Source organism: Streptomyces sp. NPDC017676, from assembly GCF_044329325.1.
In the GTDB taxonomy this organism is placed as follows: domain Bacteria; phylum Actinomycetota; class Actinomycetes; order Streptomycetales; family Streptomycetaceae; genus Streptomyces.
Window position 1 is genome coordinate 102,475 of record NZ_JBIRJA010000008.1, and the last position, 53,830, is coordinate 156,304.

A 53,830-nucleotide genomic window follows, 5' to 3' on the forward strand; every position below is an offset into this window, starting at 1 on the left:
GGGCCCCCGCGCCCCCCCCCCCCCCCCGCCCCCCCCCCCCCGGGCCCCCCCGGGGCCGGGGGGGGGGGGGGGGGCGGCCCCCCCCCCCCCCCGCCCCCCCGGGGCCCCCCCACGGCCCGAAACGTCCCGGACCTCCTGGCGGTGGTCCCGCGGATGCCGCCTACTGACCGACGCGGCCCGGCTGGAGCGTCTGTGTGAACAGCACGGTGCCGTCCTGCTCCCGCAGCCGCACCGTCAGCTCGCCGCTGTCCCCGTCGATGTCGACCTCGCCGAAGAACTGGTAGCCGCCCGCGGGCGAGACGTTCGACGCGGTCGGCGCCTTCACGAACACCCGCTCCGGACCGAACGTGCCGTCCAGCGCGCTGGCCGGGAAGGCCCCGGCGTTCAGCGGTCCGGAGACGAACTCCCAGAACGGCTCGAAGTCGGTGAACGCGGCCCGCGACGGCTGGTAGTGCTGGGCGGAGGTGTGGTGCACGTCCGCCGTCAGCCACAGCGTTCCGGTGATCCGCCGGTGCTTGATGAACCGCAGCAGCTCGGCGATCTGCAGCTCACGGCCCAGCGGGTCGCCCGGGTCGCCCTGGGCCACCGCCTCGAAGTTCGGCTTGTTCTCCGTCGTGTCCGGTACGACGAGGCCGAGCGGCATGTCGGCCGCGATCACCTTCCACACCGCGCGCGACCGGGCCAGCTCCCGCTTGAGCCACTCCAGCTGCTCCCGGCCGAGGATGCCCTGCGGGTCCACGGTCTGGTCGTCGGCGGAGTTGGCGTTGCGGTAGGTGCGCATGTCGAGCACGAACACGTCGAGCAGCGGGCCCTGGCGCAGCACCCGGTAGACGCGCCCCTCCTCGGCACCGGGACGCAGCGTGGAGAGGGGGAAGTACTCGCTGAACGCCCGCCGGGCACGCGCGGCGAGGACGTCGATGCTCTTCTCGGTGTAACGGGTGTCGGAGGAGGCGATCACCTCGCCCGGGTACCAGTTGTTGCGCACCTCGTGGTCGTCCCACTGGATGATCGACGGCACCTGGGCGTTGAACCGGCGCAGGTTGGCGTCGAGCAGGTTGTAGCGGAAGTTGCCCCGGTACTCGGTGAGCGTCTCGGCGACCTTGGACTTCTCCTCGGTGGTGACGTTCCGCCAGGTGCTGCCGTCGGGCAGCGCCTGCGTGGCGGTGATGGGGCCGTCGGCGTAGATGTTGTCGCCGCTGCACAGGAAGAAGTCCGGGTCCAGCTTCGCCATCGCGTCGTAGATGCGGTAGCCGCCGAGGTCGGGGTTGATGCCCCAGCCCTGGCCGGCCAGGTCGCCCGACCAGAGGAAGCGCACGCCGTCCCGGCGGCGCCGGGAGACCGTGCGGAAGGTGCCGGTCACCGGCTCGCCGGTGCGGCGCGGGTCGTCGGGGTCGGCGAGCAGCACCCGGTAGTGGATCTGCTCGCCGGAGGGCAGTCTGTGCAGCCGGGTGGTGCCGGTGAAGTCCGTGCCGGCGCCCAGCAGCGGGCCGTGCCATCTGCGGGGGTTGCGGAACGACTCGGTGGCCGAGGTCTCCACGATCATCCGGGCGGGCCGGTCCGAACGCACCCACACCAGACCGGAGTCGGCGGTCACGTCACCGGTCTGCACGCCCCAGCCCGCCGCGGGCCGTCCGGAGCGGGCGAACGCCGGGGCCGCGCCGAGGCCCACGGGCAGGGTCAGGGCCGCCGACGCGGCGAGGGAGCCGCGCAGAACGCTGCGGCGACCGGGGAGCGGACGGTGGGACATGGCTGCGCCTCCAGGGACGGGATCCGGCCAGTGTGCAGAGCCACACCTACTGGGGCGCTGCGGCGCGCACACGAACCGGAAGTGAACTCCGGTCGGCCGGAGGGCGGTCAGCGGTGCTCAGCGGCTGCCGTCCAGGATGACCCGCGCGACCAGCGCCGGGTCGTCGTTCATCGGGCAGTGGCCGCAGCCGGGCAGCCGCACCAGCCGGGCGTGCGGGATGAGCTGCTTGGCACGGACGCCCTGGCGGCGCACGAGAATCCGGTCCCGGGTGCCCCAGGCCACCGTGACCGGCAGGCCCGACAGGTCGTCGGTGAAGCGGACGGTGCTGCCCGCGCGCAGGGTCGCCTCGAAGCCGGTGGCGCCGACGAGCGCGAGCGTCTCGGCGACCACCGCCTCCGGCGAACGGCGCGCGGGGCGGGCGTAGATGGTGCTGGTCAGCGCGGTACGGCCGGCCGCCGTGCGGGACAGCCCCTCCACCAGGGGGAGCGGGAGCCGCTGGGCGATGCCCCGCATCGCGAGCAGCACCGTGAAGGCGTACCGCCGCTCGGCCTCGGACCAGAAACCGGCGGGGGACAGGGCGGTGACGGACCGTACGAGCTTCTCCCGGCCCAGCTCCAGGGCGAGCAGGCCGCCCAGCGAGTTGCCGGCGACGTGCGGACGCTCCAGCTCCAGCGCCTCGAACAGGGCGCCGAGCACGGCATTGGTGGTGGGCAGGTCGTAGGTCAGGCCGTCCGGGAGCCCCGGGGAGGCGCCGAAGCCCGGCAGGTCGACGGCGATCACCTCCCGCTCGGTGGCCAGGATGTCCACGACCGGGTCCCAGGCCTGGCGGTGATGGCCGATGCCGTGCAGCAGGACCAGGGGTTCGCCGCGGCCCACGCGCGCGTAGGACACGCTCACATCGCGCGGGCCGTGTGGGGCGGGGACCTTGAAGGAGACGGTGGCGGACATGGGGTGCTCCTCGGCTGGGCTGCTGACGGACGCCGTAGACAGCTTGTCAGCAATTACTACCGGCCGGTAGCCCCCAGGGCCGTCCCCGCCGTACGGCACTTCCGCACGACCGCGCCAGGCGGCCATGTCGTACGGTCGTCAACGCGCCCGGCGCACCTCGACGTTGAAGTCGGCGTTCCCGAAGCGCCCGAACAGCGCGAGCCACAGCGGCAGATACATCTCCACCGCGCGCGCCGACCGGATGCCGCCCAGGTCCAGCACCCGTCCGGCCGGCCAGCCGAACTCCCCGAGCAGCGCCGTCACCTGCTGCTTGGCGCCGGGGTCCGCCCCGCACACGAACACATGGTGGTCGCCCGGGACCCGGCGCGGGTCCACCATCACCTGGCAGTTGACCGTGTTCAGCGTCTTGACCACGCGCGCGTGCGGGAACGCCCGCTGGATCCGCTCGGCCACGCTGTCCGACTCCACCGGGTCCAGCCGCGGCCGACCCCCCTCGAACGCGAGCGGATTGGAGACGTCCACCAGCACCTTGCCGTCCAGGTGCTCCGCGCCCGCCGCCGCCAGCGCGTCCAGCGCCACCCGGCCGCCCACCGCGTTGACGACCACCTCGCCCGCCGCGGCGGCGTCCGCGAACGTCCCCGCGTGCGCCCGGCCGGCCGCGGCCGTCGCCCACTCCACCGCCACCGGGTTGTCCCGGGAACGGGCCCCCAGGGTCACCTCGTGCCCCAGTTCCAGCAGCCGGCCGGCCAGCGTGCGGCCCACCTCGCCCGTGCCCAGCACCGCGTACCGCATCGCCCACCTCACGGTCACCGGCCGCCGACCGCCGGCGGCCCGCGGTCATTGTGATCCGGACCGCTCCTGGAGGCGGGCATTCCGGGTGGACAGCACAAGACGTGTCGGCTGGGATGGACCGGTGACCGCCGACCTCGCCACCGACGTCTTCGAAGAACACCGCCCCCTGCTCATGGGCGTCGCGTACCGCGTGCTCGGCCGGGTCGCCGACGCCGAGGACGTGGTCCAGGAGGCATGGCTGCGCTGGTACCAGGCGGACCGCGCGGCGGTCCGCGAACCGCGCGCCTACCTGGTGCGCGTCACCACCCGGCTGGCCATCGACCGGCTGCGCCAGGTGCAGTCGCGCGGCGAGGCGTACGTCGGGCCGTGGCTGCCGGAGCCGTACCTCACCGAGTTCGCCGACACCGCACCGGACACCGCGGACCGCGCGGTGCTCGCCGACACGGTCTCCCTGGCCGTCCTGGTCGTCCTGGAATCACTGTCCCCGCTGGAACGGGCGGTGTTCGTGCTCCGGGAGGCGTTCGGCTACCCGTACGCCGAGATCGCCACCCTGCTCGACCGCGCCGAGCCGGCGGTACGGCAGCTCGCCGGGCGCGCCCGCCGGCACGTCGCGGAGGGGCGCCCCCGCTACGAGGTCGACCCCGTGCGGCGCCGGGACCTGACCGAACGTTTCCTCGCCGCCGCGTCCGGGGGCGACCTGGAGGGGCTGATGTCCCTGCTCGCCCCGGACGTCCGGCTGGTCGGCGACAGTGGCGGCAAGGCCAAGGCGCCGGTGCGCGTCCTGCACACCGCCGACAAGGTCGGCCGCTTCCTCGTCGGCGCCGCACGCTCGGGCCCGGCGGACATCTCCTACCGGCTCCTGGAGGCCAACGGCGGCCCGGCCCTGCTCATCCTGTCCGGGGACAAGCCCGACAGTCTCTTCCAGGTGGACATCGCCGACGGCCGCATCACCGCCGTCTACATCGTCCGCAACCCCGACAAGCTGCGGCACCTCACCGGCCACTGAGCCCCCAGCCCCGCCAGGCGCCCGAGCCCCCGCCGTCCGGCGGGGGCTCTGTCGTGCGACAGGCACTTTGCCGCGATGTCACACGTACCGCCGCACACGAACGCCGCGTGAACGCTGTGCGCGCGGGTCGCCTGTCCGTTCGCTCAGGGACCGAGGATTGGTCTTGACCAAGGGTGACGGCCGCCCTATCGTCGCAGAGAAGTGCAACAACCTTTAATAAACAAGGGCGCTAAAAACCGCCGGACCACGGCTCTTGCGGAGGACAGGGTGGGGACCACGCAGCTGGAATCGGTACCGGAACCGAAGTACTGGCATCTGAAGACCGTGCTCACCGAGGCACTGGACTCCGAGTTCTCGGTCGGCGAGATCCTGCCCAACGAGCGTGATCTCGCGGCCCGCTTCGGCGTGGCCCGCGCCACGCTCCGCCAGGCACTCGAACAACTGGAGCTGGAGGGCCGGCTCCAGCGCCGCCGCGGGGTCGGTACGACCGTCGCGCCCCCGCGCGTGGGCGTGGCCGTCGGCACCGAACAGCACACCTGGCCCGGCGCCGCCGGAGACGCCTGGCAGCCCGTCGACAGCGTCCAGGCGGCACCGCCCGCCGCCGTCGCCGCGGCCCTGGAGACCGGCGCGGACGAGCCCGTCCACACCGTGCGCCGCTCCCGCATGTCCCACGGCCAGCAGGTCGCCACCGAACTGCTCTACATCCCGGCGGCCTCCGTGCCCGGCCTGACCGCGATCGACGCCCCGTCCGGCGCGGCACGCGCGCGTGCGGTGCTGCGCGAGTTGCAGCACCTGCCGCTGGAGGGGGAGGACCGTGCCGTCGAGCTCGGCTCCGCGCGCGCGGACGACGCCAAGGAACTCGACCGGCTCCCCGGCTCACCCGTCCTCGTCGTCACCACCCGCTTCTTCGTCCAGGGCCGTACCGCGGCACTCTCGGTCGCGACCTACCGCGCCGACACCTGCCGGCTCACCTTCGGCGAGTCGGCCGGGGTGGAGATACACCACGACCCGGAGAAGCGAGCCTCCTGACGCCGGGCGGACAGCCGACCCGGGGGCGGGGCGCCGCAGGCATGTGCGGCCCCGCCGTGCGGGCGCGCCCCGCGACGACGGCACCGCAGCGGCAGGAACGCCGCAGCGGGCGCTACGGCACGGGGCAGAGCGCCGTACCCGGCACGCCCGCCGCAGGGCAGGATCGCCGCACTGGGCACGAGCGCCGTACCCGGCACCCTGACCACCCGGTGGGGGGTCACCGTGCCGGGCAGTTAGTCATCAGCGTATGGTCACCGGGCGCCTTGACCTCCGGCGGGTATCACCGCGCTGGGCACCCTGGTCGCAGTCGGGTGGTCACCGTGCCGGGCGCCTTGACCACCGGCGTTTGTTCACCGTGCCGGGCGCCTTGACCTTTGGCGGCATCACCGTGCCGGGCACCCGATCGCAGTCGGCGGTCACCGTGCCCCGCACTGGCTCACCGGCGTGTGTTCACCGTGACCGGGCATCCTGGTCACGCGGTCACCGTACGGGCACCCTGACCACAGCCGGGCGGTCACCGTGAGCCGCACCGGGTCACCGGCGGGCCGTCACCGTGCCGTCGACCGCGAACAGCTGTTCCTCCACGTGGTCCAGAGCCAGCCGCAGCGCCCCCGTGGCGACGGCCGCCTCCCCCAGCATGGACAGCGCCACCCGGGGCGGCCGCAGGCAGTAGCGGGCCAACTCGCACCGCAGCGGCTCCAGGACCCCGTCCAGACCGGCCGCCCACCCCCCGATCACGACCAGCTCCGGATCGAGCGCCAGCACCAGCGCGGCCACGTCGTGCACCAGCCGCTGGATGAACCGCTCCACGGCCGCCCGCGCCCGCCGGTCGCCCTTGCGCGCCAGCGCGAACACCTCGGCCACCGCCTGCTCGTCCAGCGGGTGCAGCGGCTCGTCGGTGGTGGACAGCAGCGCCTCCGGCTTCGCCTCCCGGCCCAGCAGATGCAGCGCGCCGATCTCCCCGGCCGCCCCGCCGTAGCCCCGGTGCAGCCGCCCGCCGATCAGCGAACCGGCCCCCGGACTCAGCCCGGCCAGCACGAACACCACGTCGTCCGTCTCGGCCGCCGCGCCCTTCCAGTGCTCGGCGACCGCCGCCGCGTTGGCGTCGTTCTCCACCAGCACCGGGCACCGGAAGGAACGGCTCAGCCGCTCGCCGAGCCTCAGCCCCGTCCACTGCGGCAGGGCCGTGCTCAGCCGGACCGTGCCGTCCGCCTCCACGATGCCCGGCGTGCCCACACCCACGGCCCGCAGCGAGCTGCGCGCGACCCCGGCGCGGCGCAGCAGCTCGGCGACCGCGCCGCGCAGCCGGTCCAGCCGCTCGTCCGCCGGGGCCGTCTCGCCGACCTCCTTGGCCTGCGCGCCCAGGACCCGCCCGTCCAGGTCGGACAGGAGCGCGGCGACCCGGTGCGGACCGACCTCCAGACCCAGCAGATGCCCCGCCTCGGCCCGGAACCGGAACCGCCGGGCGGGCCGGCCCTGCCGCCGCGCACCGCCGTCCTCGGCCGCCGTCTCGACGACGAGGCCACCCTCGATGAGGCCCTCCACGACGCCCTCGACGGTCGGCCGGGACAGACCGGTGACGCGGGTGATCTCGGTGAGCGTCGCGCAGTCCGTGGCACGCAGCGCGTGCAGCACCACCGCGGAATTGATCCTTCGCAGCAGCGAGGGATCGCCACCGGTCAGCTGCCCCACCGTCCGTCCTCCCAGCTCGCGGGCGTGTTGGGCGGATCGTACTCGGCGCGGTCCGCCCCCGGCGAGTGGCCGGCCCCGCCCGCGGCCGGACCCTCGGTCACCCCGGTTCCACGAACCGGGACTCGTAGGCAGCGATCACCGCCTGGGTGCGGTCGCGCGCGCCGAGCTTGGCCAGCACGGCGCTCACATGCGACTTCACCGTCTCCGCACCCACCACCAGCCGGGCGGCGATCTCCGCGTTCGACAGCCCCCGCGCCATCAGCCGCAGCACCTCCGCCTCCCGCTCCGTGAGCCGGGCGTGCGTCGGCGTGGTCCGCGCCGGCCGGTCGCCGTCGCCGTACCGGGCGGCGAGACGTCGTACGGACGCCGGGAACAGCAGTGACTCGCCCTCCGCGACCAGCCGCACCGCGTGCACGATCTCGGCCGGGCGGGCCCGCTTCAGCAGGAACCCGTCGGCGCCCGCGCGCAGCGCCTCGTACACGTACTCGTCGTCCTCGAAGGTGGTCACCACCAGGATCTTCGGCGGTTCGGCCACGGTGCGCAGCACCGCGCGCGTGGCCTCGATGCCGTCCATCAGAGGCATCCGCACGTCCATGGCGACCACGTCCGGCCGCAGCTGCCGCACGAGCGGGATGACCGCCGCGCCGTCGGCCGCCTCGCCCACCACCTCGATGTCGGGCTGCGCCTCCAGTACGGCCCGCAGACCCGCGCGGACCAGGGGTTCGTCGTCGACGAGGAGTACGGTGACCGACATCCGGCCAGCGTAGATCAGCCGACCGGCAGCTCCGCGCGGACCTGCCAGTCGCCCTCGTCCGGGCCGGTCCGGGCGGCGCCGCCGAGCAGCGCGGCCCGCTCCCGTATGCCCCGCAGGCCACTGCCCCGCCCGGGGCCGGGTATGGCTCCCGGCAGCGGATTGCGGACCTCCAGGGCGAGCGTCCCGTCGCCGACCGCGACCCGGACCCGGACGGGGACGGCTCCCGCGTGCCGCAGCACATTGGTGAGCGCCTCCTGGAGGATGCGGTAGCCCTCGCGGGACACGGGGCCCGGCACGGCCTCCAGCGGACCCGTGACCTCGGCGTCGACCTTCGCCCCCGAGGCCCGCGCCGACTCCAGCAGACGGCCCGCGTCGGCCAGCGTGGGCCGCGCGCTCACCGGCCGCTCGGCCTCCCGCAGCACGCCCAGCACCCGCTCCAGATCCTCCAGCGCGGCCCGGCCGGTCTCCTCGATGGCGCCCAGCGCCCGGTCGGTGAACTCCGGATCGCCCGCCGCCCGCGCCGCGCCCGCCTGGACCACCGCCACCGTCAGGGCGTGCCCGATCGAGTCGTGCAACTCCCGTGCGATGCGGGTGCGTTCCAGCAACTGCTCGGTGCGTTCCTCCAGCTCGGCCAGCCGCTCGGCCGCCGACGGCCCGAGCAGCCGGCGCGCACCGGCGGTGACCAGCTCCCCGAGCCCGACGACCAGCCCGTACAGGGCGAGCAGCGGCAGCGGCGCCAGCAGCGCCCAGGCGCGGTGCGCCGGCAGCCGGTCCAGCAGCGGGACGCCCGCCGGGGCTCCGCCCCAGGCGCACCGCGCCAGTTCGAAGCCGACGACGGGCAGCCACACCGAGGCGAACACGGTCACGGCGCCGAGCAGCATCCGCAGCTCCAGCCACAGCACCGTGCGCAGCCGGTCCCGCCAGGTCGCCGCCGGCGCCTCGGATATGCCCGGCTCCGGCTCGCCGGGCGTGAGCAGCAGCCGCGCCTGCACGCCTTCGCCCCTGCGCACCGCGGGCACGAGACCGAGCGGGACGAGGAACAGCGCGGGCACCCAGGGGGCCGACGGGACGACGAAGAGCCAGACGCTGACCACCAGCATCGGCACCCACAGATGCAGCAGGCGCGTGTACGTCGTCCCGCGCAGCAGCGGGCGCAGAAGGCGAGCCATGACCTCATCGTCGCAGGCGGCACTGACAACGGACCTCCCCCGCACGGGGGAGACGGTCCCCACCGGCGGGGGAAGAGCCAACCGCCGCTCCCGGTGAGGCTGTTGCCATGACCAGCATCGACGTACGGGACCTCACCAAGGACCACGGCGGCCGGCGGGCCGTCGACCGCCTCACCTTCCGTGTGCGCCCCGGCCGGGTCACCGGCTTCCTCGGCCCCAACGGCGCCGGCAAGTCCACCACCCTGCGCCTCGTCCTGGGCCTCGACCGGCCCACCGCCGGCACCGCCACGATCGGCGGCCACCCCTACCCGCGGTTGCGGGAACCCCTGCGCCGGGTGGGCGCCCTGCTCGACGCGGGCGCCGCGCACGGCTCCCGCACCGCCCGCGACCATCTGCTGGCCCTCGCCGCGAGCAACCGGATCCCGGTCCGCCGGGTCGACACGGTCCTGGAGGAGACCGGCCTCACCCCGGTGGCGCGGCGCAGGGTACGGACGTACTCCCTCGGCATGCGCCAACGGCTCGGCATCGCCGCCGCCCTGCTCGGCGACCCCGAGGTCGTCCTGCTCGACGAACCCGCCAACGGACTCGACCCCGAGGGCATCGTCTGGATCCGCGCACTGCTGCGCCGGCTCGCCGCCGAGGGCCGTACGGTCCTGGTCTCCAGCCATCTCATGGGCGAGACCGCCGCCTTCGCCGACCACCTGCTGATCCTCGGCCGCGGCCGGCTGCTCGCCGACACACCGGTGCGGGAGTTCATCCACGCGCGCGTACGGCCCCACGTCCGCGTCCGCACCACTGATCCCGCCGCCCTCGCCGACCTCCTCGCCCGGCACGGCCACGACGCCTCCAGGGACGAGGACGGGACCTGGACGGTACGGCACGCGCGCGTGGACGACGTGGGCCGGCTCATGTCCGAGGCGGGCGTCCCGGTCCTGGAACTCTCCGCCCATGAGGCCACCTTGGAGGAGGCATACCTCGATCTGACGGCGGCCGAGGCCGAGTTCACCGCACCGCCCCAGGAGGCCTGACCATGTCCTTCGTGCCCGCGCTCCACGCCGAGTGGATCAAGATCCGTACCCTGCGCTCCCTGCTGGGCGCCCTCGCCGCGGTCCTCGTCGCCACCGCCGTGTTCTCGGCGCTCGCAGCGGCCGACACCGACGACGCCGACCCGCTGTTCTCGGTGTTCTTCGGCATCAACTTCGGGCAGATCGCCGCCATCGCCTTCGGCACGACGGCCGTCGCGTCGGAATTCCGGGGCGGCGCGCTGCGGCTGACGCTGACGGCGGTGCCCGGCCGGGGACGCTGGTTCGCCGCGAAGACGACGGCGATCGCGCTGCCGGCGCTGGCCGTCGGACTGCTCACCGGGTTCGTCACGCTCCTGGTGGGCCGGGCGGCGCTCGGCGCGTCCGCTCCCGGCTGGGCCGAGGGCGTGCGCGGCGCCGTCGGCTGCGGCCTGCACCTGACGCTGATGACCCTGTTCGCCGCCGGACTCGCGGCCGTGCTGCGCAGCGCCGTCGCGACCCTCTCCGTGCTGATCCCGTTCCTGCTGATCGTCTCCTTCGTCGTCGGCGATCTGTCCGGCGGTGCCGCCGACTTCCTCCCCGACCGGGCCGGCCAAGTCGCCCTGCACAGCACCTGGGACGGCACCCTCGGCACGTGGAGCGGGCTCGCGGTGAGCGCCCTGTGGGCGGCGGCCGCCCTGGCGGCGGGCGGGTGGAGCGTGCGGCGCCGGGACGCCTGACTGACGCACCGCCAATTGTCAGTGGCCCCCGCTTTACTGGATCCCATGGACATCGCGAAGTGCCTGACCCTCATCGACCTGCTGTGCGCCCGGGAGTTCCCGTCGGCGTACGGCAGGACGGAGCACGGCGAGAGCGGGCCCGGCTATCACATAGCCGCTTTACGGACGAGCGAGGACTTCTGGGACGGCGACGGCAGCACGCGGGAGGAGACGGAGGCGCAGTACGAGGCCGACCGGGACGGCCTCGCGGAGCGGCTCGGGGAGCGGTGGGGCCGGCCGCAGCAGTTCAGCCTGTACAGCGTGCTCGACCGGACCCTGGCGGGGGAGGACGTCGCGGAGCCCTGGGCCGGGCTCAGCGGTCACGTGCCCGACGTCCACCTGTGGCGGGTGCCGGAGACGGGCCGCTGGATCGCCCTCGGTGTGTCCCAGTGGGACAAGGAGCTGCCGTTTCAGCTGCTCGGGATAGTGACGGAGACCGACCCGCCGTGACCGGGCGCGCCCGCCGCCTCCCGCAGCCGGGCGAACTCCTCCGCCATCGTCGCCGCCGTCCAGTGCGCGTTCAGCCCGCTGGGGTTGGGCAGCACCCACACCCGGGTGCCCCCGATCGTCCGCTCCTGCGGACCGACCTGCGCCGTGCGGTCACCGAAGGCGGCCCGGTACGCGGTCACACCGACCACGGCCAGCCACCTCGGCCGCAGACGCGTCACCTTCTCGGTCAGCAGCCGCCCGCCCTCGACGTACTCCTCGGCGGTCAGCTCGTCGGCCCGCGCGGTCGCCCGTGCCACCACGTTGGTGATGCCGAGGCCGTACGACAGCAACTCACGCTGCTCGGCCGGCTTCAGCAGCCGGGGCGTGAAGCCGGACAGGTGCAGCACCGGCCAGAACCGGTTGCCGGGGCGGGCGAAGTGGTGGCCGGTCGCGGCGGTCATCAGCCCGGGGTTGATGCCGCAGAAGAGCACCCGGAGGCCGTCCGCGACCACGTCCGGGACGAGACGGTCGCGGGCGGCCTCCAGTTCCGCCTTGGTGAAGCGCGGTGAGCGGGGTGCGCCGGTCAGAGGATCGCTCCGGGGGTGTAGCCGGCGGCCTCCGGGTGCTGCTTGACGATCTCCTCGATCCGGCCGAGGACCACACCGACCTGGTCGGCGGCGGCGCCGGTGAAGGACAGCTTGTCGGCCATCAGTGCGGCCAGCTGCTCGCGGTCGAGTGGCAGCCGCTCGTCGGCGGCGAGCTTGTCGAGCAGGTCGTTGCGCTCGGCGCCCTGCTCACGCATCGCGAGCGCGGTGGCCACGGCGTTCTCCTTGATCGCCTCGTGCGCGACCTCGCGGCCGACCCCGGCCCGGACGGCGCCCATGAGCACCTTGGTGGTGGCCAGGAACGGCAGGTAGCGGTCCAGCTCACGGGCGATGACGGCCGGGAAGGCCCCGAACTCGTCCAGGACGGTCAGGAAGGTCTCCAGCAGGCCGTCCAGGGCGAAGAAGGCGTCCGGCAGCGCGACGCGGCGGACCACCGAGCAGGACACGTCGCCCTCGTTCCACTGGTCGCCCGCCAGCTCGCCGGTCATCGACGCGTAGCCGCGCAGGATGACCATGAGGCCGTTGACGCGCTCGCAGGAGCGGGTGTTCATCTTGTGCGGCATCGCCGAGGAGCCGACCTGGCCCGGCTTGAAGCCCTCGGTGACCAGCTCGTGCCCGGCCATCAGCCGGATCGTCTTGGCCAGCGAGGACGGCGCCGCCGCCAGCTGCACCAGCGCGGTGACGACCTCGTAGTCCAGCGAACGCGGGTAGACCTGGCCGACGGAGGTGAACGCCTGCGAGAAGCCCAGGTGGCGCGCGATCCGGTTCTCCAGCTCGGCCAGCTTCGCCGCGTCCCCGCCCAGCAGGTCCAGCATGTCCTGAGCGGTGCCGACCGGGCCCTTGATGCCGCGCAGCGGGTAGCGGGCCAGCAGCTCCTCCACCCGGCCGTGGGCGACGAGCAGCTCGTCGGCGGCGGTCGCGAACCGCTTGCCGAGGGTGGTGGCCTGCGCGGCCACGTTGTGCGAGCGACCGGCCATGACCAGCTCGGCGTACTCGCCCGCGAGCTTGCCGAGGCGGGCCAGCACGGCCACCGTACGGTCGCGCATCAGCTCCAGCGAGAGCCGGATCTGGAGCTGCTCGACGTTCTCCGTGAGGTCGCGGGACGTCATGCCCTTGTGCACGTGCTCGTGCCCGGCGAGGTCGTTGAACTCCTCGATCCGCGCCTTCACGTCGTGCCGGGTGACCTTCTCGCGCTCGGCGATCGAGGCCAGGTCGACGGTGTCGAGCACGCGCTCGTAGTCGGCGATCGCCTCGTCCGGCACCTCGATACCGAGGTCCTTCTGGGCCCGCAGCACGGCGAGCCAGAGCTGACGCTCCAGCTTCACCTTCTGCTCGGGGGACCAGAGCGTGGCGAGCTCGGCGGAGGCGTAGCGTCCGGCGAGGACGTTGGGGATGCGGGGCTTGGCGGGCGCAGAAGTCACGTGTCCAGAGTCTACTGGCGGTTCGTGCAGGCCAGCGCCATGGGTGTCTTCGGCGGAAGCTACGAGACCCCGGTCACCCCGTCGGCGCCGGCCCGCTTCCTCTGGAGAGCGGCCGCGTGGCTCACGTCGGCGGGCGCGTGTTCCAGCCGGGGACCGGACGCGTGGATCCGGCCCCGGACGCGCATGACACGCGTGGTCGTGCCGGGAGGGCTAGGCCTGGCCCTCGTACGGCAGCAGCTCCGCCCGCTTCGGCGGGCGGCCGTCGCCCGAGGAACGGCCGGTCAGGCGGCGGCCTATCCACGGGAGCAGGTGCTGCCGGGCGAACCGGACGTCCGCGACCCGGCGCGTGACCCAGCCCGGCGGGGCCGTCGCCGCCATCGGCACATGCCACTCGGGGTCCTCGGCGTCGTGCCCGAGCGTCTGCCACACGGCCTCGGCGACCCGCCGGTGTCCCTCCGCCGTCAGATGCAGCCGGTCCACGTCCCACAGCCGCGGGTCGGCCAGCGCGGGCGCCCCGTACAGGTCGACCACCAGGGCGCCGTGCTTCTCGGCCAGCTCGTCCACGCAGTTGAACAGCTCCTCCATGCGCGGCCGGAACCGCTCCAGCACCGGGCCCTGACGGCCGGGGCTGCGCATCAGCACCAGCTGCTTGCAGGACGGCGCCAGCCGTTCCACGGCCTCGGTGAGCAGGCCCCGGACCCGGCCCATGTCGCACTTGGGCCGCAGGGTGTCGTTCAGTCCGCCGACCAGGGTGACGACGTCGGCGTTCATGGCCGCGGCCACCGGCACCTGCTCGTCGACGATCTGCCCGATCAGCTTCCCGCGCACGGCCAGGTTGGCGTACCGGAACCCGGGCGTGCGGGCGGCCATCCGCGCGGCGAGCACATCGGCCCAGCCGCGGTAGGAGCCGTCGGGCAGCAGATCCGACATGCCCTCGGTGAAGGAGTCGCCGACCGCGACGAGGCTGGTGTACGGGGGAGGTGTGGGGTTCGTCTGCATGGCGACAGAGATGGTATCCCGGGGCCAATACCTGCCGGTCGGTCGGCCCGCCCCACCCGTCCGGCCCAGCCGCCTCAGACAGCCGCAGGCCAGACCGGCGGACCCCGGGAGCCACCGCGGCCGTCCCGGACCCGTACCGGTGCACCTGGAAGCCACCGTGGCCGTACCGGGCCCGTATCGGCGCCCCTGGGGCCCGCCGCAGCCATCCCGGGCCCTTACCGGCACCCCCGGGGTCCACCGCGGCCATCCCGGGCCCGTACCGGCGCCCCCGGGAGTCGCCGCCTCCGTCCGGGGTCAGCGCCCCCGCGTCACCCCTGCACCGGCTGGCCGAACAGCTCCCGGAGCACGTCCTCCATCGTCACCAGGCCCGCCAGCCGGCCGTCCTCGCCCAGGACGGCTGCCACATGGGTGCGGCTGCCGCGCATCGCGGTGAGGACGTCGTCCAGGGGGGTGCCCTCGCGGACGCGGGCGATGGACCGCATGTCGCCCAGGCGGAACGGTACGTCCCGAGGGGAGGCGTCCAGCGCGTCCTTCACGTGCAGGTAGCCCACGATCCGGCGGCTGGTGTCGACCACCGGGAAGCGGGAGAAGCCCGACTCGGCCGACAGCCGCTCCAACTGCTCCGGGGTGACGCCCACGCGCGCGTAGACGACCCGTTGCAGCGGTACGACCACGTCCCGCACCGGCCGGCTGCCCAGCTCCAGCGCGTCGTGCAACCGCTCCTGCGCCCGGTCGTCGATCAGGCCGGCCTCGCTGGCGTCCTTGACGATCTCGGCCAGCTCGGCGTCCGTGAAGGTCGCCGCGACCTCGTCCCTCGCCTCCACGCGCAGCAGTTTCAGCAGCCCGTTCGCGAAGGCGTTGATCGCGAAGATCACCGGACGCAGCGCCCGGGACAGCGTGACCAGCGGCGGGCCGAGCAGCAGCGCGCTGCGGACCGGTTCGGCGAGCGAGATGTTCTTGGGCACCATCTCGCCCAGCAGCATGTGCAGATAGGTCGCGAGGGTCAGCGCGATCACGAAGGACACGGCGTGACCCGCGCTCGTGGGCACGCCCACCGCGTGGAACACCGGTTCCAGCAGATGCGCGATGGCCGGCTCGGCTACCACACCCAGGACCAGCGTGCACAGCGTGATGCCGAGCTGGGCGGCGGCCAGCAGCGCGGACACGTGCTCCAGACCCCACAGCACGCTCCGCGCGCGCCGGTCGCCCTCCTGGGCCAGTGGCTCGATCTGCGAGCGGCGCACGGAGATCAGCGCGAACTCGGCGCCGACGAAGAAGGCGTTGACGACCAGGGTCGCCAGACCGATCAGCAGCTGTACGGCGGTCATCGCGTCCCCTCCCGCGTCCCGCGGTGCCCCGCGGTCCCACGGCGTTCATCGCTCCCGCGGCGTCCTTCACTCCCGCGGCGCTCCTCGGTGCCGCGCTTCCCCTCGGTCACACGGCGTGCTTCGCTCCCGCCGCGTCCCTCGGCCCCCTCGCGGCCACCGGTCCGGTCGGGCCCGAAGGACCGTTCGTCGTCCAGCGGCGCGTGCATCAGCACCCGGGCGGCCCGGCGGCCCGACGCGTCGACGACGTCCAGCAGCCAGCCGGCCACCTCGACGCTGTCCCCGGCGGCGGGTATCCGGCCCAGCTCGGTGGCGACCAGTCCGGCCAGGGTCTCGTACGGACCCTCGGGCACGCGCATTCCCACGCGCGCGAGCTGGTCGGTGCGGGCGGCGCCGTCCGCCGCGTACAGGGCCCGGCCCCGCTCGTCCGCGCCGGCCGGGGCGAGGTCGGGCGTCTCGTGCGGGTCGTGCTCGTCCCGCACCTCGCCGACGACCTCCTCCACGATGTCCTCCAGGGTGGCGACCCCGGCCGTACCGCCGTACTCGTCGATGACGACGGCCATGGTGCGCCTGCCGCCGAGCCGGTCCAGCAGCCGGTCGACGGTCAGGGACTCGGGCACCAGCAGCGGCTCGCGCATCACCTGGGCGACCGTACGGTGGCGCCGCTGGTCGGCGGGGACCGCCAGCACGTCCTTGATGTGGGCGGTGCCGACGACCGAGTCCAGGCTGCCCCGGTAGACCGGGAACCGGCTCAGGCCGGTCGCCCGGGTGGCGTTGGCCACGTCCTCGCAGGTCGCCTGGGTGTCCAGGGCGATGACCTGGACGCGCGGGGTCATCACGTTCTCGGCGGTCAGGTCGGCCAGGTTCAGCGTCCGGACGAACAGCTCGGCGGTGTCCGCCTCCAGGGCGCCCTCCTTGGCGGAGTGCCGCGCGAGGGCGGCCAGCTCCTGCGGCCCGCGCGCGGAGGCCAGCTCCTCGGCGGGCTCGATGCCGAGCCGGCGCACGAAGCGGTTGGCGGTGTTGTTCAGGTGGGTGATGAAGGGACGGAAGGCGGCGCTGAACAGGCGCTGGGCGTTGCCGACCCGCCTGGCCATGGTCAGTGGCGAGGAGATCGCCCAGTTCTTGGGCACCAGCTCGCCGACGACCATCAGGACCACCGTCGACAGGGCCGTGCCCAGGACCAGCGCGGCCGAGCTCGCCGCGGACCGTGACAGACCCATCGCCTGGAACGGCCCGGCGAGCAGTTTGGCGATCGACGGCTCGGCGAGCATGCCGACCACCAGGTTGGTGACGGTGATGCCGAGCTGCGCGCCGGACAGCTGGAAGGTCAGGTTCCGTACGGCCTTCAGGGCGCCGGCGGCACCGCGCTCGCCACGCGCGGCGGCCCGCTCCAGCTCGCCGCGTTCCACCGTGGTCAGCGAGAACTCCGCCGCCACGAAGGCGCCGCAGGCCAGCGACAGCAGGATCGCCACCAGAAGGAGGAGCACTTCGGTCATCGGATCACCCCCGTCCCAGGATCGGACAGGGTTCGGGAGAACGCGCGGTATCGCGGACTGGGAGGCTCGCCCATGGGCGGACGCTCACAACCTTTCATAGAGGGCCGAGTGCTCCCTCAAGGGTAAAGGATGAGCAAAGAAGCCTTTCGGTCTCAGTCCGTGAGCGGCTTCACCCAGCGCCGCCAGTGCTCCTCCGGCCCGTACCCGGCCGCACCCCAGGCGTGGTGCGCGGTCTCGTTGCGCACCAGCACCATCGCGTCCGCGCGCCGCCCGCCGAGCCGTACGAACCGCTCCTCGGCGGCGGCCAGCAGCGCCGAGGCGACGCCCTGCCGCCGCCGCTCCGGGTGCACCGCGAGCCGGTACAGATGGCACCGCCAGCCGTCGAAGCCGGCGATCACCGTGCCGACCAGCTCGCCGTCCTGTTCGGCGAGGATCAGGGCCTCGGGGTCGCGGTCGGTCAGCCGCTCCACCCCGGCGCGGTCGTCGCTGATGCTGGTGCCCTCGGCGGCCGTCCTCCAGAAGGCGAGGACGGCGTCGAGATCGTCGGACCCGGCGGCGCGCAGACGCAGATCAGTCATGCGCCCATCATGATCGGGACCGTCCGCGGGCCGCCCGGAATTCCGTCATGCGGACTCCGCGCGCAGCCGCTCCATCACCGGCGCGAACGCCTCCATGAAGGGCTCCAGCACGGTCAGGTACGAGAACCCGAACCGCTCCCGCTGGGCCCGCGCCTTCGCCACGACCTCCTCCAGCGGACCGGCCAGCACGAGGGGCAGGGCCAGTACCTGGTCCACGGTCATGTCGGGCCGCCGTTCCAGCAGCGGCTTCAGCGCCGACTCGGGGTCGTCGGTGACGGCCACGGCCTGGACCAGCAGGTTCAGCTCGGCGGGCACCGCCCGGTCCACCGCCAGCGCGCGGTAGCGGGCCACCCGCTCGTCCAGTTCCTCTGCACTCAGCGGGTCCAGCGTGCCGGGCGTCCTGCCCGGCCGGGCCCCGGTGAAGGCCGCGATGTCCGCGTGGGCCGCGGTCAGGCGCAGCATCCGGTCGCCGTTGGCGCCGATCAGCACCGGCACCCGGGACTGCGCGGGCCGCGGCTCGTGTTCCGCGGAACCGAGCAGCCGCCCCAGCTCCGCCACCGTGCGCTCCAGGTGGTCCACCCGCTCGCGCGGGGAGCCGTACGGCAGCCCGGCCGCCTCGTGCTCCGCCGGTACGTACCCGGTGCCGAGGCCGAGTTCGAGCCGGCCGCCGGTCAGTGCGTCGGTGGTCGCCACCTCGCGGGCCAGCAGCGCCGGGTTCCAGAAGCCCGCGTTGAGCACGAACGTGCCGAGCCGGGGCCGTTCGGTCGCCTGCGCCGCCGCGACCAGCGCCGGGAACGGCGCGACCATGCCGAGGTGGTCGGGGACGAGGATCACGTCGTACCCCAGCTCCTCGGCGCGGCGGCACTTGGCGCGCCACTCGCCGGCGGGCGCGGAGGCGAGCAGGTTGACTCCGAAGCGGAACGGACGCGGCATGAACTCTCCCCGGCAAGTGGCGACTTGAATCGCTTCCATCATGTCCGACCCCGGCCACCGCCGATCGGGAACAGCCCTGTGTCGGGACCGGTCGTTCGTGCGCCGCCGGCACGCTCACCGCCGCCGGGCCGACCACCGCCGCGATGATCGTGCCCACGGGAGCGTGAGCGCGTCAGCCCGCGCAAGGCCGGCACCCGCTGCCGGAGAACCCGAGCGGCGGGTGCCGGCGCGGGCCCGGCGCCGTGCTTCCGTGCGCCCTTGCCGCCGCTAGCGTTCCGGCGCTAGCGTCGAGGCATGGCGAAGACCCAGCTGAACGTGCGCGTGGACGAGGGCACCGCCCGTGCCGCCCGCGAGCGCGCCCTGGCCCGCGGCATGAGCGTCAACCGCTACATCGAAGAGCTGGTCAGACAGGACACCGGCGAGGCGGGCCGCACCTTCGTCGAGGCCGCCGCCGACTTCATGAAGCAGTACGAGTCCGTGTTCGCCGAGGAGTTCACCGAGACCCGCGGCACCGACGCCGGTGAAGGCCGCCGCTGATCCCTTGAACGATCTCAGTATCGACCTCGCCTGGCTGCTCATGCTCGCCGAACAGAAGACCCCGGGGGATCCGCAGGTCACCGACTGGGGCGCCCTGGTCGCCGCCGTCGCCCGGCACCGGGCCGAGATATTCGGCGTGCCCGTGTACGACACCCCGCACGCCCGCGCCGCCTCCCTGCTCCAGCTGCTCATCCACGTCCCGGCGCTGGAACGGGCCAACGCACTGTTCGCCTCGGCGGTCGCCTACGCCTATCTGGTCGCCAGCGGCGAGAAGGTCGCCACCACACCCGAGCAGGTCCGGGACCTGGCGCGGCTGGTCAAGGACGGCTCCGCGAGCGTCGAGGACATCGCGCGGGAACTGCGCGGCTGGAGCCTCTGATCAGCGGGCCTGCGGCTCGTCCGGCCGCCAGGCGACGCCCAGCGCGCAGTAGGAGGTCGGCAGCGTGGGGCCCCTCTCCGGCAGCAGTACCTGTCGGTGCGGGCCGAGGCGGAATCCCGCGGCGCGCAGGGCGGCGACCGGCTCCCGGGAGAGATGACAGCCGCCGTTCAGCGTCGGCCACAGGGTGCGGTCCAGGGCCTGCTGGGTCACCGTCATCAGCCGGCCGCCGCCCCGCCCGTGCTCGAAGAACCGCACCTCGCCGCCGGGCCGGAGCACCCGTCGTACCTCGCCGAGCGTCCGCGCGACGTCCCGCACGCTGCACAGGACCAGCGACAGCACGGCCGCGTCGAACGCCTCGCTCTTGACCGGCAGGGCCTCCGCCGCGCCCGGCACCACGTCGACCGGCACCTCGGCACGCAGCGCGGACTCCAGCGCCAGCTGCCTGAGCAGCGGCTCGGGTTCGATCGCCACGACCTCCGCGACGGTGCCGGGGTAGTGCCGGAAGTTCAGCCCGTTGCCCGCGCCGATCTCGATCACCCGCCCGGCGAGCCCGGCGAGCAGCCGTTCCCGCATCCCGGCCATCCCGAGCCGGGACTCGGCGCCGACGCTGATCCGGGCGTAGTAACGGGCGAACAGCGGATGGTGGACGGGGCCCCGCGCCACCTGGCCGGAACGGGTGGACAGCAGCCGCATGGCAACCTCCCTGGACAGCACGCCCCTGGGAAGAGTGTCCCCCGGTCCACCCCGGCGCACCCCCACCGAGCGGACTGCGGCACGCCCAGCCGCGCGCGGGGTCGGCCACCGCAGATCGCGCGCGGGGAGGCCCGCCTGGCGCGGGTGCCCGTCACCGCGGCGGAGGGGCCGGCGCCGTTCCCGGTGAGCTGGTGGTCACCGGGGCGCCGTCACCAACGCCCCGACCCGGCAGCGGCACCCCGTCGGCTTCGGTCACCAGGCACCGCTGCCGCGCCCCGCCGACGCCCTGGCCCGGTCCGGCGGCGGCATCCTGCCGGCTTCGGTCACCAGGCACCGTTGAAGGGGTCCCGTCGACGTTCGGGTCCGGCCCGGCGGCGGTACCCCGTCGGCTTCGGTCACCAGGCACCGCGGCCGCGTCCCGCCGACGCCGTGACCCGGTCCGGCGGCGGCATCCTGCCGGCTTCGGTCACCAGGCACCGTTGAAGGGGTCCCGTCGACGTTCGGGTCCGGCCCGGCAGCGGCACCTTGTCGGCCGCGCCCATCGGACACCGCTGCCGCGCCCCGCCGACATCCTCCCCGGTACGGCTACGGGGCCTCCCGTACCCGGAACGCCTCCGCGTCCCATGTGCCGTCCAGGCGGGGGGACAGCCAGGTCGGGGCCGCTGTGCGGAACTCGGTGGGGGGCAGGGCGGCGGCGCCGGCGGGCAGCGCGCCGAGCAGCGGGGCCGCGGCGACCTCCGGCAGGTCGGCGACGTTGCAGCGGGTGGCGAGATCCGGCGTGGCGGGCCAGCTGCCGATCACCACACCGGCCAGCTCCAGGTCACGGCGCAGCAGTTCACGTGCGGTCAGCTCCGTGACGTTGAGCGTGCCGAGACCGGCCTGGGCGACGACCAGCACCGGCGCCCCCAGGAGCTTGGCCGCGTCGGCGAGCGTGCCGCCGGCCGCGTCGAACCGGACGAGCAGCCCGCCCGCTCCCTCCACCAGCACCAGATCGTGCTCGGTGGCCAGCTTGGCGGCCCGCTCGGCCACCTCGTGCGGATGCACCGGCGCCATCCCGGCCCGCCGGGCCGCCGTACCCGGCGCCAACGGCTCGGGAAACCGGGCGAGTTCACCGGTCGTGACCGGGCCCGCGAGGCGCGCGACCTCGTCGGCGTCCCCGCGCTCGTCCGGCCCCACGCCCGTCTGGGCGGCCTTCAGCACGGCCACCGAGCGTCCGGCCGCGAGCGCCGTGGCGGCGACGGCGGCGGTGGTGACCGTCTTGCCGATCTCCGTACCCGTCCCTGTGATCACCAGTACCGGCATGTCATCCCTCCCGCGCGGCGGCGCACACCGCGCGCGCGATCCGTGCCACGTCCTCGTCCGAGGTGACGTACGGCGGCATCGTGTAGATCAGGTCGCGAAACGGGCGCAGCCACACGCCCGCCCGTACGGCGGCCTCGGTCGCGGCCTTCATGTCCACCGCGTGGTCGAGCTGGACGACCCCGATCGCGCCGAGGACGCGGACGTCCCGCACCCCGGGCACGTCGAGCGCCGGCGCCAGGCCCTCCCGCAGGGCCGCCTCGATCCGCTTGACCTCCGCGAGCCAGTCCTGTCCCCGCAGCAGCTCGATGGAAGCGCAGGCCACGGCCGCGGCCAGCGGGTTGCCCATGAACGTCGGCCCGTGCGCGAGCACCGGCACCTCGCCCCGCGAAATGGCGTCGGCGACCCGCGGGGTGCACAGGGTGGCCGCCATCGTGAGATAACCGCCGGTCAGCGCCTTGCCCACGCACATCACGTCCGGGCTGACGGACGCGTGGTCCGCCGCGAACAGTGCGCCGGTGCGGCCGAAGCCGGTGGCGATCTCGTCGAACACCAGCAGCACGTCGTGCGCGTCGCACGCCTCGCGCAGCACCTGCAGATACGCGGGGGAGTGGAACCGCATCCCTCCCGCGCCCTGCACCACCGGCTCCACGATCACGGCGGCCAGCTCGTCGGCGTGCCGCGCGATGAGCTCCCGCAGATGGTCCGCGTACGCCTCCTCGTACCCGGCGGGCGGCGCGTCCGCGAACACCTGGCGGGGCAGCACGCCGGTCCACAGCTGGTGCATCCCGCCCTCGGGGTCGCACACGGACATCGGGTTCCAGGTGTCGCCGTGGTAGCCGCCGCGCCAGGTCAGGAGCCGCTGCTTGCCCGGCCGGCCGAGCGAGCGCCAGTACTGGAGGCACATCTTCACGGCGACCTCGACCGACACGGACCCGGAGTCGGCCAGGAAGACGTGTTCCAGACCGTCAGGCGACATGTCGACAAGGAGCTTCGCGAGCCGGACGGCGGGCTCGTGCGTGAGCCCGCCGAACATGACGTGGCTCATCCGCCCGAGCTGCTCGCGCACGGCCTCGTCGAGGACCGGGTGCCGGTAGCCGTGGATGGCCGACCACCACGACGACATGCCGTCGACCAGCTCGCCGGACCCGTCCGCCAGCCGCAGCCGGACCCCGCTCGCCGCCTCCACGACGAGCGGTTCCGCGCGCCCGGGCATCGGGCCGTACGGGTGCCACACGTGCCGCCGGTCCAGCTCCAGCAGCTCCGGCACACCGAGCTCAGGCATTGGGCGCGAGATCCGTCCCGGCGCCCCGGCGGCGGACCGCGACCAGGTCGGTCCGCGGCTCGCCGGCCGGCGCCGACCCGCAGACGCCGCCGCCCTCGTGGCAGCCCCCGGTGTCCCCGCAGCCCCCGGCCTCCGTCCGGTGCTCCGGCAGCGTCACCTGGTCGGCGCCCTCCACCTCGAATCCGGCGTCCGCGATCATCTCCAGGTCGGCCTTGCCGGCCTGGCCCTCGCTGGTCAGGTAGTCGCCGAGGAAGATGGAGTTGGCCAGGTGCAGTGCCAGCGGCTGCATCGTGCGCAGGTGGACCTCACGGCCGCCCGCGATCCGGACCTCCACGTCCGGGCAGACGAACCGGACCATCGCGAGGATCCGCAGGCAGCGCTGCGGAGTGAGGTTCCACTCCTTGGCCAGCGGGGTGCCCTCGAAGGGGATCAGGAAGTTCACGGGCACCGAGTCCGGGTCCAGCTCACGCAGCGAGAACACCACGTCGACCAGGTCCTCGTCGCTCTCGCCCATGCCCGCGATCAGGCCCGAACAGGCGGACAGGCCGGCCGCGTGCGCCTTGTGCACCGTGTCCACCCGATCGGCGTACGTGTGGGTGGTGGTGATGTCCCCGTACGTGGACTCCGAGGTGTTGAGGTTGTGGTTGTACGCGTCCGCGCCGGCCTCGCGCAGCCGTTCGGCCTGGCCGTCGGAGAGCAGGCCGAGGCAGGCGCACACCTCGACGCCCTCGTTCTGCTCCTTGATGGCCTTGATGGTCTGCGAGACCCGGTCCACGTCCCGGTCCGTCGGGCCGCGTCCGCTGGCCACCAGACAGACCCGCTTGGCTCCGCCCGCGAGGCCCGCCGCGGCGGCCTGGGAGGCCTCGTCCGGCTTGAGCCAGGTGTACTTCAGGATGTCGGCCTTCGAACCGAGCCGCTGGGAGCAGTACGAGCAGTCCTCCGGGCACAGGCCCGACTTGAGGTTCACCAGATAGTTGAGTTTCACCCGGCGCCCGAACCAGTGCCGGCGCACCTTGCCGGCCGCGGCCACCACGTCGAGCAGGTCGTCATCGGAGGTGGCCAGCACGGCGAGCGCTTCCTCGCGGGTCGGCAGCTCGCGCCGAAGCCCCTTGTCCACCAGCGTGTTCAGCAGGTCCATGGGGCCTGATCCTGTCCTACGGGACCGCCCCGGGCCAAGGAGACTTCGCACAACGGAGCAGGTTCACCGTGTGGGTATTGCCACACCCTGGGTAGCCGGCCGTACCGCTAGGGTCTGTCCGCTACCTACAAAAGCACCGGAGGACCCATGGCGTTCGGCTGGATCGACGAGCAGGCCGGGGCGCGCCGCCGCGCCGGACTGGTCCGCACCCTGCGTCCGCGCCCCGCCGACACGCCGCTGCTGGATCTGGCGAGCAACGACTACCTGGGCCTGACCCGCCATCCGGAGGTCGTCGAGGGAGCGGCCGGGGCCGCCCGGACCTGGGGCGGCGGCTCCACCGGTTCCCGGCTGGTCACCGGTACGACGGTCCTGCACTCCGAACTGGAGCGGGCGCTGGCCGCGTTCTGCGGGTTCGAGGCGGCCCTGGTGTTCTCCTCCGGGTACGCCGCCAACCTCGCCGCGGTCACCGCGCTCGGCCCGCACGGCTCGCTGATCGTGTCCGACGCGGGCAACCACGCCTCCCTCATCGACGGCTGCCGGCTCGCCCGGGGCGAGACGCAGGTCGTCGGGCACGCCGATCCCGAGGCCGTGCGCAAGGCCCTGGCCACGCACACGGGTGCCGCGATCGTCGTCTCCGACACGGTGTTCTCCGTCGACGGGGACCGGGCACCGCTGACCGCGCTGGCCGAGGCGTGCCGGGAGCACGGCGCGGGACTGGTCGTGGACGACGCGCACGGGCTCGGCGTGCTGGGCGAGGGCGGCCGGGGCGCGCCGTACGCGGCCGGGCTCGCGGGCGCCGAGGACGTGGTCGTCACGGCCACCCTGTCCAAGTCGCTGGGCAGCCAGGGCGGGGTGGTGCTCGGCCCGGCCCGGGTGATCGACCACCTGGTCAACGCGGCCCGGACGTTCATCTTCGACACCGGCCTGGCACCGGCGGCGGCCGGTGCCGCGCTGGCCGCGCTGCGGCTGCTGGAACGCGAGCCCGAAAGGGCGGCTCGGGCCCGCGAGGTGGCCGCGGAACTGTACGCACGGCTGACCGCCGCGGGTCTGGAAGCGGTGCGTCCGGACGCCGCGGTGGTCTCCGTGCGGGCTCCTTCCTCGGAGCGGGCGGTGCGCTGGGCGGCCGACTGCCGTACGGCAGGCCTGGCCGTGGGCTGTTTCCGTCCTCCCTCCGTGCCCGACGGCATCTCACGGCTGAGGCTGACCGCCCGGGCGGACCTCTCCGGGGCGGAGATCGAACGCGCTGTACGAGTGATCGGCGAAACGCGACCATGAGTCGGCGTACACGGCCGTGTGTCGCACGAGGGTGACGAACGGGGGACGGGTCCGGATCAGGGGCGGGTGACCCCTGATCAGATCCTGGTGACGAACTCCGCCCAGCTGCCGGCGGAGAAGAGCAGCGCGGGTCCGGCGGGGTTCTTCGAGTCGCGCACGGCGAGCAGTCCGGCCGCGGGGCCGGAACGCGGCCGGGCCGTCTCCACGCAGTTGTTCGCGCCCGTGCTGTAGCTGCTGCGCAGCCAGCGCACGGCGTGCAGGTCGGTACTGGCAGGGACGTTCCGAGGCAGAGCTGACATGGTGCCTCCTTACGCGCCGTCACCTATCCCGGCGATGTAGTCCAACGATTCCTCGGGGGAAAGGGCGTGGAACTGAAGGGTGTTGAAGGCCTCGGAGTAGGCCATGAGGTCTTCTTTCCGCTCCAGGTAGAGGCTACTCGTCAACTGGTCGAGAACAACCACGTCCAGATCAGAAGTGCTCGGAAATGAGAAGATAACGAAAGGCCCGGTGAGTCCGACATGCGCCCCCGCGGCGAACGGCAGCACCTGGAGCCGTACCTGGGGCAGCCGGGCCGCCTCCATCAGCCGTTCGAGCTGCCGGGCCATCACCTCTGGGCCACCGACCTCGCGGCGCAGCACCGCCTCGTCCAGTACGGCGCTCAGCACCAGCGGCGGATCGGACCGCAGCACGTCCTGCCGGGCCAGGCGCACCTCCACCAGCGTGTCCAGGCGGTCCTCGTCCAGGTCCTTCACGGCCGCCCGGGTCACCGCGCGGGCGTACTCGGGCGTCTGGAGCAACCCCGGCACCACGGTCGTCTCCAGGGTGCGCATCGCGCTCGCCTGCGACTCCAGGCTGATGAAGTCGCGATAGGTGGGCGGCAGCACCCCGCGGTAGGCGTGCCACCAGCGGTGACGGCCGCCCGCGTCCTCCGCCCCCGCCAGCATCAGCAGCAACTCGCGCAGATGCGTGTCCCGCACCTGGTAGGCGTCGAGCAGTAACCGCAGATCGGCCGGTTTCACACCGCTGGCGCCGGTCTCGATGCGGCTCACCTTCGACTGGTGCCAGCCGACCAGCCGGGCGGCCTCACCGCTCGTGAGCCCCGCACCGGTGCGCAGCATGCGCAGTTCGGCGCCCAGTTTGCGGCGGCGCACTGCCGGACCGTTCTGCATGGGCTCCTCCTTACTCCTTCCGGGCCGCCCACATACGGTCTCGCGTCGCAGAGTTCACCGCTTCGAGCGACAGATATATGCATATCTTGGTGGATCGCTCCCTGTGACCGCGCGTTGGTGGCAGTCTGGCGAACAAGCACCAGTCCGGGACCGTACTCGAACCCTCCGCCACATGTCGGACCACGGCCCCATGGGAAAGGGACGACGTCGCCATGGCAGACCACCTGGAAGCATCCGTCACTCTGCCGAGCGATCCAGCCTCGGTCTCGGCCGCCCGCTCCTACGTCGTGGGCACCCTGGCGGAGTGGGGCCTGCCGTCCGACACCGACGTCGCCGACACCGTGCGGCTCATCGTCTCCGAACTCGCCACGAACGCCGTACAGCACACCTTCGGCCAGTCACCCACCTTCACGGTCGACATCGCGCTGCACCATGACGAACATCTGCGCATCGGCGTCACGGACAGCCATCCTCGCTTCCCGAAGAGACTGCCCGCCGCCGTCCAGCAGGACAACGGCCGCGGCATGGTGATCATCCGCTGGCTCACGGCCGAGTGCGGCGGCAGACTCCGCATCCGCCCCACGCGAGAGGGCGGCAAAACGGTCTCGATCGAACTCCCCTGGACGCTCCCGACGGCCCCGGTACCGGCGCGCCGGCAGGAGCCCTAGCCGTCCGGACAGGGCCGGGGTGTCCGTGCCCCTCTCCCGGCCGAGCGGCACACGGCAGGCACACGGCGGCCGGCGGCTCGGCGCGCCCGGTCGGCGTCTCCCCAGCCCGGTGCTGACCAGCGCTCCGTGACGGCGGACGTACCTCCGGCGGCCGGGAAGGTGCCGAGCCCTGGCGCGCCCCCGATGAGCCCGGTGAGCCGCGCCAGTTCGTTCCGGGCCGGCTTCGGCTCGCGCGGCCGCCGGGACTGGACGGCCGGCGGGACTGGGTGGCCGGCGCGTGACCGAGCGGGTCGGCCGTCCGGGTGATCGGGCGGACTGTGCCGCCGGGCCGTGGTCGGTGCCGGACCGGTCGCCATGGGAGGCGCCGGTTTCACCGTGGTCGTACGCGACGTCCCCGCACCGCGCCGGCGCGGTCCGCGGGACCGGCGACGGCGGGCGGACTCCCGGTGCGCACCGCCCTGGCAGTGACCGGCGTCGCGGCCGTCCTGGCCGCCGGGCCCGCGCGTTCCGGGCGCCCCCGTTGCCGGGCGGCGCCCCTGTGCTCCAGCTCGGGGGTGCGCACCGCGTGGCGCTCCCACGGCCCACGCAGAGGCCGGAGGAAGCCGTGGTCGGGGACGCCTGTCCGCCCCGGCAGGCGTCCGCGGCGGCCCCGGGCCGCCCGTGGGTCCCGGGCGGGCGCCGGGGCGGCGCCGGGAGCGGCCCTGCTGCTGGAACCGCTGTCGGTCTGGGGGCGGGTCCCTGCCCGGCCTGAGGGCGGGTCAGCTGACCCGGCCGTACCAGACGCTCTTCGTCCAGATCTTCTCCAGCTTCACCACGTCCCCGGTCTTCGGGGCGTGCCAGATCTTGCCGTGACCGGCGTAGATGCCGACGTGGTAGACGTACGAACCCGAGTGGAAGAAGACCAGGTCGCCCGCCTTGCGGCTCCTGGAGGAGATGTGGTGCGTCTTGTTGTACTGCTGGGCGGCGGTGCGCGGCAGCTTCTTGCCGGCCTTCTTGTAGGAGTAGAGCGTCAGCCCCGAGCAGTCGAACCGGCGCGGCCCGGTGGCTCCCCACGCGTACGGGGCACCCTTCTTCGAGGCCGCGACCTTGAGTGCTTTCGTCGCCAACGTCGCGGCGGAGGCGTCGGTGGCGAGGCCGGGCACCGCGATCGAGCCGCCCACGGCGGCGAGGGTCAGAGCCGAGGCCGTGCCGGCCCGGGCCATCAGCGGCGGGACACGATTGAGCGCAGTCATGCGCAACCCTTCGTCAGCCGCCTGTGAAGGATGACCTGTCGGATTCGGGCTGGCGAAGTTGCCCGGCCGCGTTGCCACGGCTTCACCCCAAGGGTTGCCCGGAGCCGACGACCGTCCGTGGTGCGGACGAACATCTGTTCCGGCGACCCGTCTTGCTCGGGTCCTCCACTCCTGCCGATCCACTCCGTCGACCGGTCATCCGGGCGGCGGCAGGACTCGGCGTCCGCCCGGATCGCCCCGCCGCGGTGGCGGGGGCTTGTCGTCAGACACGGATCTTGGCTTACGACTGTCCGAAAATCCCAACGGAATCGGGGATTTGTGGCGTTACTCACCACTCACCCGTTCGGGTGGACACTGCTCTGTTCGAGCGTCCGTCAGATCCCGGACGTAGCCCCCGACCTGGGGCGAAGCGCCTCTCAGCGGCTCATGCGGTGGCGCTTGGCGCAACTCGGAAGGCCCGGAAAACGATCTGGATGTACACCGGTCGGCGGTACGTCGTTCGGGCCGTTTCAAGTGCCGTCCGAACGACGCGTGTCGACGCGTGGGGCCCACCGAGCCCGAGGAGCGTCCGGCTCAGCCGACGCCGTCCGGCGGGAGCGCGACGCGAGCGGCCCGGCGCTCACCGTCCAGCACCCGCAACGCCCGTGCCAGCGTGTCCCCGTGCAGCTCCGTCTCGCCCCGCTGGTGCATCAGTGCGAGCGCGTCCCGCAGCTCTGCCGCCTTGCGCACCAGGGCCTGGGCCGCGCGCAGCCCGCGGTAGGTGTCCCCGGGCCGGGCCGGGTTGATGCGGCCCAGCAGGTCGACCGCCTCCAGGTAACGGTCGATCAACTCACCCTCCGCGCAGGTCAGCGCGGGCAGCGGTGGGAGGTCCGGCAGCATGAGCGGCTCACCTCGCGTCCGGTGCGCCGGGCGTGTCCCGGCGGCTCGGCACGATGCCGTCCACCAGACCGTAGGCGACCGCCCCGGCGGCGTCCAGGATCAGGTCACGCTCCAGATCCTCGTGGACCTGCCCGGCCGTGCGCCCCGTGTGCCGCGCGAGCATCTCCGCGAGCGTCGCGCGGATCCGGGTCAACTCCTCCGCCTGGATGAGCAGGTCGCTGGGCTGTCCGCGCACCGGCTCCGGCAGCGCGGGCTGCTCGATCACCATGCGGGCGCCGGGCAGGGTGAACCTCTTGCCCGGCGTGCCGGCCGCGAGCAGCACCGCGGCCGAGGCGGAGGCCTGGCCCAGGCAGTAGGTCGCCACGTCGCAGCCGACGTACCGCATCACGTCGTAGATCGCCGTCATGGCGTCGAACGAGCCGCCCGGCGAGTTGACGTACAGCGTGATGTCCCGGTCCGGCGCCGTGTGCTCCAGGTACATGAGCTGCGCCGTCACGTCGTTCGCCGCCGCGGTGTCGACCGGCGTGCCGAGGAAGACGATCCGGTCCTCGAAGAGCTTCGCGTACGGATCGAGGGTGCGTGTGACGCTCCCCGTGCGCTCGGTGAACTCGGGCAGGACATGTCGGGCGGACGGTCGGAGCATGGGCACACCCTTCCTCGCAGCGGAGCCGCCTTCGGCGAGCTCTCTGTAAAAAATGTACAGGACGTACAGTGAGTTGGGGGGCTGGACACCGTAACGGTTCATCAGGACAGCGCATGGACGCGGGCCTAAGCTGGAGGTGTAAGCGATCATTTCCGGGCTGGTCCCGGTGGGTGCCGCCCGTCGTCGGAAGGCTCCACACCGTGGGTGCGAAAGTCAGAGCCGCGCTCGTCGGAACAGCGGTCGCGTCATTGGTCATGGGCGGAACGGTGGCGAACGCGGCCCCGTCGGACGATTCGCCGCAGGACATCTTCGAGAAGGCCGCGCCGGGCACCGTCCACGTGATGGGCGAGACCAGGGTGGGAAGTGGCTTCATCTACGACGCCGACAAGGGGCTCGTCGTCACCAACGCGCATGTCGTCGCGGGGGAGAACGCCCTCAAGGTCGTCGTCCAGGACAAAGGGGAGGTGCCCGTCCGGATCCTGGGCACCGATCCGTGCGAGGACGTCGCCGTCCTGCAGTTCAGTACGCCGCAGGAGGACCTCAAGGCGTTGGAGTTCGCCGACAGCCGCGACGTCAGGGCCGCCGATGCCGTCACGGCCATCGGCTACCCGGCGTCCTTCGAGAAGAACGTGGAGGCGCAGAAGCCCGTCTACACCGCGGGCAGCGTCCAGTCGCCGAACGTGCCGGCGGATCCCTCGCCCTCCCTGCCCCACTACGCGGACACGATCCAGCACTCCGCCGCGATCAACCCAGGGAACTCCGGAGGGCCGCTCCTCGACGCCGACGGCAAGGTGATCGGCGTGAACACTCTGGGGAACCCCGAGGCGGAGGGGCAGTACTACTCGATCAGCAGTGACCACGTGCGCCCGCTGCTGGACGGGCTGGCCTCCGGTGAGAGGCACAACGACCCCGGTTGGCAGGTCGGCTCCCTGGACGACCCGGACCTCAGCGCCCCCTACCGCGACGATCCCAAGACGGAGCGGCTGGTGGCCGACACGCAGGAGCGGTTGCTGAAGGACGGCACCAGCGGGTTGTTCGTGGAGAACGTGGCGACCAACTCGGAGGCGGCCAAGGCCAACCTGGAGGCCGGTGACGTGATCACCGCGGTCAAGGACACTCCCGTGGCCACGGTCGGCGACCTCTGCGACGTCCTGCAGTCCGCGGCTCCCGGGGAGAAGCTCCCGCTCGAAGGCAAGTACAGCCTCAATTCCGGCGCGACGGCGGACGACGGCCACGTCATTCGTTTCGGTGAGGACTGGACCACCGATCTGCTCCTGCCGAAGAAGTAGGTCCCGCGGGGACGCCCCGTAAGCTGGAGGTATGGCCTACGAGATTCCGGTGACGCAAGCAAGAGCTGAACTCGCCGAGCTGATCAACCGGGTGGTGTACGGCGGTGAGCGCGTCGTCGTGACCCGGCACGGCAAGCCGCTGGTCGCGCTGGTCTCGGCCGCCGACCTGGAGCGGCTGGAGGCGCTGGACGAGGAGGCCGGGGAGCAGGTCATCAGCTCGGTGTCCGGGGTCCACGAGCCCCGTTCCACGCCGCGCGGACAGCAGCGCTTCGGCATCGCGGCGGAGCACCGCCGTCCCGGCACCTCCTGAGCCCGCCCACGCGCGAGCCCACGTCTCTGTCTCTACGCGAGCCCACGTCCCCGTCTCTACGCGAGCCCACGTCCCCGTCTCCGCGCGAGCCCATAGCGGGGTCATGCGCGTGCCAAGGTCTGGTTAACGTCGTTGAAACTCCGGCGTTCTAGCCTGCCGATCCACGCCACCAGGGGTTTTTCTGCCCGGATTGACGAGACTCCGGGGATTTGTCTGTGTGTTACATCTGTCCCCGTCGTGGTGGCCGCGGCAACCGGACCCCGCACGGTCCGGAGCAAGGACTGTGAGGTGGGACGTGCAACTGACCCCGCATGAGCAAGAGAGGCTGCTGATCCATGTGGCGGCCGACGTGGCCGAGAAGCGCCGGGCCCGCGGGCTCAGGCTCAACCACCCGGAAGCGGTCGCCCTCATCACGTCGCACATCCTGGAGGGCGCGCGGGACGGCCGTACCGTCGCCGAGCTGATGTCCTCCGGCCGCAAGATCCTGACCAGGGACGACGTCATGGAGGGGGTCCCCGAGATGATCCGTGACGTCCAGGTCGAGGCCACCTTCCCGGACGGTACCAAGCTCGTCACCGTCCACGAGCCGATCGTCTGAGGGGCCGCGATGATTCCCGGAGAGATCCTGTTCGCGGACGACCCCGTCGTCTGCAACGCGGGCCGCGAGGTCACCCGGCTCACCGTCCTCAACGCCGCCGACCGGCCGGTCCAGGTCGGCTCCCACTACCACTTCGCCGAGGCCAACCCCGGCCTGGAGTTCGACCGCGCGGCCGCCCACGGCAAGCGGCTCAACGTCGCCGCCGGCACCGCCGTCCGCTTCGAGCCCGGCATCCCCGTGGCGGTCGAGCTCGTGCCCCTGACCGGCGCCCGGATCGTGCCGGGGCTGCGCGGGCAGACCGGAGGTGCCCTCGATGCCTGAGATCTCCCGCGCCGCCTACGCCGACCTGTTCGGCCCCACCACCGGCGACCGCATCAGGCTCGCCGACACCGACCTGCTCATCGAGATCGAGGAGGACCGCTCCGGCGGCCCCACGAGCTCCGGGGACGAGGCGGTCTTCGGCGGCGGCAAGGTCATCCGCGAGTCCATGGGCCAGTCCCGCGCCACCCGCGCCGAGGGCACCCCCGACACCGTGATCACCGGCGCCGTCGTCGTCGACCACTGGGGCGTCGTCAAGGCGGACGTCGGCATCCGCGACGGCCGGATCACCGCCCTCGGCAAGGCCGGCAACCCGGACACCATGGACGGCGTCCACCCCGACCTGGTCATCGGCCCCGAGACCGAGATCATCGCGGGCAACGGGCGCATCCTGACCGCCGGTGCCATCGACGCGCACGTCCACTTCATCTGCCCACAGGTGGCCGACGAGGCGCTGGCCTCCGGCGTCACCACCCTGGTCGGCGGCGGCACGGGACCCGCCGAGGGCTCCAAGGCCACCACGGTCACCCCCGGCCCCTGGCACCTGGCACGGATGCTGGAGGCGATGGAGGCCTACCCCGTCAACGTCGGATTCCTCGGCAAGGGGAACACCGTCAGCCATGAGGCGATGCTCTCCCAGATCCGGGGCGGCGCCGTCGGTCTCAAGCTGCACGAGGACTGGGGCTCCACGCCCGCCGTCATCGACGCGGCGCTCACGGTCGCCGACGGCACCGGCATCCAGGTCGCCATCCACACCGACACCCTGAACGAGGCCGGGTTCGTCGGCGACACCCTCGCCGCCATCGCGGGCCGGGGCATCCACTCGTACCACACCGAGGGCGCCGGCGGCGGCCACGCCCCGGACATCATGACGGTCGTCTCGCAGCCGAACGTCCTGCCCAGCTCCACCAACCCGACCCGGCCCTTCACCGTCAACACGACCGAGGAACACCTCGACATGCTGATGGTGTGCCACCACCTCAACCCGGCCGTCCCCGAGGACCTGGCGTTCGCCGAGTCCCGGATCCGCCCCTCCACGATCGGCGCGGAGGACATCCTCCACGACCTCGGCGCGATCTCGATCATCTCCTCCGACTCCCAGGCGATGGGGCGGGTGGGCGAGGTGATCCTGCGCACCTGGCAGACGGCCCACGTCATGAAGCGCCGGCGCGGTGCCCTTCCGGGCGACGGCCGCGCCGACAACCACCGGGTACGGCGCTATGTCGCCAAGTACACGATCAACCCCGCGCTCGCCCAGGGCCTCGCCGCCGAGACCGGCTCCGTCGAGACCGGCAAGCTCGCCGACCTGGTGCTGTGGGAACCCGCGTTCTTCGGGGTCAAGCCGCTCCTCGTCATCAAGGGCGGGCAGATCGCGTACGCGCAGATGGGCGACGCCAACGCCTCCATCCCCACCCCGCAGCCGATCCTGCCCCGCCCGATGTACGGCGCCATCGGCCGGGCCCCCGCCGCCAACTCCGTCAACTTCGTGGCGGGCCTGGCGATCGAGGACGGGCTGCCGGAACGGCTGGGACTCGGCAAGCGGTTCGTGGCGATCGAGTCCACGCGCGCGGTCACCAAGGCCGACATGCGCGAGAACGATGCCCGGCCGGACGTCCGGATCGACCCCGACAGCTTCGCCGTGCACATCGACGGCGAACTGGTCGAGGCCGCCCCGGCCGCCGAACTGCCCATGGCCCAGCGTTACTTCCTCTTCTAGTGTCCAGGGCAACCCTGCTCGTCCTGGCCGACGGCCGCTTCCCCGCCGGAGGGCACGCGCACTCCGGTGGGGCGGAGGCCGCCGTCAGGGCGGGCCGCATCACCGACGCGCCGAGTCTGGAAGCGTTCTGCCGGGGCCGGCTGCACACCTCCGGGATGGTCGCGGCGGCACTGGCGGCGGCGGCCGTCCTCGGTGCCGACCCGGGCGAGCTGGACGCGGCGGCCGACGCGCGTACGCCGTCCCCGGCCCTGCGGGCCGCCGCGCGGCGCCTCGGCCGGCAGTTGCTGAGGGCCGCCCGGGTGACCTGGCCGTCCGCCGAACTGGACGCCGTGGCCAGCCGGTTCCCCAAGGGCGCCCATCAGCCCGTCGTGCTCGGTCTCGCCGCCCGGGCCGCCGGGCTCGCACCCGAGGACGCGGCCCACTGCGCGGTGTACGAGAGCGTGAGCGGGCCGGCCACGGCCACCGTCCGGTTGCTGAGCCTCGACCCGTTCGACGCGACCGGAGTCCTCGCCCGGCTGGCCCCCGAACTCGACCGAGTGGCCGACTCCGCCGTGGAGGCCGCGCGGAGGGTGGCCGACGAGGGGGTAGACGCGCTGCCCGCGGCTTCCGCGCCCCTGCTGGAGGTGGGCGCGGAGTGGCACGCGGGCTGGCCCGTCCGGCTGTTCGCGTCATGAGCTCGCCCACCCGCCCGACTCGCTCGGCTGAAGACTGACCCACCCCAGGAGCCGTACATGCACCTCGACCACACCCACCCCGCCCCCGCCGCCCTCAGCGCCGACGCGCGCCGCCCCGACGGGACCCGCCGTGCCCTGCGGATCGGGCTCGGCGGCCCCGTCGGCTCGGGCAAGACCGCCACCGTGGCCGCCCTGTGCCGGGCGCTGCGCGACGAGTTGTCCCTCGCCGTCGTCACCAACGACATCTACACCCGCGAGGACGCCGAGTTCCTGCTCCGGGAGGCCGTGCTGCCGCCCGAGCGGATCACCGCCGTCGAGACGGGCGCCTGCCCGCACACCGCGATCCGTGACGACATCTCCGCCAACCTCGAAGCCGTCGAGGACCTGGAGGACGCGGTCGGCCCCCTGGACCTCATCCTCGTGGAGTCCGGCGGCGACAACCTCACCGCCACCTTCTCCAAGGGGCTCGTGGACGCCCAGATCTTCGTGATCGACGTGGCCGGCGGCGACGACATCCCGCGCAAGGGCGGCCCCGGTGTCACCACCGCCGACCTCCTCGTCGTCAACAAGACCGACCTCGCACCCTACGTCGGCTCCGACCTCGCCCGGATGGCCGCCGACGCCAAGGCGCAGCGGGCGGAACTCCCCGTCGTCTTCCAGTCGTTGCGCGGCGAGACCGGTGTCGCCGACGTGGCCGCCTGGGTCCGGGAGCGGCTCGCCGCATGGACGGCGTGACCGTCGCCGGCGTCCGGGGAAGCGCCCGGATCGTCGCCCGCGCCGACGGCCGCGGCGGTACGGCCCTGCCCGTCCTGGACGGCGAGGGCCCACTGGCGCCGCGCCGCACCCGGTCGGCCGGAGGCGAGGCGAGGGTCATGGTCGTCGGCGCCATGAGCGGGCCGCTCGGCGGTGACCGCTTCACGCTGGCCGCACGGGTGGAGGAGGGCGCCCGGCTGTACGTCGGGTCGGCCGCCGCCACCCTCGCCCTGCCGGGGCAGACCAAGGGCGAGGCCCGGTACGACGTCCGGCTCGACGTGGCCACCGGTGCCGAACTGCACTGGATGCCCGAACAGTTGATCTCGGCCGGCGGCAGCGACCTGCGGATCACCACCCGCGCCGACCTCGCCGCCGGCGCCCGGCTCGTGCTGCGCGAGGAGCAGGTGCTGGGGCGGACCGGGGAGCAGCCCGGGCGCCTCACCAGCCGGTTCACCGTGCGGGTCGCGGGCCGGACCGTGCTGGACCAGGAACTGGCCTGCGGACCTGGTGCGCCGGGCGGCTGGGACGGGCCGGCCGTGCTGTCGGGATGTCGTGCGGTCGGGCAACTCGTCGTCGTGCGCCCCGAGTTCGCCGAGGCGCCGGTGGCCGCGCGGATGCTGGGGGAGTGTGCGTCGCTGGTACCCCTGGCGGGCCCCGCCGCGCTCGTCACCGCCCTCGCGCCGGACGCGCTGCGACTGCGCGGGCTCCTGGACGAGGCACTGGCCGGGCTCGGCTGAAGCATCCGGGCCGTCCGAGGAACCGAACATGATCATCCGGTTATCGGATTGGTAAAGATAGGTGACGACCCCTGTTCCCAGCCGACTCACAGCCGAGAGGATCCCCGCCTGACAACTCACAGCGAGGTACGGGGAGGGGCCCACTTGAGGGAGAACAGACCGAAGAGCCGCCTGATGGCACTCGGTTCCGCTGGAGCACTCGTCACCGCCACCCTGATCGCCGGCGCGGTCTCGGCTCCCACGGCCGGTGCCGCCGGCCGGCCCGCGCAGGACCGGGAGGCCAAGGGCGTCGAGATCGCCGCCGCCCGGGCCGCGAAGGCGGGCGTCGAGTGGCGGGACTGCCCGGCCGACTGGGGGCTGGAGAAGCCCATCCAGTGCGGCTGGGTCAGCGTGCCGCTCGACTACGCCCACCCGTACGGCAAGCAGATCAAGCTCGCCGTGGACCGCATCGGCAACACCGGCACGAAGAAGGAGCGCCAGGGCGCGCTGGTCTACAACCCGGGCGGCCCCGGCGGCTCCGGTCTGCGCTTCCCGCGCCGGGTCACCACGAAGGCCCCGGTCTGGGCGAACGTGGCCAAGGCCTACGACTTCGTCGGCTTCGACCCGCGCGGCGTCGGCCACTCGGCGCCCATCTCCTGCGTCGACCCGCAGGAGTTCGTCAAGGCGCCCAAGATGGACCCGGTGCCCGACAGCGAGGCCGACAAGACCGCGCAGCGCAAGCTGGCCCGTGAGTACGCGGACGGCTGCGCCGAACGCAGCGGCGCGATGCTGCCGCACATGACCACGCCGAACACCGCCCGCGACCTCGACGTCATCCGCGCCGCTCTGGGCGAGAAGAAGCTCAACTACCTCGGCGTCTCCTACGGCACCTACCTCGGCGCCGTCTACGGCACGCTCTTCCCCGGCCACGTCCGCCGCATGATCGTGGACAGCGTGGTCAACCCCTCCCGCGAGAAGATCTGGTACGAGGCCAACCTCGACCAGGACGTCGCCTTCGAGGGCCGCTGGAAGGACTGGCAGGACTGGGTCGCCGCCAACGACGCCGCCTTCCACCTCGGCACCACCCGCGCCGCCGTCCAGGACAAGTGGCTCCAGCTTCGCGCCACCGCCAAGAAGAACCCGATCGGCGGGGTCGTCGGCCCGGCCGAGCTGATCTCCTTCTTCCAGAGCGCCCCGTACTACGACTCCTCGTGGGTACCGGTGGCGACGGTCTTCAGCAAGTACGTCGCCGGTGACACCCAGGCCCTGGTCGACGCCGCCGCCCCCGACCTGTCGGACACGGCCGGCAACATCAGCGCGGAGAACGGCAACGCCGTCTACACGGCCGTCGAGTGCGCCGACGCCAAGTGGCCCACCAGCTGGCAGAAGTGGAACCGGGACAACACCCGGCTCAACAAGGACTACCCGTTCCTCACCTGGTCCAACGCCTGGATGAACCTCCCCTGCGCCACGTGGCCGAGCAAGCAGCACACCCCGGTCGAGGTCAAGACGCACCAGGGACTGCCGAAGGTCCTGATCGTGCAGTCCACGCGTGACGCCGCCACTCCCTACCCGGGCGCCGTCGAACTGCACAAGCGCTTCAAGGGCTCCCGCCTGATCACCGAGAAGAACGCGGGCTCCCACGGCGTGACCAGCCTGGTCAATCCCTGCATCAACCAGCGCGTCGACGCCTACCTGCTCGACGGCACGCTGGACGGCAAGGACGTGACCTGCGCGCCGCACGCCACGCCCAAGCCGTGACCGTACCGACACGCTGACGAGGGGCGGCCGGCCCTCACCGGCCGCCCCTCGCCCATGGGGCCTTCCCGGCCTCCCTTCGCCCATGGGCCTTCCCGGCCACCCCTTGTCCATGCGGCCCTCCCTTGCCGCTCCTCGCCCCCTCGCGGCCCTTCCTTGCCGCTCCGCTCCCGTACGGTCCTCCTGGCCGCCCTCCTCCCGTACGGCCGCTAAGCCGTGCGCCAGGCGTCTCCGCCGCGTAGTCGAACAGGTCCGGGCAGACCTGGGCGAGCAGCGGAAGGACCTCCCGCAAGTCCCGGCCGCGCAGCGCCCCGGTCAGCCACTCCACCGTCTCCGGCAGGCTCTCGGCGTACGACACCACCGGCCGGTAGCCCAACTCCCGCTCGGCGGCCGGCATGTCGCACACCACCGGCCGCGGCACCGACACGGCGTCAGCCCCACGGCCCGTCGAGGTACACGGTGCGGGTCTCCACCCCCATCAGGGAGCGACTGTCGGCTGGGTCACGGGGACCGGTACCGGGTAGTCCGGGAAGCCGTCCGGCTCGCCCATCGTGTCGAAGCGCCGTCCCGCGCCGTCCTCGTACACGGACACACTGGAGATCACCACCGCCGAGCCGATCCGGCCCGCGAGCCCCGTCACCTGCCGGGCGTGCCCGGCGTCGCAGGCGACCACGTCGACCAGCAGGTCGCAGCCGTCGCCCACCACCGCGGCCAGGGCCGTGTCGTCGGCGCGGTCCAGCCGTACCGTCCGCACCCCCTCGTCCCACGCCACGTCCCGGCCGCCGCCGCGCGAGGCGGCCGTCACCGCCCAGCCGTCCCGCGCCAGCGCCTCCACCACCGGACGCCCGATCTGCCCGCTCGCCCCGATCACCACAGCTGTCTTCATACGGCGAGCCCAGGCATCCGGCCCGCTGCCTTCCTTCTGCCGACGGCAGAGGTCAACTGAGCGGTGCGCGCGGGAACCTGCGCCTGGCGTTCTGCTCCGCCGCCTGCCGTTCCTTGACGACGGCCGCGTACTCGTCGACGTACTCCTGCCCGGACAGGGCCAGGATGGCGTAGACGATCTCGTCGGTGACCGCACGCAGCACGGCCTTCTGGTGCTCCATGCCGGCATAGCGGGAGAAGTCCAGGGGCTCGCCGAAGCGGATGGTCACCGGGCGGATCCTGGGAACGATCTTCCCGGGCGGCTGTGCCTCGAACGTGCCGATCATCGCGCACGGCACCACCGGAACGCCTGCCGTGAGGGCCATCACGGCGACCCCGACCTTGCCCTTGTACAGCCTGCCGTCGTGCGAACGGGTGCCCTCCGGGTAGATGCCGAGCAGTTCGTCCCGGCGCAGCACCCCGAGCCCTTCGCGGATCGCGGCCTGCCCCGCCTCCTTGCCCGAGCGGTCCACCGGGATCTGCCCCGCGCTGCGGAAGAAGAACGCGGTGAGCCGGCCCTTCACCCCGGGGCCGGTGAAGTACTCCGCCTTGGCAAGGAAGGTGATGCGGCGTTTCAGTATCGCCGGCATCAGGAAGTGGTCGGAGAACGACAGGTGGTTCCCGGCGATGATCGCCGGCCCCGACGCGGGCACGTGTTCCAGACCTTCGATCCGGGGCCGGAAGACCACTCTGAGCAGCGGACCCAGGACCACGTACTTGAGCAGGTAGTAGAACACGGCTCGCTCCTCACTCTGCCGGCTCCTCTTCGAACCGGTGTTTTCCCAGGTCAACCCAGGGATCACGGACATGGGCCGATGTGCACCTGTCGTCATCTGTAACCAGGTTCGGGCGGTGTCATGCTGACCGTTTGCCGAGTCAGCTGATGGATGGTCAGGTGACGAGGCGGGTCACCGTCTACCCGCACTCGATCACGGCGACGCTGTCCTCGAAGAGCCGCGACGTGTTCCGGCGCAGCACCGCGGTGATGCCCCTCTACACCCTCATACTGGGCCTGCTCGCTCTAATGGGGTTCATGCGATCGCGGCCGGAGTCGAGGTCACCAACGGGCAGCTGGCGATCCCGCAGCTCTTCGAGGACATGTTCCCGGACTGGTTCGCGGGGGTGGCGTTCGCGGCGATCGGCATCGGCGCGCTGGCCCCGGCGACGATCATGTCGATCGCGGCGGCGAACTCCTGAAGGCGGCGGAGGCCGCCGAGGGCATCGACGTCACATCGCCCGGGGATCACACGGCGGATGCGCCACAAGCGGCAGCGACGGCGGTCCCCGCCCTGCGTCCGGGCACGTCGCCTGCGCCCAAGCCCAGCTGAGAGCCCGCTCCCCGCACGTCTAGGCCGCCGCCCGCGCTCCGATCGAGTCCAGGGCGGCGGTCACCGTCCTGCGCAGTGTCGCCGCGTCGGCACCGGCGCGGGAGCGCAGGTTGACGCCGTAGGCGAGCAGGGCCAGCAGGTCCGCGGAAGCGCCCGGATCGGCACCGGGGGACAGCTGCCCCAGGCCGTCGGCGGTCACGAGGGCGGCGTACATCGCCTCGCGTAGCTCCTGGTGATGCTGGTCCAGGACGGCGCGCACCTCGGGGTCACCGTTCTCCGCCCCGGCGTGCGCGTTGGAGACCATGCAGCCCCACCGGGCGTACGCGCCCGAGCAACGGGCCTCGATCAGGCCGTCGAAGAACTCGGAGACGGCCGGCAGGCCCCGCTCGTCCTCGGCCAGGCGCCGGAACATCGGCTGGGACCGCTGCTCCAGGTAACGGCGCAGCGCGGCGAGGTAGAGCTCCTGCTTGCCGCCGAACGTGGCGTACAGGCTGGAGCGGTTGAGCCCGGTCGCGGTCACCACGTCCTGGATCCCGGTCGAGGCCACGCCCTGCCGCCAGAACAGCCGCACCACGGTCTCCAGGGTGGCGTCCGGATCGAAGTGCTTGATGTCCGGCATGATCCACCCACCATCCTGAAATGAGGATTCCAAGATACTCCCGGTTCAGTACGCCGCAAAGGTGCTCACAGGTACAGACCGGGACAGGCCCTCAGCAGCGCGGAGTCGTCCAGGTTCGTCCACGATCCGACCCAGGGGTGCGGCGCGCCGCGACCATGCCCCCATGAATCGCATACCGACCCTCTGGGCGGCCGCGCACGGGTCGCGGACTCCCCGCCTGCGCCGCCGCCTCGCCCGCCGCGCCGTCCACCTGGCCGCGTTCATCAAGGCACTCGCCCTCGCCGACCACCGCCCGTTCACGAGCCTCTGACCCGCCGACACCTTCGCACGGCTGGCGCGGGGCCACGCACACCCTTATCTTGGAACGGTCATTTCAAGATTGACGGGTCCCGCTCCAGTCGCCGCCCAGGAGGAACCAGCACCATGACCACCCTCAACGCCGAACTGCGCACCTTCTACGAAGCCCGCCAGCAGCAGATCCCCGCCGAGATCCGGCAGATCATGCAGCGGGCCGGCCAGGAACTCGCCGACTCCGGCCAGGCCGACCGCGCCCTGACCGTCGGCGCCCAGGCCCCGCGCTTCCGACTCCCCTCCGCGACCGGCCGGACCCTGGCCCTGGACGACCTGCTCGCCGAGGGCCCGGTCGTGCTGACCTTCTACCGCGGCGCCTGGTGTCCGTACTGCAACATCGCCCTGCGCTCCCTCCAGCAGCACCACCAGGCGATCACCGCCCGCGGCGCCCGCCTGGTGGCCGTCTCCCCGCAGATCCCCGACGAGTCCCTGACCCTGACCGAGAAGCACGACCTCGCCTTCGACGTCCTCAGCGACATCGGCTCCGACACCGCCAAGCAGTACGGCCTCGCCTTCGACCTCCCCGACGACCTCGCCGCCGTCTACGACAAGCTCGGCTTCGACCTCCAGCGCGTCAACGACGGCCACCCGCGCACCCTCCCGCTGCCCGCCACCTACGTCATCGACCGAGACGGCGTCATCCGCTGGACCTTCGTCAACGCCGACTACGCCACCCGCGCCGAGCCGGCCGACATCCTCGCCGCCCTCGACGCGCTGGCCTGACGCCGACAGCCGACCAGCGCCACTGCCAACAGGACCGGTCAGGCGCAGGCGAGCCTGGCGGAGCCGAGGGGGCGTCTTCTAGTTCGACGGTCTTTGGCCAGGATCGTGCGCCGGCTCAGGCCGGATCGGGATCCTTCCAGGCCGATCTTCTCGAACCGTCGCCGGTCGCCTGCGACCGGGAAGTCCACTTGGTGGCGTGATGGGGGAAGCACTCCGGTGCGTCGCCGGCCCAGCCGCCGGAGGGCCGGCCATCGGATGCGAGGACGACCTGATGGACAGTCAAGTGTCCAGACACTCGTCCAGGGGCTCGTCCAGCGCCTTGCCTACGCGCTCCAGCCACCTCGTGTCCATGATCGTCAGATCCGGACCGGCGACGTACCAGCCCTCGGCCGTCGTGGATCGGGAACCTTCGGCAGCCGCTCAGCCCCGCCGGTCGCGAACCGGGCGCCCTGCGCCGGCCGGCACACCTCGGCGCCTGAAAGCCGCACGGTCATGGCCCCCTGAGCGGCGTATTTCCGTACGCGGAGACGAGTGGAAGGCTTGGGGTATGGCCTTTCGACCGTGGGCGGACCTCCGGCGAGCGTGGCAACCGGGTCACGCACCCGCGCTGATGGTGATCCCACTGGGGCTGATCGTCACGGTCTGTGTCGTGGACGTACTGGCTCCGCCGCACATCCACCTCGGGCCGCTGCTGGTGGCGGCGCCGGCGATCACGGTGGCGTTCGCGGGGGCCCGCGTGACGGCACTCATGGGAGCGCTCGCGGTGGCGGCCGAGGCGCTGATCGGCGTGCTCAGAGGGGTCATGATCACGGCCAACGTCCAGGCGCAGCTCATCGCGCTCATCGTCGTCTCCGCCATCTGTGTCGGCATCTGCGTCGTGCGGGACCGGCGCGAGCGCCAGTTGCACCAGGTGCGGTCCGTGGCCGAGGCGGCGCAGAGCGTGCTGTTGCAGCCGCTGCCCGCCCGCACCGGCCACCTGAGGATCGCCGGCCTGTACCTCCCCGCCGAGGAAGAAGCCGCTCTGGGCGGAGACCTGTACGCGGCCGCACGCACCGACCACCACAGCACCCGGCTGCTCATCGGCGACGTGCGCGGCAGCGGGCTGGCCGCGATCAACAACGCCGCCCTGCTGCTCGGTGCCTTCCGCGCGGCCGCCCACCGGCAGGCCACCCTGCCCCGTCTCGCCGTCCACCTGGACGCCGCGTTCCGCTGGGACACCAGCCAGTGGCGACCACAGGCGGAGCAGGACACCAACGAGGACTTCGCCACCGCCATCCTGCTCGACATCCCCGACCACGATCCGGTCGTCCACCTCATCAACTGCGGCCACCCGCCGCCACTGCTCCTGCGTGGGAATCACATCACCCCACTCGTGGCCGAGACGAGCCACCTTCCGATCGGACTCGGCGGTTCCTTCGGTATCGCCGCCTACGACGTCCAGACGTTCCCGTTCGAAGTCGGCGACCTGCTGCTTCTCCATACGGACGGCGTCATCGAAGCACGTGATGCCAACGGCGTCTTCTACCCGTTCACCGAACGGGCGCCCGAGTGGACCAAGGACGACCCTGACGAACTCCTGCGCCTCCTCAAAGACGACCTACTGGCCCACGTCCACGGACACCTGGAAGACGACGCGGCCGTAGTCGTCATCCGGCGCCTGGCCGTCTGACCCCCGGTCACGCGACCAGCCGACCGTCCGGCACGACCCATGGGTGGAGCAACCGCATGGTTGCTGTCGCGTGGTGCTGGAACCATGTCGGCGCGTGCCGCGTGATCACTCGTGCGAGCTCGACGTGCCCGGGTGGTGCGTCGCGCGGAAGTCCGCTGAGTCGGTACGAGAGGGCTTGGGTGCGAGATGAGAGTGCAACCGCGCCAGGAACGGAGTCCTCTCCCGGTTCTGGGGATGTGCGTCGTGCTGGTGGCCTTGTTGGAGCGCTTCCTGTCGTTGGCCGGCGGGCCGAAGACGTATGTCCTGTGCGATCACGTCGTCGGGCTCTCCGAGAGGCTCGACCGCGAGGCGGGTACGAACCGGTGGCTCCTGCTGGCGGGGCTGGTGCTGTCCGTGGCGGCACTGGCCTTCTCGCGGGCGCGCCGCCGGCGGATCCTGCCGGTCCTCGCCCTGTCCGCCGTTGTGGTCCTGGTGGTCTCGGCGGACGGGTACGCGGCGCGCGCGGATGCCGTCGCCGCGCAGATCGAGACAACTCAGACCTGCGACGAGCCCACGACGGTCTACGACACCTCTCATGGATGGTTCGACTGGAGCCCCCTCAGCCCCTGAACGGCGCATGATCGGCGGTCACCTGACGGATCGTTCATCCGAGCCCCGCCACAGTGCGCATGCGTGAGGGGGCGGAGGCGCACTGAACGGCGCCGCAGCGTCACCCGGATGAGACACCCCGCTCGCTGAACACCTTCGATGCGAGCCGCCTCTCTCGACCCGATGCTGTGGCGCGAGCGGTCTCGGTCTCGCCTGCTCCCGGATTGTGGTGGCCGCCGACGGGAGGCAGGGTGGTCTTGAGACCGTCTGGGCGAGGCAGAAGGCGCGGGGTCTGTCAGGGATCTGTCGATCGTCCGTTCCGGGCAGGCTTACGGAGGTGTGGTACATGTCAGAGAAGACCCCTGAGCACACGACCGCCCGCGAGAGCTCCTTGCCGCCCGAAGTCAAGTTGCTGCAGGAAGTCACTCCGCCCTTCTTCCCCGAAGGTGGTTCGGGAATGACCATCCTCGTCGACTGGCCTCCCGGTCACCCCGGGCTGCCTCCGCATCGCCACTCGGGCCCGTCGTTCGGCTATGTGATGGAGGGCGCGCTCCGGTTCGAGCTGGAGGGTGAGCCGGAGCGTGTGGTCGAGGCCGGTGGGACGTTCTGGGAGCCGGGCGGTGACGTGATCCACTACCAGGACGGCAACGCCCTGTCGGACGCACCGACCAAGTTCGTGGTGACCATGGTGTGCGCGCCGGGTCAGCCGATGCTCACGTTGGTCGAGGAGGAGGAGCTGAAGGAACGGGCGCACCTGCGCGCCCCGCGTCCCTCCGAAGGCTGACCTTCGATCGGCGTGGCCGCGCGCCCGCGCAGCACGCGTGTCACCGACAAGCCAGGACAGCGCAGCTCCTCCGCCAGCCAGCCGGGGCTGACGATCCCGTACCCGGCATACGGATGTCCATCAGCACCACGTCGGGTGCCGGAGACTGGCGGGGCGGGCGCGCCGTGAGGGACACGGCTCACCCCCGCTCCGCTTCGGCGTACGGGCCGCGACCGGCGTGCCCCCGTACGCCGGCCGTGTCCGGCCCTCGTACGATGTTCCCGATGACCGGCACCCGAGCACACGCCCAGCGACCGCCCCAGCGGCGGCACCGGGGGCTGCTCGTGCTCGCTCTGCTGGCCGGACTGCTCGGGATGCACGCGCTGGCGCCCGGCGGGGGCATGGCTCACGCCGGAGACTCCGGGCACGCCCGGACCGCGCACGGCGCGGTCGTCGTCAGCGCGCCGGACGACTGCCCGGACGCCGCCGGTCACTGCGGCGGCCACCGGCTGCACCACGCCGACCCGAGCTGTGCCTCGGGCGCGCTGGACGGCGGCCCCCAGCTGCCCGTACCGGCCCCCGACACGGTGGCCGTCGTCGTACCGGCCGCCTGCCCGCGCCCCGGTCCGGCCACCGCGCCGGACGGCGCCCGTGCCCCGCCCGATCTGGCGGAACTCCAACTCCTGCGGATCTAGAGCCGCCCCCGGCCGCCCGCCCCTGCCCCGGCGCAGGTTCCGCGGTCGTGTTCACGCGTGCCCGAAATCCCCTCAGAACAGTAGGAGTTCCCCGCATGACCATCCGTACCCTGACGCGCCGTGCCGTCCTCGCCGCGGTCGCCGTGACCGGAGCCCTCGTCCTGGCCGCCTGCGGCGGTGACAACGACAGCGCCGGCGGCCACACCGGCCACGGCTCCTCCGCCACCGCGAGCGCGTCGGCCGCCCCGAGCGCGTCGGCCACCGCCCACAACGCCCAGGACGTCTCCTTCGCCCAGGGCATGATCCCGCACCACCAGCAGGCCCTGGAGATGGCGAAGCTCGCCGACGGCCGGGCCTCCTCCGCGCGGGTGAAGGACCTCGCCTCGCGCATCGAGAAGGCGCAGGACCCGGAGATCCGCACCATGACCGGCTGGCTGACGTCCTGGGGCGAGCAGGTCCCCATGGCCGGCACGGACCACTCCGCCCACTCCGGGATGTCCGGGATGTCCGGGATGATGAGTGAGGGCGACATGACGGCCCTGAAGAAGGCCACCGGCAAGGACTTCGACACCAAGTTCCTGTCGATGATGGTCGACCACCACGAGGGCGCCGTCGAAATGGCCACCACCGAGAAGGAGAAGGGCCAGTACGGCCCCGCCAAGACCATGGCGGACGCCATCGTCACCGCGCAGAACGCCGAGATCAAGGAGATGAAGCAACTCCTCGGCACGCACTGACGGCGCGGCGGGCGGGGACCGGTCCCGTCACCGGCCCCCGCCCGTCCCTCAGGCCAGCACCTTCTCCAGGGCCGCCAGCGCCGACCGCAGCTCCTCCGCCGTGATCGTCAGCGGCGGCGCGAGCCGGATCGTGGACCCGTGGGTGTCCTTGACCAGGACACCCTCGCGCATCAGGCGCTCGCTGATCTCGCGGCCGGTGCCGAGGGCGGGGTCGACGTCCACGCCGGCCCACAGCCCCCGCGCCCGGAAACCGGTCACGCCCTTGCCGGTCAGCCCGGTCAGCCCGTCCCGCAGGACCACGCCCAGCTCGGCCGCCCGGCGCTGGAACTCACCGGTCTCCAGCAGCTCGACCACGGCCGTGCCGACCGCCGCGGCGAGCGGATTGCCGCCGAACGTCGAACCGTGCTCACCCGGGTGCAGCACCCCCAGCACCTCGCGCCGGCCCACCACCGCCGACACCGGCACGATGCCGCCGCCGAGCGCCTTGCCGAGCAGCAGCACGTCCGGGACGACGTCCTCGTGCTCGACGGCGAGGGTGCGGCCCGTCCGGCCGAGGCCCGACTGGATCTCGTCCGCGACGAACAGGCAGCCCTTGCGGCGGGTCAGCTCCCGCACCCCGGCGAGATAGCCGTCGTCCGGGATGATCACCCCGGCCTCGCCCTGGATGGGCTCGATCAGCACCGCCGCCGTGGTGTCGTCGACCGCCGCCTCCAGCGCGGCCAGGTCGTTGTACGGCACGATCCGGAAACCGGGCGTGAACGGTCCGAACCCGGCCCGGGCCGTCTCGTCGGTGGAGAAGCTGACGATGGTCGTCGTACGGCCGTGGAAGTTCTCCGCCGCGACCACGATCGTCGCCTGCCCGGCCGGGACGCCCTTCACGTCGTACGCCCACTTGCGGGCCACCTTGATGCCGCTCTCCACCGCCTCCGCGCCCGTGTTCATCGGCAGCACCATGTCCAGGCCGGTCAGCTCCGCGAGCCGCTCGGCGAAGGGGGCCAGCCGGTCGTTGTGGAAGGCGCGGGAGGTGAGGGTGAGCCGGTCGAGCTGTCGGTGTGCCGCCTCGATGAGCGCCGGGTGCCGGTGGCCGAAGTTGAGGGCCGAATAGCCGGCCAGCATGTCGAGGTAGCGGTTGCCCTCGACGTCCTCCACCCAGGTGCCCTCGGCACGGGCCACCACCACGGGCAGCGGGTGGTAGTTGTGCGCGAGGACCGGCTCCTCCGCGCGGATCAGGTCGTCGGACGTACGGGTGCGCGCGGGTGCGGTCATCAGCGGATCTCCTGGGTGCAGCACTTGATGCCGCCGCCGGCCTTGTGGAACTCGGACAGGTCGACGGGGACGGGGACGTAGCCGTGGCCGGCCAGACGTTCGGCGAGCGCTTCCGCCTGGGGCGCGATGAAGACGTTCCGGCCGTCGGAGACGGAGTTCAGGCCGAACGCCATCGCGTCCTCGCGGGTGGCGAGCACCGCGTCCGGGTACAGGCGCTTGAGGACCTCCCGGCTGCCCGCGGAGAAGGCCTCCGGGTAGTAGCAGATGTTGTCGTCGTCGAGGACGAACAGCGCCGTGTCCAGGTGGTAGAAGTACGGGTCGACCAGGGTCAGGCCGATCACCGGGTGGCCGAGGAACTCCTGCGCCTCCCGGTGGGCCTCACGCGTGGTGCGGAACCCGGTGCCGGCGAGCACGTACCGGCCCGTCCACACCAGGTCGCCCTCGCCCTCGGTCACCGACTCGGGCCGGTGGACGTCGTAGCCGGCCGCCTTGAACCAGGTGTCGTAGTGCACCGACTCGGGGCGGCGCTCCGGGGCGTGGAACAGGGAGCCGAAGACCCGGCCGCCGACGACGAACGCCGCGTTGGCGGCGAACACCATGTCCGGCAGGCCGGGGACCGGCTCCACGGAGTCCACGGTGTGGCCGTGCGCCCGGTAGGCGCGGATCAGCTGCTGCCACTGCTCCTGGGCGAGGTCCACGTCGACGGGTTTGTCGGGATGCATCCAGGGATTGATCGCGTACTGGACGGCGAAGTGTCTGGGTTCACAGACCAGAAAACGCCGGGAACGCGGCACACGACTGTCGGACACAGAGGGTTTCCTCCGTTTTCCTGTGTGTCACTGAGGGGTGACACCACGGTAGGAAGGGAGGCAGACGGGCGACAAGCGAGAAAGGCTGCGCGGACAGGCAGGATCGCTGCGTTGTTGCCGGGCGTCACGCACGACTCCTGCGCGACGGTCCGGTCAGTCGGGGGCCGCGTGGGTGGCACCCGCCTCCGGGCTTTCCGGGAGCAGATGGGACAACACCATCACGCTGATCGTCTTCCGGATGAACGGCTCGGCGCGGATCCGCTCCAGCACCTCCTCGAAGTGCTCCACGTCCCGGGCGCGCACGTGCAGCAGCGCGTCGGCGCCGCCGGTCACCGTCATGGCCGCCGCGATCTCCGGATGGTTGCGGACGACCTCCGCCAGCCGCCGGGGCGGGGCCGCGCCCTCGCAGTACACCTCGACGTACGCCTCCGTGCGCCAGCCCAGCGCGGAGGGCTTGACCGTGGCCGTGAACCCGGTGATCACCCCGGTCTCCCGCAGCCGGTCCACCCGCCGCTTGACCGCGGTGGCGGACAGCCCGATCGCGGCTCCGATCTCGGCGAAGCTGGTCCGCGCGTTCGTCATCAGCGCGGTGGTGATCTGGCGGTCCAGCTCGTCGAACGAGGGCGTCCTGCTGTTCATGCGGGCACTGTAGCCAGCCGCGCGCGCACCGCGCGGCTCACGACTGGGTGACCACCAGGGCGAGCGTCAGCAACCCCAGCACCACCCATCCGAACCACAGCCAGCCGTTGCTGCCGAGCGCGACCGTGTAGGCGGTCACGACGACCAGCCCGCCGACCGTGAGCGCCCCCATCGTCTTGGTGGAACCGTTCGTGGAACCGGGCATCGCGACACCCTCCTCATGGTCCGTCCACGACCATGGTGCCCCGGTTCGGGCCCGGACGGGATAGGTGCGGCAGGTCCTGGCGCGGGACGAGGCCAGGCCCCGTCGTTTCGATCATCCCGGCGTCCGAACGACAGGATCTAGCCCTCGCGCGCGTTCAGCGAGGCCAGGTAGGCGTTGTACGCCTCCAGCTCCTTGTCGCCGTCCCGGTCGGCGGCCCGGTCCTTGCGCTTGGCCTGCCGCTGCTCGGAGCGGTACCACTGGAACAGCAGCGCGATCAGCACCAGCACCGAAGGGATCTCGCTGAACGCCCAGGCGATGCCGCCCGCCGCGCTCTGGTCGGACAGCGCGTCGATGCCCAGCGAGGCGGGCGGGTGCTCGAAGGTCTCCACCATCGGCGTCGACGCCATCATCAGCGCGATACCGAAGAACGCGTGGAACGGCATGCCCGCGAACAGCTCCAGCATCCGCATCAGATGGCCCGGCCGGTGCGGGCCCGGGTCGACACCGATGATCGGCCAGAAGAACACGACACCGACCGCGAGGAAGTGCACCATCATCGCGACGTGCCCGGTCTTCGAGCCCATCAGGAAGTCGAACAGCGGGGTGAAGTAGAGGGCGTACAGGCTCGCGATGAACAGCGGGATGGTGAACGCCGGGTGGGTGATGATCCGCATGTACCGGCTGTGCAGCAGCATCAGCAGCAGCTCACGCGGACCCTTGCGGCCCTTGCCGGCGGTCGGCAGCGCGCGCAGCGCCAGGGTGACCGGGGCGCCGAGCAGGATCAGGATCGGCGACAGCATGCTGATCACCATGTGCTGCACCATGTGCACGCTGAACATGACCATGCCGTAGTCGTTCAGCCCGGTGCACATCACCAGCGCGATGGTGAGCACGCCGACGACGTACGAGACGGTACGGCTCACCGGCCAGGCGTCCCCGCGCCGCCGCAGCCGCACGACACCCCAGCCGTACAGGGCCAGACCGGCCAGGCAGGCGATGAGGAAGAAGGGGTCCGCCGACCATTCGAGCCCTCGCCCCAGCGTGAACGGCGGCAGATCCATGGTCATGCCGTGCCCGCTGTGATCCATCCGGCGGCTCCTGGTTCGTGGGGGTTGTGCGGTGTCTGTCCACAGCTGTCTGTGTCCGCACCAAGAGTAGAACCGGCCCCGGTCACCGCGGTGACCGGGGCCGGTTCGTCCTCACCCGGACCAGTGGGTCACAGAACGCACTCCGCCTCGTCGTACCGCTCCGCCGGTACGGTCTTCAGCGTCTCCACGGCCTCCGCCAGCGACACCATGACGATGTCGGTCCCGCGCAGCGCCGTCATCTTGCCGAACTCACCCCGGTGCACGGCCTCCACCGCGTGCCAGCCGAAGCGGGTCGCCAGCACCCGGTCGTACGGCGTCGGCGTGCCGCCCCGCTGCACATGCCCGAGGATCACCGGCCGGGCCTCCTTGCCGAGCCGTTGCTCCAGCTCGACCGACAGCTGCCGCGCGATGCCCGCGAAGCGCTCGTGGCCGTAGATGTCCTTGCCGCCCTCGTCGAACTCCATGGAGCCGGGTCTCGGCTTGGCCCCTTCCGCGGCGACCACTATGGCGAACCGCTTGCCCGCCTCGAACCGCTCGCCGACCTTCTTCGTCAACTCGTCGATGTCGAAGGGCCGCTCCGGCACGACCACGGCGTGGGCACCGGCCGCCATGCCGGAGTGCAGCGCGATCCAGCCGGTGTGCCGGCCCATGACCTCCACGATCAGCACCCGCTGGTGCGACTCGGCGGTGGTCTTCAGCCGGTCCAGGGCCTCGGTCGCCACGGTCACCGCCGTGTCGAAACCGAAGGTGACATCGGTGACGGCGATGTCGTTGTCGATGGTCTTGGGCACGCCCACGATCGGCAGCCCGGCGTCCGACAGCAGCCGGGCCGCCTTCAGCGTGCCCTCACCGCCGATCGGGATGATCGCGTCCAGGCCGAGTTCCGCGACATGGCCCCTGGCCCGCTCCACGCCGTCCCGCAGATGCTCCGGGCGGACCCGGGAGGAGCCGAGGATGGTGCCGCCGCGCGCGAGGATGCCGCCCACGGCGTCCAGGTCGAGCTTCAGATAGTCGCATTCCAGGAGGCCCTTCCAGCCGTCCCGGAAACCGATGACCTCGTCGCCGTGGTCGGCGACGGCGCGGTGCACGACGGACCGGATGACGGCGTTCAGGCCGGGGCAGTCGCCGCCGGACGTGAGGACACCAATGCGCATAGCCCGAAATACCTTCTCAACGTGGGCCCGGTAACCGGACCACGATGTCCGGCGGATTCCCGGTCACCCTACCGGCGTGAGGGGGTGGCTCCGTAGCGGGCGTCCGCCTGCTGGACGCGCCCGCACATGTGAGCGGACGGACCGTCAGGCGGGCCCGCCACAAGCCTGCCGGACCCCACTGGAATCCGGCTGAACAACGGGTTACGCAGGCTGCTGCGCAACTGGGCTCACGCAGGCTGCTGCGCAACTGGGCTCACGCAGGCTGCTGCGCAGCCGCGATGCGCTCGTTGCGGAGCGCCTCGTACCAGCGGTCGTCGATCGGCGGCAGCGCGTTGACGTCGAGCGCCAGCTTCAGCAGCAGGTCGGCGATCTGCGGGTTGCGGGCGAGGACCGGTCCGTGCATGTACGTACCGAAGACGGTCCCGTTGTACGCGCCCTCCGTGGCGTCCCCGGTGCCGTTGCCCTTGCCGATCTGCACCCGGGCGAGGGGGCGGGCCGTGGGGCCCAGGTGGGTGACGCCCTGGTGGTTCTCGAAGCCGGTCAGCTGGGGGAGGCCGAGCTGCGGGTCGATGTCGGCCAGCACGTCACCGACGCACCGCTCGCCCTCGCCGCGCACGGACACCACGTCGAGCAGGCCGAGGCCCGGCTCGCGCTGGCCGAGGTCGTTGATGAACTCGTGGCCGAGGATCTGGTAGCCGGCGCAGACCGAGAAGACGATCGCGCCGTTCTCCACCGCCCGGTGCAGATGCCCGTCCCGGCGCAGCCGCTCGGCCGCGAGCCGCTGCGGACGGTCCTCGCCGCCGCCGATGAGGTAGATGTCACCGGAGGTCGGGATCGGCTGGTCGCTGCGCACGTCGAGGCGGGCCACGTCCAGGCCGCGCTGCCGGGCCCGGCGCTCCACGACGAGCGCGTTGCCCTGGTCGCCGTAGGTGCTCAGCAGGTCCGGGTAGATCCACACCAGCCGCAGTTGGTTGTCGCTCATGAGGTGATCGCCCTTCGAGGATCAGAAGATCAGTTGCCGACGCGGCGGCGCAGGTCCTGGAACGCGGTGTAGTTCGCGATGACCTCGATCCGGCCGGGCGGGCACATCTGCACGGCCTGGTCGAGGTTGTCGCAGACCTGGAAGTGCTGGTTGGCGACCTCCAGACGGACGGCGAGGTCCAGCTTCCGGTCGCCGATGACGAAGATCGGGTGGCCGGTCAGCCGGGTGTAGTCGACGTCCCACAGCCAGGAGGTGTCGGTGCCGTCGGCTCCCCGCGCGTTCACGGACAGGATCACCGGCGCGGGCGGCGGGTCGATCAGGGAGAACGTCTCCAGCCAGCCGGCCGGGTTCTTCGCCAGCAGCAGCCGGAGGTCGCGGTTCTGGAACTGGACGACGTCGTACCGGCCGGCCACCGCCTGCACCTGGTACATCCGCTCCAGGGCGACCTGCGGCGGCACCCCGAAGACGGCGGCGACGGCCGCGGAGGAGGCCGCGTTCGCCTTGTTGGCACGGCCCGGCAGCTGGAGGTGGATCGGCCAGGCGGACCCGTGCGGGTCCAGCACGTGGTCCCCGGACAGCGCCCAGGTCGGCGTCGGCCGCCGGAACCCGCACTCACCGCAGAACCAGTCGTCACCCGGGCGCTGCATCACGCCACCGCACGACGGGCAGGACCAGGCGTCGTCCTTCCACATCTGCCCGGCCGCGACCCAGATCACATTCGGGGACGACGACGCGGCCCACACCACCAGCGGGTCGTCGCAGTTGGCGACGATGACGGCCTTGGAGCCGGCCAGGCCCTCCCGCCAGTTCTCGGCGAGCATCCGGGTCTCGGCGGCGCGGTCGAGCTGGTCACGGGAGAGGTTCAGCAGGGCGATGCACTTCGGGCTGGTGTCCCGGGCCACACCGGCCAGGTACTTCTCGTCGACCTCGATGACGCCGAACTTGGCGTCCGAGCCGCCCGCCAGGGCGGAGGTGATGCCGGCCGGCATGTTGGCGCCGAGCGCGTTCGACACGACCGGGCCCGCGGCGCGCAGCGCCTCGGCGATGAGCCGGGTGGTCGTGGTCTTGCCGTTGGTCGCCGACACCAGGACGACGTCCAGGTTCTGGGCGAGCCGGGCGAGCAGGTCGGGGTCGAGCTTCAGTGCGACCCGGCCACCGATCACCGATCCGCTGCCGCGCCCCGCGGCCCGCGATGCCGCAGCGACCGCCTTGCCCGCGGTCACGGCCAGCTTGGCCCGCGGCGTGAGCGGGTCCGAG

Annotated in this window: 58 protein-coding genes, 1 pseudogene and 1 riboswitch (1 of these 60 cut by a window edge); of the genes and pseudogenes, 26 read left to right on the forward strand and 33 right to left on the reverse strand. The window is 72.5% G+C overall.

Going from position 1 to position 53,830, the window contains the following annotated elements; translation table 11 throughout:
* Window positions 1–160: 160 nt before the first annotated feature.
* From ACH4LD_RS18830 to ACH4LD_RS18840, 3 genes are all read right to left on the reverse strand, one after another.
* Window positions 161–1,747, reverse strand: coding sequence for an alkaline phosphatase D family protein (locus ACH4LD_RS18830; protein WP_398056423.1), 1,587 nt, complete (start codon window positions 1,745–1,747; stop codon window positions 161–163).
* Window positions 1,748–1,864: 117 nt separating this feature from the next.
* Entirely contained in the window at window positions 1,865–2,695 is an 831-nt protein-coding gene (locus ACH4LD_RS18835; protein ID WP_132788423.1) for an alpha/beta fold hydrolase, read from the reverse strand.
* Between the two features lie 138 nt (window positions 2,696–2,833).
* Window positions 2,834–3,487, reverse strand: coding sequence for an NADPH-dependent F420 reductase (locus ACH4LD_RS18840; protein ID WP_398056422.1), 654 nt, complete (start codon window positions 3,485–3,487; stop codon window positions 2,834–2,836).
* Between the two features lie 121 nt (window positions 3,488–3,608).
* Here ACH4LD_RS18840 and ACH4LD_RS18845 point away from each other — a divergent pair, with 121 nt between their 5' ends.
* Together ACH4LD_RS18845 and ACH4LD_RS18850 are read left to right on the forward strand one after the other, a co-directional pair.
* The gene (locus ACH4LD_RS18845) at window positions 3,609–4,493 is read left to right on the forward strand and encodes an RNA polymerase sigma-70 factor (protein ID WP_398056421.1); all 885 of its coding nucleotides are present in this window, start codon (window positions 3,609–3,611) and stop codon (window positions 4,491–4,493) included.
* Between the two features lie 267 nt (window positions 4,494–4,760).
* Window positions 4,761–5,522, forward strand: a complete 762-nt coding sequence (locus ACH4LD_RS18850; RefSeq protein ID WP_132788420.1) for a GntR family transcriptional regulator — start codon at window positions 4,761–4,763, stop codon at window positions 5,520–5,522.
* A gap of 534 nt (window positions 5,523–6,056) precedes the next feature.
* Here ACH4LD_RS18850 and ACH4LD_RS18855 read toward each other — a convergent pair.
* From ACH4LD_RS18855 to ACH4LD_RS18865, 3 genes are all read right to left on the reverse strand, one after another.
* Window positions 6,057–7,214 carry an ROK family protein gene (locus ACH4LD_RS18855; RefSeq protein WP_132788419.1) on the reverse strand — a complete coding sequence of 386 codons (1,158 nt, stop codon included), beginning with the start codon at window positions 7,212–7,214 and terminating at the stop codon, window positions 6,057–6,059.
* A 97-nt stretch (window positions 7,215–7,311) separates the two neighbouring features.
* Window positions 7,312–7,968, reverse strand: a complete 657-nt coding sequence (locus ACH4LD_RS18860; RefSeq protein ID WP_398056420.1) for a response regulator — start codon at window positions 7,966–7,968, stop codon at window positions 7,312–7,314.
* Window positions 7,969–7,982: 14 nt separating this feature from the next.
* Entirely contained in the window at window positions 7,983–9,137 is a 1,155-nt protein-coding gene (locus ACH4LD_RS18865) for a histidine kinase (protein ID WP_132788417.1), read from the reverse strand.
* 107 nt (window positions 9,138–9,244) lie between these two features.
* On the opposite strand from ACH4LD_RS18865, the gene ACH4LD_RS18870 reads away from it, so the two are divergent.
* Genes ACH4LD_RS18870 through ACH4LD_RS18880 form a run of 3 tightly spaced genes read left to right on the forward strand, consistent with a single transcriptional unit; the run spans window position 9,245 to window position 11,367 of the window.
* Window positions 9,245–10,165, forward strand: coding sequence for an ATP-binding cassette domain-containing protein (locus ACH4LD_RS18870; RefSeq protein WP_132788416.1), 921 nt, complete (start codon window positions 9,245–9,247; stop codon window positions 10,163–10,165).
* Window positions 10,166–10,167: 2 nt separating this feature from the next.
* Complete coding sequence (locus ACH4LD_RS18875; protein WP_132788415.1) at window positions 10,168–10,878, forward strand: ABC transporter permease; 711 nt, start codon at window positions 10,168–10,170, stop codon at window positions 10,876–10,878.
* Between the two features lie 45 nt (window positions 10,879–10,923).
* Window positions 10,924–11,367, forward strand: a complete 444-nt coding sequence (locus ACH4LD_RS18880; RefSeq protein ID WP_132788414.1) for a hypothetical protein — start codon at window positions 10,924–10,926, stop codon at window positions 11,365–11,367.
* Here the strand turns inward: ACH4LD_RS18880 and mug are convergent.
* From mug to ACH4LD_RS18915, 7 genes are all read right to left on the reverse strand, one after another.
* Window positions 11,328–11,858: a G/U mismatch-specific DNA glycosylase gene (gene mug / locus ACH4LD_RS18885; RefSeq protein ID WP_398056419.1), complete on the reverse strand. Its 531-nt coding sequence runs from the start codon at window positions 11,856–11,858 to the stop codon at window positions 11,328–11,330. The genes ACH4LD_RS18880 and mug overlap by 40 nt on opposite strands.
* Window positions 11,859–11,929: 71 nt before the next feature.
* Window positions 11,930–13,372, reverse strand: coding sequence for an adenylosuccinate lyase (gene purB, locus ACH4LD_RS18890; RefSeq protein WP_132788412.1), 1,443 nt, complete (start codon window positions 13,370–13,372; stop codon window positions 11,930–11,932).
* Between the two features lie 210 nt (window positions 13,373–13,582).
* Entirely contained in the window at window positions 13,583–14,371 is a 789-nt protein-coding gene (locus tag ACH4LD_RS18895) for an SGNH/GDSL hydrolase family protein (RefSeq protein WP_398056418.1), read from the reverse strand.
* Between the two features lie 308 nt (window positions 14,372–14,679).
* The gene (locus ACH4LD_RS18900; protein WP_398056417.1) at window positions 14,680–15,699 is read right to left on the reverse strand and encodes a hemolysin family protein; all 1,020 of its coding nucleotides are present in this window, start codon (window positions 15,697–15,699) and stop codon (window positions 14,680–14,682) included.
* Window positions 15,696–17,192, reverse strand: a complete 1,497-nt coding sequence (locus tag ACH4LD_RS18905) for a hemolysin family protein (RefSeq protein WP_398056416.1) — start codon at window positions 17,190–17,192, stop codon at window positions 15,696–15,698. Before ACH4LD_RS18905 ends, ACH4LD_RS18900 begins: the two co-directional genes overlap by 4 nt.
* A gap of 152 nt (window positions 17,193–17,344) precedes the next feature.
* Window positions 17,345–17,770 (reverse strand): GNAT family N-acetyltransferase, encoded by a 426-nt coding sequence (locus ACH4LD_RS18910; RefSeq protein ID WP_398056415.1) that lies wholly within the window; start codon window positions 17,768–17,770, stop codon window positions 17,345–17,347.
* 45 nt (window positions 17,771–17,815) lie between these two features.
* A complete protein-coding gene (locus ACH4LD_RS18915; RefSeq protein ID WP_398056414.1) occupies window positions 17,816–18,703 on the reverse strand; it encodes an LLM class F420-dependent oxidoreductase in 888 nt (295 codons plus the stop codon).
* Between the two features lie 294 nt (window positions 18,704–18,997).
* Here ACH4LD_RS18915 and ACH4LD_RS18920 point away from each other — a divergent pair, with 294 nt between their 5' ends.
* Complete coding sequence (locus tag ACH4LD_RS18920) at window positions 18,998–19,240, forward strand: toxin-antitoxin system HicB family antitoxin (protein WP_189817279.1); 243 nt, start codon at window positions 18,998–19,000, stop codon at window positions 19,238–19,240.
* Between the two features lie 4 nt (window positions 19,241–19,244).
* A complete protein-coding gene (locus ACH4LD_RS18925; RefSeq protein WP_398056413.1) occupies window positions 19,245–19,619 on the forward strand; it encodes a fic family toxin-antitoxin system, toxin component in 375 nt (124 codons plus the stop codon).
* Here ACH4LD_RS18925 and ACH4LD_RS18930 read toward each other — a convergent pair whose 3' ends face one another.
* The 4 genes from ACH4LD_RS18930 to bioB form a co-directional block, all read right to left on the reverse strand.
* A complete protein-coding gene (locus ACH4LD_RS18930) occupies window positions 19,620–20,312 on the reverse strand; it encodes a class I SAM-dependent methyltransferase (protein WP_398056412.1) in 693 nt (230 codons plus the stop codon).
* A gap of 585 nt (window positions 20,313–20,897) precedes the next feature.
* A complete protein-coding gene (bioD, locus tag ACH4LD_RS18935; RefSeq protein ID WP_398056411.1) occupies window positions 20,898–21,614 on the reverse strand; it encodes a dethiobiotin synthase in 717 nt (238 codons plus the stop codon).
* Between the two features lies 1 nt (window position 21,615).
* A complete protein-coding gene (locus ACH4LD_RS18940; protein WP_398056410.1) occupies window positions 21,616–22,896 on the reverse strand; it encodes an adenosylmethionine--8-amino-7-oxononanoate transaminase in 1,281 nt (426 codons plus the stop codon).
* Window positions 22,889–24,034, reverse strand: coding sequence for a biotin synthase BioB (gene bioB / locus ACH4LD_RS18945; protein ID WP_398056409.1), 1,146 nt, complete (start codon window positions 24,032–24,034; stop codon window positions 22,889–22,891). Before bioB ends, ACH4LD_RS18940 begins: the two co-directional genes overlap by 8 nt.
* Before the next feature lie 147 nt (window positions 24,035–24,181).
* Here bioB and ACH4LD_RS18950 point away from each other — a divergent pair, with 147 nt between their 5' ends.
* Complete coding sequence (locus tag ACH4LD_RS18950; RefSeq protein WP_398056408.1) at window positions 24,182–25,309, forward strand: 8-amino-7-oxononanoate synthase; 1,128 nt, start codon at window positions 24,182–24,184, stop codon at window positions 25,307–25,309.
* A gap of 77 nt (window positions 25,310–25,386) precedes the next feature.
* On the opposite strand, the gene ACH4LD_RS18955 is transcribed toward ACH4LD_RS18950, so the two are convergent.
* Both ACH4LD_RS18955 and ACH4LD_RS18960 read right to left on the reverse strand, forming a co-directional pair.
* On the reverse strand, window positions 25,387–25,608 hold the full coding sequence (locus ACH4LD_RS18955; RefSeq protein ID WP_103815651.1) for a DUF397 domain-containing protein: 222 nt from the start codon (window positions 25,606–25,608) through the stop codon (window positions 25,387–25,389).
* Between the two features lie 9 nt (window positions 25,609–25,617).
* A complete protein-coding gene (locus tag ACH4LD_RS18960) occupies window positions 25,618–26,478 on the reverse strand; it encodes a helix-turn-helix domain-containing protein (protein ID WP_398056407.1) in 861 nt (286 codons plus the stop codon).
* 212 nt (window positions 26,479–26,690) lie between these two features.
* On the opposite strand from ACH4LD_RS18960, the gene ACH4LD_RS18965 reads away from it, so the two are divergent.
* Window positions 26,691–27,146 carry an ATP-binding protein gene (locus tag ACH4LD_RS18965; RefSeq protein ID WP_398056406.1) on the forward strand — a complete coding sequence of 152 codons (456 nt, stop codon included), beginning with the start codon at window positions 26,691–26,693 and terminating at the stop codon, window positions 27,144–27,146.
* Window positions 27,147–27,904: 758 nt separating this feature from the next.
* Here the strand turns inward: ACH4LD_RS18965 and ACH4LD_RS18970 are convergent.
* The 3 genes from ACH4LD_RS18970 to ACH4LD_RS18980 form a co-directional block, all read right to left on the reverse strand.
* A complete protein-coding gene (locus tag ACH4LD_RS18970; protein ID WP_398056405.1) occupies window positions 27,905–28,378 on the reverse strand; it encodes a C40 family peptidase in 474 nt (157 codons plus the stop codon).
* A 3-nt stretch (window positions 28,379–28,381) separates the two neighbouring features.
* A riboswitch (cyclic di-AMP (ydaO/yuaA leader) is annotated at window positions 28,382–28,610 on the reverse strand.
* Between the two features lie 341 nt (window positions 28,611–28,951).
* Window positions 28,952–29,257: a hypothetical protein gene (locus tag ACH4LD_RS18975; RefSeq protein ID WP_132788400.1), complete on the reverse strand. Its 306-nt coding sequence runs from the start codon at window positions 29,255–29,257 to the stop codon at window positions 28,952–28,954.
* Between the two features lie 7 nt (window positions 29,258–29,264).
* Window positions 29,265–29,900, reverse strand: a complete 636-nt coding sequence (locus ACH4LD_RS18980) for an ATP-dependent Clp protease proteolytic subunit (protein WP_398056404.1) — start codon at window positions 29,898–29,900, stop codon at window positions 29,265–29,267.
* Window positions 29,901–30,154: 254 nt separating this feature from the next.
* Here ACH4LD_RS18980 and ACH4LD_RS18985 point away from each other — a divergent pair, with 254 nt between their 5' ends.
* From ACH4LD_RS18985 to ACH4LD_RS19025, 9 genes are all read left to right on the forward strand, one after another.
* Window positions 30,155–31,189 (forward strand): S1C family serine protease, encoded by a 1,035-nt coding sequence (locus ACH4LD_RS18985; RefSeq protein ID WP_398056403.1) that lies wholly within the window; start codon window positions 30,155–30,157, stop codon window positions 31,187–31,189.
* A gap of 31 nt (window positions 31,190–31,220) precedes the next feature.
* Complete coding sequence (locus ACH4LD_RS18990; RefSeq protein WP_103815658.1) at window positions 31,221–31,499, forward strand: type II toxin-antitoxin system Phd/YefM family antitoxin; 279 nt, start codon at window positions 31,221–31,223, stop codon at window positions 31,497–31,499.
* Between the two features lie 295 nt (window positions 31,500–31,794).
* Window positions 31,795–32,097, forward strand: coding sequence for an urease subunit gamma (locus tag ACH4LD_RS18995; protein WP_398056402.1), 303 nt, complete (start codon window positions 31,795–31,797; stop codon window positions 32,095–32,097).
* 9 nt (window positions 32,098–32,106) lie between these two features.
* Window positions 32,107–32,418, forward strand: a complete 312-nt coding sequence (locus ACH4LD_RS19000; RefSeq protein WP_398056401.1) for an urease subunit beta — start codon at window positions 32,107–32,109, stop codon at window positions 32,416–32,418.
* Window positions 32,411–34,132, forward strand: coding sequence for an urease subunit alpha (locus tag ACH4LD_RS19005; RefSeq protein ID WP_398056400.1), 1,722 nt, complete (start codon window positions 32,411–32,413; stop codon window positions 34,130–34,132). Before ACH4LD_RS19000 ends, ACH4LD_RS19005 begins: the two co-directional genes overlap by 8 nt.
* On the forward strand, window positions 34,132–34,806 hold the full coding sequence (locus ACH4LD_RS19010; RefSeq protein ID WP_398056399.1) for an urease accessory protein UreF: 675 nt from the start codon (window positions 34,132–34,134) through the stop codon (window positions 34,804–34,806). The genes ACH4LD_RS19005 and ACH4LD_RS19010 overlap by 1 nt, the downstream gene beginning before the upstream one ends.
* 57 nt (window positions 34,807–34,863) lie before the next feature.
* On the forward strand, window positions 34,864–35,541 hold the full coding sequence (ureG, locus tag ACH4LD_RS19015) for an urease accessory protein UreG (protein ID WP_030655157.1): 678 nt from the start codon (window positions 34,864–34,866) through the stop codon (window positions 35,539–35,541).
* Window positions 35,529–36,296 (forward strand): urease accessory protein UreD, encoded by a 768-nt coding sequence (locus ACH4LD_RS19020; RefSeq protein ID WP_398056398.1) that lies wholly within the window; start codon window positions 35,529–35,531, stop codon window positions 36,294–36,296. The genes ureG and ACH4LD_RS19020 overlap by 13 nt, the downstream gene beginning before the upstream one ends.
* Before the next feature lie 174 nt (window positions 36,297–36,470).
* The gene (locus ACH4LD_RS19025; RefSeq protein WP_398056397.1) at window positions 36,471–38,036 is read left to right on the forward strand and encodes an alpha/beta hydrolase; all 1,566 of its coding nucleotides are present in this window, start codon (window positions 36,471–36,473) and stop codon (window positions 38,034–38,036) included.
* 475 nt (window positions 38,037–38,511) lie between these two features.
* On the opposite strand, the gene ACH4LD_RS19030 is transcribed toward ACH4LD_RS19025, so the two are convergent.
* Together ACH4LD_RS19030 and ACH4LD_RS19035 are read right to left on the reverse strand one after the other, a co-directional pair.
* On the reverse strand, window positions 38,512–38,919 hold the full coding sequence (locus ACH4LD_RS19030; protein ID WP_398056396.1) for an NAD-dependent epimerase/dehydratase family protein: 408 nt from the start codon (window positions 38,917–38,919) through the stop codon (window positions 38,512–38,514).
* A 52-nt stretch (window positions 38,920–38,971) separates the two neighbouring features.
* Window positions 38,972–39,694, reverse strand: coding sequence for a lysophospholipid acyltransferase family protein (locus tag ACH4LD_RS19035; protein WP_398056395.1), 723 nt, complete (start codon window positions 39,692–39,694; stop codon window positions 38,972–38,974).
* A 176-nt stretch (window positions 39,695–39,870) separates the two neighbouring features.
* Between ACH4LD_RS19035 and ACH4LD_RS19040 the strand changes: the two are divergent.
* A pseudogene (locus tag ACH4LD_RS19040) lies at window positions 39,871–40,148 on the forward strand (sodium:solute symporter); the annotation flags it as partial.
* 156 nt (window positions 40,149–40,304) lie between these two features.
* Here the strand turns inward: ACH4LD_RS19040 and ACH4LD_RS19045 are convergent.
* Window positions 40,305–40,904 carry a TetR/AcrR family transcriptional regulator gene (locus tag ACH4LD_RS19045; RefSeq protein ID WP_398056394.1) on the reverse strand — a complete coding sequence of 200 codons (600 nt, stop codon included), beginning with the start codon at window positions 40,902–40,904 and terminating at the stop codon, window positions 40,305–40,307.
* Between the two features lie 163 nt (window positions 40,905–41,067).
* Between ACH4LD_RS19045 and ACH4LD_RS19050 the strand changes: the two genes are divergently transcribed.
* The 7 genes from ACH4LD_RS19050 to ACH4LD_RS19080 all read left to right on the forward strand — a co-directional run bounded on the left by ACH4LD_RS19050 (window position 41,068) and on the right by ACH4LD_RS19080 (window position 46,430).
* A complete protein-coding gene (locus tag ACH4LD_RS19050) occupies window positions 41,068–41,214 on the forward strand; it encodes a hypothetical protein (RefSeq protein WP_398056393.1) in 147 nt (48 codons plus the stop codon).
* 113 nt (window positions 41,215–41,327) lie between these two features.
* On the forward strand, window positions 41,328–41,978 hold the full coding sequence (locus ACH4LD_RS19055; protein ID WP_398056392.1) for a peroxiredoxin-like family protein: 651 nt from the start codon (window positions 41,328–41,330) through the stop codon (window positions 41,976–41,978).
* 610 nt (window positions 41,979–42,588) lie between these two features.
* Window positions 42,589–43,647: a PP2C family protein-serine/threonine phosphatase gene (locus ACH4LD_RS19060; protein ID WP_398056391.1), complete on the forward strand. Its 1,059-nt coding sequence runs from the start codon at window positions 42,589–42,591 to the stop codon at window positions 43,645–43,647.
* A gap of 243 nt (window positions 43,648–43,890) precedes the next feature.
* Window positions 43,891–44,256 (forward strand): hypothetical protein, encoded by a 366-nt coding sequence (locus ACH4LD_RS19065; protein WP_398056390.1) that lies wholly within the window; start codon window positions 43,891–43,893, stop codon window positions 44,254–44,256.
* Between the two features lie 325 nt (window positions 44,257–44,581).
* Window positions 44,582–45,019 (forward strand): cupin domain-containing protein, encoded by a 438-nt coding sequence (locus ACH4LD_RS19070; RefSeq protein ID WP_398056389.1) that lies wholly within the window; start codon window positions 44,582–44,584, stop codon window positions 45,017–45,019.
* 263 nt (window positions 45,020–45,282) lie between these two features.
* A complete protein-coding gene (locus ACH4LD_RS19075) occupies window positions 45,283–45,693 on the forward strand; it encodes a DUF6153 family protein (RefSeq protein ID WP_398056388.1) in 411 nt (136 codons plus the stop codon).
* 95 nt (window positions 45,694–45,788) lie between these two features.
* Window positions 45,789–46,430: a DUF305 domain-containing protein gene (locus tag ACH4LD_RS19080; RefSeq protein ID WP_398056387.1), complete on the forward strand. Its 642-nt coding sequence runs from the start codon at window positions 45,789–45,791 to the stop codon at window positions 46,428–46,430.
* Window positions 46,431–46,478: 48 nt separating this feature from the next.
* On the opposite strand, the gene rocD is transcribed toward ACH4LD_RS19080, so the two are convergent.
* The 8 genes from rocD to ACH4LD_RS19120 form a co-directional block, all read right to left on the reverse strand.
* Entirely contained in the window at window positions 46,479–47,696 is a 1,218-nt protein-coding gene (rocD, locus tag ACH4LD_RS19085) for an ornithine--oxo-acid transaminase (protein WP_398056386.1), read from the reverse strand.
* A complete protein-coding gene (ddaH, locus tag ACH4LD_RS19090) occupies window positions 47,696–48,505 on the reverse strand; it encodes a dimethylargininase (RefSeq protein WP_398056385.1) in 810 nt (269 codons plus the stop codon). The genes rocD and ddaH overlap by 1 nt, the downstream gene beginning before the upstream one ends.
* Before the next feature lie 153 nt (window positions 48,506–48,658).
* Window positions 48,659–49,144, reverse strand: a complete 486-nt coding sequence (locus tag ACH4LD_RS19095; protein WP_132788386.1) for an Lrp/AsnC family transcriptional regulator — start codon at window positions 49,142–49,144, stop codon at window positions 48,659–48,661.
* 37 nt (window positions 49,145–49,181) lie between these two features.
* On the reverse strand, window positions 49,182–49,349 hold the full coding sequence (locus ACH4LD_RS19100; protein WP_014671269.1) for a hypothetical protein: 168 nt from the start codon (window positions 49,347–49,349) through the stop codon (window positions 49,182–49,184).
* A gap of 137 nt (window positions 49,350–49,486) precedes the next feature.
* On the reverse strand, window positions 49,487–50,437 hold the full coding sequence (locus ACH4LD_RS19105) for a cytochrome c oxidase assembly protein (protein ID WP_398056384.1): 951 nt from the start codon (window positions 50,435–50,437) through the stop codon (window positions 49,487–49,489).
* Between the two features lie 128 nt (window positions 50,438–50,565).
* Entirely contained in the window at window positions 50,566–51,591 is a 1,026-nt protein-coding gene (locus ACH4LD_RS19110; RefSeq protein WP_132788384.1) for a 6-phosphofructokinase, read from the reverse strand.
* A gap of 253 nt (window positions 51,592–51,844) precedes the next feature.
* Window positions 51,845–52,573 carry a type 1 glutamine amidotransferase gene (locus ACH4LD_RS19115; RefSeq protein ID WP_398056383.1) on the reverse strand — a complete coding sequence of 243 codons (729 nt, stop codon included), beginning with the start codon at window positions 52,571–52,573 and terminating at the stop codon, window positions 51,845–51,847.
* 29 nt (window positions 52,574–52,602) lie between these two features.
* Window positions 52,603–53,830 carry the 3' portion of a MurT ligase domain-containing protein gene (locus tag ACH4LD_RS19120; RefSeq protein ID WP_030655212.1) on the reverse strand. The gene runs 11 nt beyond the window's last position, so only the last 1,228 of its 1,239 coding nucleotides appear in the window; the start codon falls outside the window, past its right edge; the stop codon is at window positions 52,603–52,605.

Excerpts from the sequence above, each read along its gene's own strand:
- ACH4LD_RS18830 (WP_398056423.1), bottom strand. The coding sequence starts at position 1,747 with ATGTCCCACCGTCCGCTCCCCGGTCGCCGCAGCGTTCTGCGCGGCTCC.
- ACH4LD_RS18835 (WP_132788423.1), bottom strand. The coding sequence starts at position 2,695 with ATGTCCGCCACCGTCTCCTTCAAGGTCCCCGCCCCACACGGCCCGCGC.
- ACH4LD_RS18840 (WP_398056422.1), bottom strand. The coding sequence starts at position 3,487 with ATGCGGTACGCGGTGCTGGGCACGGGCGAGGTGGGCCGCACGCTGGCC.
- ACH4LD_RS18860 (WP_398056420.1), bottom strand. The coding sequence starts at position 7,968 with ATGTCGGTCACCGTACTCCTCGTCGACGACGAACCCCTGGTCCGCGCG.
- ACH4LD_RS18865 (WP_132788417.1), bottom strand. The coding sequence starts at position 9,137 with ATGGCTCGCCTTCTGCGCCCGCTGCTGCGCGGGACGACGTACACGCGC.
- ACH4LD_RS18870 (WP_132788416.1), top strand. The coding sequence starts at position 9,245 with ATGACCAGCATCGACGTACGGGACCTCACCAAGGACCACGGCGGCCGG.
- ACH4LD_RS18875 (WP_132788415.1), top strand. The coding sequence starts at position 10,168 with ATGTCCTTCGTGCCCGCGCTCCACGCCGAGTGGATCAAGATCCGTACC.
- ACH4LD_RS18880 (WP_132788414.1), top strand. The coding sequence starts at position 10,924 with ATGGACATCGCGAAGTGCCTGACCCTCATCGACCTGCTGTGCGCCCGG.
- ACH4LD_RS18895 (WP_398056418.1), bottom strand. The coding sequence starts at position 14,371 with ATGCAGACGAACCCCACACCTCCCCCGTACACCAGCCTCGTCGCGGTC.
- ACH4LD_RS18900 (WP_398056417.1), bottom strand. The coding sequence starts at position 15,699 with ATGACCGCCGTACAGCTGCTGATCGGTCTGGCGACCCTGGTCGTCAAC.
- ACH4LD_RS18905 (WP_398056416.1), bottom strand. The coding sequence starts at position 17,192 with ATGACCGAAGTGCTCCTCCTTCTGGTGGCGATCCTGCTGTCGCTGGCC.
- ACH4LD_RS18910 (WP_398056415.1), bottom strand. The coding sequence starts at position 17,770 with ATGACTGATCTGCGTCTGCGCGCCGCCGGGTCCGACGATCTCGACGCC.
- ACH4LD_RS18915 (WP_398056414.1), bottom strand. The coding sequence starts at position 18,703 with ATGCCGCGTCCGTTCCGCTTCGGAGTCAACCTGCTCGCCTCCGCGCCC.
- ACH4LD_RS18920 (WP_189817279.1), top strand. The coding sequence starts at position 18,998 with ATGGCGAAGACCCAGCTGAACGTGCGCGTGGACGAGGGCACCGCCCGT.
- ACH4LD_RS18930 (WP_398056412.1), bottom strand. The coding sequence starts at position 20,312 with ATGCGGCTGCTGTCCACCCGTTCCGGCCAGGTGGCGCGGGGCCCCGTC.
- bioD (WP_398056411.1), bottom strand. The coding sequence starts at position 21,614 with ATGCCGGTACTGGTGATCACAGGGACGGGTACGGAGATCGGCAAGACG.
- ACH4LD_RS18940 (WP_398056410.1), bottom strand. The coding sequence starts at position 22,896 with ATGCCTGAGCTCGGTGTGCCGGAGCTGCTGGAGCTGGACCGGCGGCAC.
- bioB (WP_398056409.1), bottom strand. The coding sequence starts at position 24,034 with ATGGACCTGCTGAACACGCTGGTGGACAAGGGGCTTCGGCGCGAGCTG.
- ACH4LD_RS18950 (WP_398056408.1), top strand. The coding sequence starts at position 24,182 with ATGGCGTTCGGCTGGATCGACGAGCAGGCCGGGGCGCGCCGCCGCGCC.
- ACH4LD_RS18955 (WP_103815651.1), bottom strand. The coding sequence starts at position 25,608 with ATGTCAGCTCTGCCTCGGAACGTCCCTGCCAGTACCGACCTGCACGCC.
- ACH4LD_RS18960 (WP_398056407.1), bottom strand. The coding sequence starts at position 26,478 with ATGCAGAACGGTCCGGCAGTGCGCCGCCGCAAACTGGGCGCCGAACTG.
- ACH4LD_RS18965 (WP_398056406.1), top strand. The coding sequence starts at position 26,691 with ATGGCAGACCACCTGGAAGCATCCGTCACTCTGCCGAGCGATCCAGCC.
- ACH4LD_RS18970 (WP_398056405.1), bottom strand. The coding sequence starts at position 28,378 with ATGACTGCGCTCAATCGTGTCCCGCCGCTGATGGCCCGGGCCGGCACG.
- ACH4LD_RS18975 (WP_132788400.1), bottom strand. The coding sequence starts at position 29,257 with ATGCTGCCGGACCTCCCACCGCTGCCCGCGCTGACCTGCGCGGAGGGT.
- ACH4LD_RS18980 (WP_398056404.1), bottom strand. The coding sequence starts at position 29,900 with ATGCTCCGACCGTCCGCCCGACATGTCCTGCCCGAGTTCACCGAGCGC.
- ACH4LD_RS18985 (WP_398056403.1), top strand. The coding sequence starts at position 30,155 with ATGGGCGGAACGGTGGCGAACGCGGCCCCGTCGGACGATTCGCCGCAG.
- ACH4LD_RS18990 (WP_103815658.1), top strand. The coding sequence starts at position 31,221 with ATGGCCTACGAGATTCCGGTGACGCAAGCAAGAGCTGAACTCGCCGAG.
- ACH4LD_RS19000 (WP_398056401.1), top strand. The coding sequence starts at position 32,107 with ATGATTCCCGGAGAGATCCTGTTCGCGGACGACCCCGTCGTCTGCAAC.
- ACH4LD_RS19005 (WP_398056400.1), top strand. The coding sequence starts at position 32,411 with ATGCCTGAGATCTCCCGCGCCGCCTACGCCGACCTGTTCGGCCCCACC.
- ureG (WP_030655157.1), top strand. The coding sequence starts at position 34,864 with ATGCACCTCGACCACACCCACCCCGCCCCCGCCGCCCTCAGCGCCGAC.
- ACH4LD_RS19020 (WP_398056398.1), top strand. The coding sequence starts at position 35,529 with ATGGACGGCGTGACCGTCGCCGGCGTCCGGGGAAGCGCCCGGATCGTC.
- ACH4LD_RS19025 (WP_398056397.1), top strand. The coding sequence starts at position 36,471 with ATGGCACTCGGTTCCGCTGGAGCACTCGTCACCGCCACCCTGATCGCC.
- ACH4LD_RS19030 (WP_398056396.1), bottom strand. The coding sequence starts at position 38,919 with ATGAAGACAGCTGTGGTGATCGGGGCGAGCGGGCAGATCGGGCGTCCG.
- ACH4LD_RS19045 (WP_398056394.1), bottom strand. The coding sequence starts at position 40,904 with ATGCCGGACATCAAGCACTTCGATCCGGACGCCACCCTGGAGACCGTG.
- ACH4LD_RS19050 (WP_398056393.1), top strand. The coding sequence starts at position 41,068 with ATGAATCGCATACCGACCCTCTGGGCGGCCGCGCACGGGTCGCGGACT.
- ACH4LD_RS19055 (WP_398056392.1), top strand. The coding sequence starts at position 41,328 with ATGACCACCCTCAACGCCGAACTGCGCACCTTCTACGAAGCCCGCCAG.
- ACH4LD_RS19060 (WP_398056391.1), top strand. The coding sequence starts at position 42,589 with ATGGTGATCCCACTGGGGCTGATCGTCACGGTCTGTGTCGTGGACGTA.
- ACH4LD_RS19070 (WP_398056389.1), top strand. The coding sequence starts at position 44,582 with ATGTCAGAGAAGACCCCTGAGCACACGACCGCCCGCGAGAGCTCCTTG.
- ACH4LD_RS19075 (WP_398056388.1), top strand. The coding sequence starts at position 45,283 with ATGACCGGCACCCGAGCACACGCCCAGCGACCGCCCCAGCGGCGGCAC.
- ACH4LD_RS19080 (WP_398056387.1), top strand. The coding sequence starts at position 45,789 with ATGACCATCCGTACCCTGACGCGCCGTGCCGTCCTCGCCGCGGTCGCC.
- rocD (WP_398056386.1), bottom strand. The coding sequence starts at position 47,696 with ATGACCGCACCCGCGCGCACCCGTACGTCCGACGACCTGATCCGCGCG.
- ACH4LD_RS19095 (WP_132788386.1), bottom strand. The coding sequence starts at position 49,144 with ATGAACAGCAGGACGCCCTCGTTCGACGAGCTGGACCGCCAGATCACC.
- ACH4LD_RS19100 (WP_014671269.1), bottom strand. The coding sequence starts at position 49,349 with ATGCCCGGTTCCACGAACGGTTCCACCAAGACGATGGGGGCGCTCACG.
- ACH4LD_RS19105 (WP_398056384.1), bottom strand. The coding sequence starts at position 50,437 with ATGGATCACAGCGGGCACGGCATGACCATGGATCTGCCGCCGTTCACG.
- ACH4LD_RS19110 (WP_132788384.1), bottom strand. The coding sequence starts at position 51,591 with ATGCGCATTGGTGTCCTCACGTCCGGCGGCGACTGCCCCGGCCTGAAC.
- ACH4LD_RS19115 (WP_398056383.1), bottom strand. The coding sequence starts at position 52,573 with ATGAGCGACAACCAACTGCGGCTGGTGTGGATCTACCCGGACCTGCTG.